This is a genomic window from Lentzea jiangxiensis (assembly GCF_900104175.1).
GTDB lineage: Bacteria > Actinomycetota > Actinomycetes > Mycobacteriales > Pseudonocardiaceae > Lentzea > Lentzea jiangxiensis.
In genome coordinates, this window is record NZ_FNIX01000013.1 from 1 (window position 1) to 56,438 (window position 56,438).

59 protein-coding genes (1 of these 59 running past the window's edge) are annotated in these 56,438 nt (G+C 70.5%); 44 read left to right on the forward strand and 15 right to left on the reverse strand.

Translation table 11 applies throughout. From position 1 onward, the window contains the following. The 12 genes from BLQ91_RS42895 to BLQ91_RS27375 all read left to right on the forward strand — a co-directional run. A partial coding sequence (locus tag BLQ91_RS42895; protein WP_342670668.1) for a tetratricopeptide repeat protein occupies positions 1–1,291 on the forward strand: 1,291 nt, incomplete at its 5' end. Beyond that, positions 1,288–2,082 (forward strand): HAD-IIA family hydrolase, encoded by a 795-nt coding sequence (locus BLQ91_RS27325; RefSeq protein WP_090101199.1) that lies wholly within the window; start codon positions 1,288–1,290, stop codon positions 2,080–2,082. The genes BLQ91_RS42895 and BLQ91_RS27325, both read left to right, overlap by 4 nt. Before the next feature lie 4 nt (positions 2,083–2,086). Further along, entirely contained in the window at positions 2,087–2,254 is a 168-nt protein-coding gene (locus tag BLQ91_RS27330; protein WP_374237013.1) for a hypothetical protein, read from the forward strand. 6 nt (positions 2,255–2,260) lie between these two features. Continuing rightward, positions 2,261–3,073, forward strand: coding sequence for a TlyA family RNA methyltransferase (locus BLQ91_RS27335; protein ID WP_090101203.1), 813 nt, complete (start codon positions 2,261–2,263; stop codon positions 3,071–3,073). Continuing rightward, positions 3,070–3,960 carry an NAD kinase gene (locus BLQ91_RS27340; protein WP_090101205.1) on the forward strand — a complete coding sequence of 297 codons (891 nt, stop codon included), beginning with the start codon at positions 3,070–3,072 and terminating at the stop codon, positions 3,958–3,960. The genes BLQ91_RS27335 and BLQ91_RS27340 overlap by 4 nt, the downstream gene beginning before the upstream one ends. Positions 3,961–4,040: 80 nt before the next feature. After that, the gene (gene recN, locus BLQ91_RS27345) at positions 4,041–5,822 is read left to right on the forward strand and encodes a DNA repair protein RecN (RefSeq protein ID WP_090101207.1); all 1,782 of its coding nucleotides are present in this window, start codon (positions 4,041–4,043) and stop codon (positions 5,820–5,822) included. Between the two features lie 298 nt (positions 5,823–6,120). Next, the gene (locus BLQ91_RS27350) at positions 6,121–6,717 is read left to right on the forward strand and encodes a hypothetical protein (protein ID WP_143022836.1); all 597 of its coding nucleotides are present in this window, start codon (positions 6,121–6,123) and stop codon (positions 6,715–6,717) included. Next, on the forward strand, positions 6,710–7,300 hold the full coding sequence (locus BLQ91_RS27355) for a hypothetical protein (RefSeq protein WP_090101211.1): 591 nt from the start codon (positions 6,710–6,712) through the stop codon (positions 7,298–7,300). The genes BLQ91_RS27350 and BLQ91_RS27355 overlap by 8 nt, the downstream gene beginning before the upstream one ends. Next, positions 7,297–7,728, forward strand: coding sequence for a hypothetical protein (locus tag BLQ91_RS27360; protein WP_090101213.1), 432 nt, complete (start codon positions 7,297–7,299; stop codon positions 7,726–7,728). The genes BLQ91_RS27355 and BLQ91_RS27360 overlap by 4 nt, the downstream gene beginning before the upstream one ends. Further along, positions 7,725–8,165, forward strand: a complete 441-nt coding sequence (locus BLQ91_RS27365) for a hypothetical protein (protein ID WP_090101215.1) — start codon at positions 7,725–7,727, stop codon at positions 8,163–8,165. Before BLQ91_RS27360 ends, BLQ91_RS27365 begins: the two co-directional genes overlap by 4 nt. 62 nt (positions 8,166–8,227) lie before the next feature. Continuing rightward, positions 8,228–9,412, forward strand: coding sequence for a putative cytokinetic ring protein SteA (gene steA / locus BLQ91_RS27370; protein ID WP_090101580.1), 1,185 nt, complete (start codon positions 8,228–8,230; stop codon positions 9,410–9,412). Further along, on the forward strand, positions 9,409–10,347 hold the full coding sequence (locus BLQ91_RS27375) for a copper transporter (protein WP_090101217.1): 939 nt from the start codon (positions 9,409–9,411) through the stop codon (positions 10,345–10,347). The genes steA and BLQ91_RS27375 overlap by 4 nt, the downstream gene beginning before the upstream one ends. Here BLQ91_RS27375 and BLQ91_RS27380 read toward each other — a convergent pair. Beyond that, the gene (locus BLQ91_RS27380; protein ID WP_090101219.1) at positions 10,344–11,027 is read right to left on the reverse strand and encodes a hypothetical protein; all 684 of its coding nucleotides are present in this window, start codon (positions 11,025–11,027) and stop codon (positions 10,344–10,346) included. The two genes, BLQ91_RS27375 and BLQ91_RS27380, sit on opposite strands and share 4 nt — an antisense overlap. 177 nt (positions 11,028–11,204) lie before the next feature. Between BLQ91_RS27380 and BLQ91_RS27385 the strand changes: the two genes are divergently transcribed. The 3 genes from BLQ91_RS27385 to BLQ91_RS27395 are packed head-to-tail and all read left to right on the forward strand — an operon-like array spanning position 11,205 to position 13,903. After that, positions 11,205–12,887, forward strand: a complete 1,683-nt coding sequence (locus BLQ91_RS27385; protein ID WP_425412548.1) for a CTP synthase — start codon at positions 11,205–11,207, stop codon at positions 12,885–12,887. After that, on the forward strand, positions 12,884–13,504 hold the full coding sequence (locus BLQ91_RS27390) for an NUDIX domain-containing protein (RefSeq protein WP_245733836.1): 621 nt from the start codon (positions 12,884–12,886) through the stop codon (positions 13,502–13,504). Before BLQ91_RS27385 ends, BLQ91_RS27390 begins: the two co-directional genes overlap by 4 nt. Before the next feature lie 39 nt (positions 13,505–13,543). Beyond that, positions 13,544–13,903: a DUF2752 domain-containing protein gene (locus BLQ91_RS27395; protein ID WP_236220910.1), complete on the forward strand. Its 360-nt coding sequence runs from the start codon at positions 13,544–13,546 to the stop codon at positions 13,901–13,903. On the opposite strand, the gene BLQ91_RS27400 is transcribed toward BLQ91_RS27395, so the two are convergent. Continuing rightward, positions 13,900–14,508, reverse strand: a complete 609-nt coding sequence (locus tag BLQ91_RS27400) for an NINE protein (protein ID WP_090101225.1) — start codon at positions 14,506–14,508, stop codon at positions 13,900–13,902. The genes BLQ91_RS27395 and BLQ91_RS27400 overlap by 4 nt on opposite strands. 53 nt (positions 14,509–14,561) lie before the next feature. Here BLQ91_RS27400 and ald point away from each other — a divergent pair, with 53 nt between their 5' ends. The 14 genes from ald (at position 14,562) to BLQ91_RS27470 (ending at position 29,775) form a co-directional block, all read left to right on the forward strand. Next, positions 14,562–15,632 (forward strand): alanine dehydrogenase, encoded by a 1,071-nt coding sequence (gene ald, locus BLQ91_RS27405; RefSeq protein WP_090101227.1) that lies wholly within the window; start codon positions 14,562–14,564, stop codon positions 15,630–15,632. 8 nt (positions 15,633–15,640) lie between these two features. Further along, positions 15,641–16,516 carry a site-specific tyrosine recombinase XerD gene (xerD, locus tag BLQ91_RS27410; RefSeq protein WP_425412554.1) on the forward strand — a complete coding sequence of 292 codons (876 nt, stop codon included), beginning with the start codon at positions 15,641–15,643 and terminating at the stop codon, positions 16,514–16,516. A 24-nt stretch (positions 16,517–16,540) separates the two neighbouring features. Then, positions 16,541–16,870, forward strand: a complete 330-nt coding sequence (locus BLQ91_RS27415) for an ArsR/SmtB family transcription factor (protein ID WP_090101229.1) — start codon at positions 16,541–16,543, stop codon at positions 16,868–16,870. A 100-nt stretch (positions 16,871–16,970) separates the two neighbouring features. Continuing rightward, positions 16,971–17,894 carry a ParA family protein gene (locus tag BLQ91_RS27420; RefSeq protein WP_090101231.1) on the forward strand — a complete coding sequence of 308 codons (924 nt, stop codon included), beginning with the start codon at positions 16,971–16,973 and terminating at the stop codon, positions 17,892–17,894. Next, positions 17,891–18,229: a hypothetical protein gene (locus tag BLQ91_RS27425; RefSeq protein ID WP_090101233.1), complete on the forward strand. Its 339-nt coding sequence runs from the start codon at positions 17,891–17,893 to the stop codon at positions 18,227–18,229. Before BLQ91_RS27420 ends, BLQ91_RS27425 begins: the two co-directional genes overlap by 4 nt. Continuing rightward, positions 18,226–19,059 carry a segregation and condensation protein A gene (locus BLQ91_RS27430; protein WP_090101235.1) on the forward strand — a complete coding sequence of 278 codons (834 nt, stop codon included), beginning with the start codon at positions 18,226–18,228 and terminating at the stop codon, positions 19,057–19,059. Before BLQ91_RS27425 ends, BLQ91_RS27430 begins: the two co-directional genes overlap by 4 nt. Before the next feature lie 452 nt (positions 19,060–19,511). Continuing rightward, positions 19,512–20,294 carry an SMC-Scp complex subunit ScpB gene (gene scpB / locus BLQ91_RS27435; protein ID WP_425412555.1) on the forward strand — a complete coding sequence of 261 codons (783 nt, stop codon included), beginning with the start codon at positions 19,512–19,514 and terminating at the stop codon, positions 20,292–20,294. After that, the gene (locus BLQ91_RS27440; protein ID WP_090101237.1) at positions 20,287–21,021 is read left to right on the forward strand and encodes a pseudouridine synthase; all 735 of its coding nucleotides are present in this window, start codon (positions 20,287–20,289) and stop codon (positions 21,019–21,021) included. Before scpB ends, BLQ91_RS27440 begins: the two co-directional genes overlap by 8 nt. Before the next feature lie 169 nt (positions 21,022–21,190). Then, positions 21,191–23,923, forward strand: a complete 2,733-nt coding sequence (locus BLQ91_RS27445; RefSeq protein ID WP_090101239.1) for a helix-turn-helix domain-containing protein — start codon at positions 21,191–21,193, stop codon at positions 23,921–23,923. A 260-nt stretch (positions 23,924–24,183) separates the two neighbouring features. Then, complete coding sequence (locus tag BLQ91_RS27450) at positions 24,184–26,907, forward strand: nSTAND1 domain-containing NTPase (protein WP_090101241.1); 2,724 nt, start codon at positions 24,184–24,186, stop codon at positions 26,905–26,907. 80 nt (positions 26,908–26,987) lie between these two features. Then, entirely contained in the window at positions 26,988–27,731 is a 744-nt protein-coding gene (locus tag BLQ91_RS27455; protein ID WP_090101243.1) for an ABC transporter permease, read from the forward strand. Beyond that, positions 27,728–28,495, forward strand: coding sequence for an ABC transporter permease (locus tag BLQ91_RS27460; RefSeq protein ID WP_090101590.1), 768 nt, complete (start codon positions 27,728–27,730; stop codon positions 28,493–28,495). The genes BLQ91_RS27455 and BLQ91_RS27460 overlap by 4 nt, the downstream gene beginning before the upstream one ends. Beyond that, positions 28,479–29,276, forward strand: a complete 798-nt coding sequence (locus BLQ91_RS27465) for an ABC transporter ATP-binding protein (RefSeq protein WP_090101245.1) — start codon at positions 28,479–28,481, stop codon at positions 29,274–29,276. The genes BLQ91_RS27460 and BLQ91_RS27465 overlap by 17 nt, the downstream gene beginning before the upstream one ends. A 79-nt stretch (positions 29,277–29,355) precedes the next feature. After that, positions 29,356–29,775, forward strand: a complete 420-nt coding sequence (locus tag BLQ91_RS27470; RefSeq protein ID WP_090101247.1) for a DUF5956 family protein — start codon at positions 29,356–29,358, stop codon at positions 29,773–29,775. A 224-nt stretch (positions 29,776–29,999) separates the two neighbouring features. Here BLQ91_RS27470 and BLQ91_RS27475 read toward each other — a convergent pair whose 3' ends face one another. Together BLQ91_RS27475 and BLQ91_RS27480 are read right to left on the reverse strand one after the other, a co-directional pair. Further along, complete coding sequence (locus BLQ91_RS27475; protein WP_090101249.1) at positions 30,000–30,761, reverse strand: IniB N-terminal domain-containing protein; 762 nt, start codon at positions 30,759–30,761, stop codon at positions 30,000–30,002. Positions 30,762–30,935: 174 nt separating this feature from the next. Further along, positions 30,936–32,105, reverse strand: a complete 1,170-nt coding sequence (locus tag BLQ91_RS27480; protein WP_090101251.1) for a 4-hydroxybenzoate 3-monooxygenase — start codon at positions 32,103–32,105, stop codon at positions 30,936–30,938. Between the two features lie 199 nt (positions 32,106–32,304). On the opposite strand from BLQ91_RS27480, the gene BLQ91_RS27485 reads away from it, so the two are divergent. The 5 genes from BLQ91_RS27485 (at position 32,305) to BLQ91_RS27505 (ending at position 38,171) form a co-directional block, all read left to right on the forward strand. Beyond that, positions 32,305–33,300, forward strand: a complete 996-nt coding sequence (locus BLQ91_RS27485; protein WP_245733837.1) for an ABC transporter substrate-binding protein — start codon at positions 32,305–32,307, stop codon at positions 33,298–33,300. 300 nt (positions 33,301–33,600) lie between these two features. Then, the gene (locus tag BLQ91_RS27490) at positions 33,601–36,288 is read left to right on the forward strand and encodes a nitrate- and nitrite sensing domain-containing protein (protein ID WP_245733838.1); all 2,688 of its coding nucleotides are present in this window, start codon (positions 33,601–33,603) and stop codon (positions 36,286–36,288) included. After that, positions 36,285–36,707, forward strand: coding sequence for a roadblock/LC7 domain-containing protein (locus tag BLQ91_RS27495; protein ID WP_090101257.1), 423 nt, complete (start codon positions 36,285–36,287; stop codon positions 36,705–36,707). Before BLQ91_RS27490 ends, BLQ91_RS27495 begins: the two co-directional genes overlap by 4 nt. Positions 36,708–36,733: 26 nt before the next feature. After that, the gene (locus BLQ91_RS27500) at positions 36,734–37,330 is read left to right on the forward strand and encodes a GTP-binding protein (RefSeq protein WP_090101259.1); all 597 of its coding nucleotides are present in this window, start codon (positions 36,734–36,736) and stop codon (positions 37,328–37,330) included. Between the two features lie 325 nt (positions 37,331–37,655). Continuing rightward, on the forward strand, positions 37,656–38,171 hold the full coding sequence (locus BLQ91_RS27505) for a snapalysin family zinc-dependent metalloprotease (protein WP_090101261.1): 516 nt from the start codon (positions 37,656–37,658) through the stop codon (positions 38,169–38,171). Positions 38,172–38,275: 104 nt separating this feature from the next. On the opposite strand, the gene BLQ91_RS27510 is transcribed toward BLQ91_RS27505, so the two are convergent. From BLQ91_RS27510 to BLQ91_RS27520, 3 genes are read right to left on the reverse strand one after another with little or no spacing between them, the layout of a single operon-like run. Beyond that, on the reverse strand, positions 38,276–38,719 hold the full coding sequence (locus tag BLQ91_RS27510; RefSeq protein ID WP_090101263.1) for a hypothetical protein: 444 nt from the start codon (positions 38,717–38,719) through the stop codon (positions 38,276–38,278). Then, a complete protein-coding gene (locus BLQ91_RS27515) occupies positions 38,697–39,326 on the reverse strand; it encodes an RNA polymerase sigma factor (RefSeq protein WP_090101265.1) in 630 nt (209 codons plus the stop codon). Before BLQ91_RS27515 ends, BLQ91_RS27510 begins: the two co-directional genes overlap by 23 nt. A 54-nt stretch (positions 39,327–39,380) precedes the next feature. After that, positions 39,381–40,580: a S8 family peptidase gene (locus BLQ91_RS27520; RefSeq protein ID WP_090101592.1), complete on the reverse strand. Its 1,200-nt coding sequence runs from the start codon at positions 40,578–40,580 to the stop codon at positions 39,381–39,383. 77 nt (positions 40,581–40,657) lie between these two features. On the opposite strand from BLQ91_RS27520, the gene BLQ91_RS27525 reads away from it, so the two are divergent. Further along, entirely contained in the window at positions 40,658–43,246 is a 2,589-nt protein-coding gene (locus BLQ91_RS27525; protein ID WP_245733839.1) for a CHAT domain-containing protein, read from the forward strand. Positions 43,247–43,253: 7 nt separating this feature from the next. On the opposite strand, the gene BLQ91_RS27530 is transcribed toward BLQ91_RS27525, so the two are convergent. Next, positions 43,254–44,042, reverse strand: a complete 789-nt coding sequence (locus BLQ91_RS27530) for a hypothetical protein (protein WP_143022837.1) — start codon at positions 44,040–44,042, stop codon at positions 43,254–43,256. Positions 44,043–44,287: 245 nt separating this feature from the next. Next, complete coding sequence (locus BLQ91_RS27535; RefSeq protein WP_245733840.1) at positions 44,288–44,560, reverse strand: YggT family protein; 273 nt, start codon at positions 44,558–44,560, stop codon at positions 44,288–44,290. Positions 44,561–44,644: 84 nt separating this feature from the next. Here BLQ91_RS27535 and BLQ91_RS27540 point away from each other — a divergent pair, with 84 nt between their 5' ends. From BLQ91_RS27540 to BLQ91_RS27550, 3 genes are all read left to right on the forward strand, one after another. Further along, positions 44,645–44,974 (forward strand): TfoX/Sxy family protein, encoded by a 330-nt coding sequence (locus BLQ91_RS27540; RefSeq protein ID WP_090101269.1) that lies wholly within the window; start codon positions 44,645–44,647, stop codon positions 44,972–44,974. A 236-nt stretch (positions 44,975–45,210) separates the two neighbouring features. Beyond that, complete coding sequence (locus tag BLQ91_RS27545; protein ID WP_090101271.1) at positions 45,211–45,657, forward strand: nucleoside deaminase; 447 nt, start codon at positions 45,211–45,213, stop codon at positions 45,655–45,657. 9 nt (positions 45,658–45,666) lie between these two features. After that, on the forward strand, positions 45,667–46,077 hold the full coding sequence (locus BLQ91_RS27550) for a Rossmann-fold NAD(P)-binding domain-containing protein (RefSeq protein ID WP_143022838.1): 411 nt from the start codon (positions 45,667–45,669) through the stop codon (positions 46,075–46,077). Between the two features lie 13 nt (positions 46,078–46,090). On the opposite strand, the gene BLQ91_RS27555 is transcribed toward BLQ91_RS27550, so the two are convergent. The 3 genes from BLQ91_RS27555 to BLQ91_RS27565 are packed head-to-tail and all read right to left on the reverse strand — an operon-like array spanning position 46,091 to position 48,312. Beyond that, positions 46,091–46,453 carry an STAS domain-containing protein gene (locus BLQ91_RS27555; protein ID WP_176959980.1) on the reverse strand — a complete coding sequence of 121 codons (363 nt, stop codon included), beginning with the start codon at positions 46,451–46,453 and terminating at the stop codon, positions 46,091–46,093. 33 nt (positions 46,454–46,486) lie between these two features. Beyond that, positions 46,487–47,245 (reverse strand): iron-containing redox enzyme family protein, encoded by a 759-nt coding sequence (locus BLQ91_RS27560; RefSeq protein WP_143022839.1) that lies wholly within the window; start codon positions 47,243–47,245, stop codon positions 46,487–46,489. Next, a complete protein-coding gene (locus BLQ91_RS27565) occupies positions 47,245–48,312 on the reverse strand; it encodes a carboxylate-amine ligase (RefSeq protein WP_090101279.1) in 1,068 nt (355 codons plus the stop codon). Before BLQ91_RS27565 ends, BLQ91_RS27560 begins: the two co-directional genes overlap by 1 nt. 49 nt (positions 48,313–48,361) lie before the next feature. Here BLQ91_RS27565 and BLQ91_RS27570 point away from each other — a divergent pair, with 49 nt between their 5' ends. Next, the gene (locus tag BLQ91_RS27570) at positions 48,362–49,285 is read left to right on the forward strand and encodes a DNA topoisomerase IB (RefSeq protein WP_090101281.1); all 924 of its coding nucleotides are present in this window, start codon (positions 48,362–48,364) and stop codon (positions 49,283–49,285) included. Here BLQ91_RS27570 and BLQ91_RS27575 read toward each other — a convergent pair. The 3 genes from BLQ91_RS27575 to BLQ91_RS27585 are packed head-to-tail and all read right to left on the reverse strand — an operon-like array spanning position 49,272 to position 50,933. Further along, a complete protein-coding gene (locus BLQ91_RS27575) occupies positions 49,272–49,694 on the reverse strand; it encodes a DUF4383 domain-containing protein (RefSeq protein ID WP_176959981.1) in 423 nt (140 codons plus the stop codon). The genes BLQ91_RS27570 and BLQ91_RS27575 overlap by 14 nt on opposite strands. 42 nt (positions 49,695–49,736) lie before the next feature. Continuing rightward, positions 49,737–50,456: a SigB/SigF/SigG family RNA polymerase sigma factor gene (locus BLQ91_RS27580; RefSeq protein ID WP_090101286.1), complete on the reverse strand. Its 720-nt coding sequence runs from the start codon at positions 50,454–50,456 to the stop codon at positions 49,737–49,739. A gap of 12 nt (positions 50,457–50,468) precedes the next feature. Continuing rightward, positions 50,469–50,933: an SRPBCC family protein gene (locus BLQ91_RS27585; RefSeq protein WP_090101288.1), complete on the reverse strand. Its 465-nt coding sequence runs from the start codon at positions 50,931–50,933 to the stop codon at positions 50,469–50,471. A 221-nt stretch (positions 50,934–51,154) separates the two neighbouring features. On the opposite strand from BLQ91_RS27585, the gene BLQ91_RS27590 reads away from it, so the two are divergent. The 5 genes in view from BLQ91_RS27590 to BLQ91_RS27610 are tightly spaced (each overlapping or abutting the next) and all read left to right on the forward strand, a layout consistent with a single transcriptional unit that may run on beyond the window. After that, positions 51,155–51,931 carry an ABC transporter ATP-binding protein gene (locus BLQ91_RS27590; protein WP_425412556.1) on the forward strand — a complete coding sequence of 259 codons (777 nt, stop codon included), beginning with the start codon at positions 51,155–51,157 and terminating at the stop codon, positions 51,929–51,931. Then, a complete protein-coding gene (locus BLQ91_RS27595; protein ID WP_090101292.1) occupies positions 51,928–52,707 on the forward strand; it encodes an ABC transporter ATP-binding protein in 780 nt (259 codons plus the stop codon). The genes BLQ91_RS27590 and BLQ91_RS27595 overlap by 4 nt, the downstream gene beginning before the upstream one ends. Next, positions 52,704–54,554, forward strand: coding sequence for an AMP-dependent synthetase/ligase (locus BLQ91_RS27600; RefSeq protein ID WP_090101293.1), 1,851 nt, complete (start codon positions 52,704–52,706; stop codon positions 54,552–54,554). The genes BLQ91_RS27595 and BLQ91_RS27600 overlap by 4 nt, the downstream gene beginning before the upstream one ends. Continuing rightward, a complete protein-coding gene (locus BLQ91_RS27605) occupies positions 54,547–55,434 on the forward strand; it encodes a branched-chain amino acid ABC transporter permease (RefSeq protein WP_090101295.1) in 888 nt (295 codons plus the stop codon). Before BLQ91_RS27600 ends, BLQ91_RS27605 begins: the two co-directional genes overlap by 8 nt. Continuing rightward, a protein-coding gene (locus BLQ91_RS27610; protein WP_090101297.1) for a branched-chain amino acid ABC transporter permease crosses the window boundary here: on the forward strand, positions 55,431–56,438 show its 5' portion. The gene runs 93 nt beyond the window's last position; only the first 1,008 of its 1,101 coding nucleotides appear in the window; its start codon is at positions 55,431–55,433; its stop codon lies beyond the right edge, outside the window. The genes BLQ91_RS27605 and BLQ91_RS27610 overlap by 4 nt, the downstream gene beginning before the upstream one ends.

Below are 56,438 nucleotides of genomic sequence, written 5' to 3' on the forward strand. Positions count from 1 at the left end.
CGACTCGGGTGACCGTGGTGGCTACCGGGGTCAGGGTTCGAGCGACCGCGGCGGGTACCGCAAGGACGATTCCGGTGACCGTGGTGGATACCGCGGGGACCGTTCGAGCGACCGCGGTGGCTACCGCAAGAACGACTCCGGCGACCGGGGCGGCTCCCGCAACGACGAACGCTCGGCTCCGCAGCGCGACGACCGCCGTGACGAGCGCAGCCGTGAGCGCGCGGCGCGTTTCCAGGACCGCATCACCGACCAGGACACCACCGGTCAGGCCAGCAGCGGTCAGGACAGCACCGGCGCCGAGGGTACCGCTGCCGAGGTGAAGCCGGACGCCGAGCGTTCCGGTTACCGCCTGGGCGACGGTGCCGCGGCCACGCGCACCGCGGCCGGTCGCGAGGCTGTGGCCGAGGCCGCGGTCGCTGCCGACAGCGACGCGGACGAGGCCGTCGAGGACGAGGCCGTCACCGAGGACCGCGAGGCCGGCGACGCGCCCGCGGCCGGGAGTGACAAAGCCGACGAGGCTGACGAGGCCGATGAGGCTTCGGACGGGATCCGTGCGGCGGACGCCGAGGCCGGCGACGAGCAGCGCGACGAGGCGCCCGCACCCCGTGGCGGACGGCCCGAGCTGCCCCGGGAAGCCGACCTGTCGCTGCTCGACCCGGAGATCAAGGCCGAGCTGCGCAGCCTGCCCAAGGGCCTCGCGGAACTCGTCGGCAAGCACCTGGCCGCGGCCGGGCTGCTGATCGACGAGGAGCCGGAGCTGGCGCTCGAGCACGCCCGCTACGCGCGGAGCAAGGCCGCTCGCGTCGGTGTCGTGCGGGAAGCGGCGGGTCTCACCGCCTACTTCGCGGACGAGTGGGCCGAGGCGCTCAGCGAGCTGCGCGCCGCGCGCCGGATGATGGCCGGGCCGGGCCACCTGGCGATCATGGCCGACTGCGAGCGGGCGCTCGGGCGTCCCGAGCGGGCCATCGACCTCGCCAAGGACCCGTCGGCCAAGGACCTGAGCCAGGAGGACGAGATCGAGCTGCGGATCGTCGCGGCCGGCGCTCGTCGCGACATGGGTCAGCTCGACGCGGCCGTCGTCGCGCTGCAGGGTCCGGACCTCGATCCGGGACAGCGCACGCCCTACTCGGCGCGGCTCTTCTACGCTTACGCCGACAACCTGGCCGCGGCCGGTCGCACCGAGGAAGCGGTCAAGTGGTTCCTCAACGCCGCCGAGGCTGACGACGAAGGGGAGACCGACGCCGCCGAGCGCGCGTTCGAGCTCACCCAGGAGGAGACCGCGGAGCAGTGAGCGAGACGTTGGTCGACCGGTACGACGCTTTGCTGATCGATCTCGACGGCACCGTCTACCGCGGGTCGGAAGCCGTGCCCGGTGCCGCCGAAGCGATTGCGGCGGCCAGGAGCAAGGGCGTCGGGATCCGGTACGTCACCAACAACGCGTCACGCTCTCCGCAGGCGGTGGCCGACCACCTCGTCGAGCTCGGGTTCGAGACGAGCGTCGACGAGGTGAGCACCTCCTCGCAGGCAGGCGCGGCGATGCTCGCCGATCGCCTGCCCAAGCGGTCCACCGTCCTCGTGCTCGGCACCGAGGCCCTCGAGGCCGAGGTGTTCAAGCGCGGACTCATCCCGACCGACACCGCCGAAGGCGCGGTGGCGGTCCTGCAGGGCCTGTCCATGGACCTCGGCTGGCGCCAGCTGGCCGAGGCCGCCGTGGCCATCCGCGCCGGTGCGCTGTGGGTGGCGTGCAACGTCGACGCCACCCTGCCCACCGAACGCGGCCTCCTGCCCGGCAACGGCAGCCTCGTCGCGGCGCTGAAGACCGCCACCGGCCAGGAACCCCTCGTCGCCGGCAAACCCGCCACCCCGCTGCTGCAGCAGGCGGCGAAGGACCTCGGCGCGCATCGCCCGCTGGTCGTCGGAGACCGCCTCGACACGGACGTCCTGGGCGCCGTCAACGCCGGGATGGACTCGCTGCTCGTGCTCACGGGTGTGTCGACGGAGGAGGAGGCGCAAGCGCTTCCGGAAGAGCGACGGCCGACGTATGTCGGCGCGGACCTGTCGGTACTACATCGGCTACCGTAAGACCGTGAGCTACCCCCTGCCCGGACCGCCGCCCAACCCGGCCGACGCCATCGAAGGCGCGCTGGAGCGGCTCGACGGGCTCGAGAACGTCGCCCTCGAGGAGCACGTTGCCCGGTTCGACGCCGTGCACGCCACGCTCACCGACGCACTGTCGAGCATCGACAAGGTGTGATGCACAGTGCCTCGCAGGGTGCGGCTCGACGCCGAACTCGTGCGCAGGGGGCTCGCCCGGTCCCGTGAGCACGCCAGCCAACTCGTCGCGGACGGCCGCGTCACGGTGCGCGGCACCGTCGCGACCAAGCCCGCGACCGCCGTGGAGACCTCCGACGCGGTCGTCGTCAAGGACCTCGACAACGATCCCAACTGGGCCTCCCGGGGCGCGCACAAGCTGATCGGCGCGCTCGAAGGCTTCAAGATCGACCCCACCGGCAAGCGCTGTCTCGACGCCGGCGCGTCCACTGGCGGTTTCACCGACGTGCTGCTGCGCGGAGGTGCGAGGCAGGTCGTCGCGGCCGACGTCGGCAGGGGTCTGCTCGACTGGAAGCTGCAGACCGACGACCGGGTCGTGGTGAAGGACAAGACCAACGTCCGCACCCTCACACCCGAGGACATCGGTGGCACGGTTGAACTCGTGGTGGCCGATCTTTCGTTTATCTCGTTGAGGCTTGTGCTCCCCGCACTGGCCGCGTGCCTCGACGAGGAAGGCGATCTGCTGCCGATGGTCAAGCCGCAGTTCGAGGTGGGCAAGGAACGCCTCGGCTCCGGAGGCGTCGTGCGCGACCCCGGGCTGCGCGCGGAAGCCGTGCTCGACGTGACCAGGGCGGCGGCCGAGCTCGGCCTGGCCGTGCACGGGGTCGTCGCGAGCCCGCTGCCCGGCCCGTCCGGCAACGTCGAGTACTTCCTCTGGCTGCGCAAAGCAGGACCCGCCCCGGACGGGGCGGAGACTGCCGCGGAGATGGTGCGCACCGCCGTCGAAGAAGGGCCCCAATGAGGGAAGTCCTGCTGGTCGTCCACACCGGTCACCAGAGCAACATCGATCTCGCCCGTCAGGTGGCCGGCCGCCTCGCGGTCGGAGGCGTCACGACGAGGGTGCTCGACGACGAGGCGCGTGACCTCGGCCCGTCGTGCTGCACCAAGGTCGTGCCCGCCGACGACCACGCCGCCGAGGGCACCGAGCTCGTGCTGGTGCTGGGCGGTGACGGCACGCTGCTGCGCGGCGCCGAGCTCGCCCGCCCGGCGCGCGTGCCGGTCCTCGGCGTGAACCTCGGCCGCGTCGGGTTCCTCGCGGAAGCCGACTCGGACGCGTTGCACGAGGCCGTCGGTCACGTGCTGGAACGCGACTACTTCGTGGAAGAGCGCATGACGCTCGACCTGATCGCCAAGGTCGACGGCGAGGTCGTCGTGAAGACGTGGGCGCTCAACGAGATCAGCGTCGAGAAGCTGATCCGCGAACGCATCCTCGAGGTCGTCATCGAGGTCGACGGACGGCCCGTGTCGGCGTTCGGCTGCGACGGCGTGCTGTGCGCGACGCCGACGGGTTCCACGGCCTACGCGTTCTCGGCCGGCGGTCCGGTCGTGTGGCCGGACGTGCAGGCGATCCTGGTGGTGCCGAGCAACGCGCACGCGCTGTTCGCGCGGCCGCTGGTCGTGTCGCCCAAGTCGCACGTGGCGTTTGAGATCGAGGCGACCGGGCATCCGGCGGCGCTGTCCGCGGACGGGCGGCGCACGTTCGAGTTGCCCGCGGGCGCGCGGATCGAGATCGTGGAGGGCGAGGTGCCGCTCAAGGTCGTCCGGCTGCGCCATGCCCCGTTCACGGACCGGCTGGTCGAGAAGTTCGACCTGCCGGTGAAGGGGTGGCGGGGACCATCGGCAGGCTGACCGCGCCGCTCGGTGCGTCGGCACCGGCTCGTTATGGTGCCCGCGAGGAAATGTCGGACTCGACAAGTAAGGTTCGCCCTGTGCTGGCCGAGATGCGCATCAATGGCCTTGGCGTGATCGACGAGGCCACCCTGGAGCTGGACCCCGGGTTCACCGTTGTCACGGGTGAGACGGGCGCGGGCAAGACCATGGTCGTGACCGGGTTGCACCTGCTCGGCGGTGGCCGGGCGGAGGCGTCCCGCGTGCGCACCGGAGCGGACCGGGCGGTGGTCGAGGGCCGCTTCCAGGCCCCGGCCGGCAGTCCCGCCGCGAAGGTGGCGGAGGAGGTCGGCGGCGAGGCGGACGAGGACGGCTCGCTGATCGCGATCCGCACCGTCGGCGCCGACGGCCGCTCCCGCGCGCACGTCGGCGGCCGTTCCGTGCCGGTCGGCGTGCTGTCCGAGCTGGCCGAGCAGCTGATCGCCGTCCACGGCCAGAACGACCAGCTGCGGCTCATGCGCCCCACCGAGCAGCGCGCCGTGCTGGACCGCTTCGCCGGCGACGACGTGGGCGGGCCCCTGCGCGCGTACCAGGCCGTCCGCGAGGAGTGGCTGCGCGTCTCCGCGGAGCTGAAGGAACGCACCGAACGTTCCCGCGAACTGGCCCGCGAGGCCGACCTGCTGCGCCACGGCCTGACCGAGATCGACGCGGTCGCCCCGCAGCTGGGCGAGGACGCCGAGCTGCACGACGAGGCCCGCCGCCTGGCCGACGCCGACCAGCTGCGCGAGACGGCCCAGGGCGCGCAGTTCGCGGTGTCCGGCTCCCTGGAGGGCGACCCGGACAACCCCGGCGCGCTCGGCCTGATCTCCGAGGCCGCCCGCCGCCTGTCCTCGTCCGAGGACCCGAAGCTGCGCGAGATGGAACCGCGTCTCGTCGAGGCGGCCACGCTGCTGGCCGACGTCGGCGCCGAGATCTCCGGCTACCTCGACCAGCTGGAGGCCGACCCCGGCCGCCTCGAGGCCGTGCTGCAGCGCCAGGCCGAACTGAAGGCGCTGACCCGCAAGTACGCCGCCGACGTCGACGGCGTGATCGCCTGGGCCGAGCAGGCGCGTGCCCGGCTGGGCGGACTGGACACGTCCGAGGAAGCGCTCACCGGCTTGGCGGCCCGCCGCGACGAGCTGGCCGCGGAGCTGGCGACGCTCGCCGCTCAGGTGACGGCGGCTCGGGTCGAGGCCGCGCTGGAACTCGGGAAGGCCGTCACCGAAGAGCTCGACGGGCTCGCGATGCCGCACGCCTCGGTGGAGCTCGCCGTCCGGCCCCGGCACGCCGAGACCGGGGACGCGCAGGCTCTCACCGTCGGGCGCTCGGTGCTGCACGCCGGCGCGTCGGGGGTGGACGACGTCGAGCTCCGGCTGATCTCCCACCCCGGGGCGCCTGCTCTTCCGGTGCACAAGGGGGCTTCCGGTGGTGAGCTCTCCCGGGTGATGCTGGCGCTCGAGGTGGTGCTGTCCCACTCCGATCCGGTGCCCACGCTGGTGTTCGACGAGGTGGACGCCGGAGTCGGTGGACGGGCTGCTGTCGAGGTCGGGCGGCGGCTGGCTCGGCTTGCCCGGTCGCACCAGGTGATCGTGGTGACGCACCTGCCCCAGGTCGCGGCCTTCGCCGATCGGCATCTCGTGGTGGACAAATCCGCCGACGGGACGTTCACGCGGTCGGCTGTCCGGAAGTTGGACGAGACCCAGCGGGTGGTGGAGCTGGCTCGAATGCTGGCCGGGATGGACTCCACCGACACCGGGCGGGCTCACGCCGAGGAGTTGCTGGCCGCGGCCAAGTCGGACAAGTCTTCTGCTCCTGTGGTTCGGCGGAGGAAGAAGAAGGGCTGAGGTTTGTCGGACCCCCTGAGCAGGTTGGGATTGGGGGGTCCTGGGAGTGGGGGGACGTCTGCGTCAGCATGCGTCCCCCCCTTTTTTTGTGGGTTGCTGGCACGCCTGTTGCATTGGGCGGTTACGTCCGTTGGTGGGTGGTGGCCGGTGGGGCCGCCTGGAAAGCCAAGAGCAAAGCCAAAAGCGGAGCGGCTCGCCTTCGGCCTCGCGCTGTTCGGGCTGTGGTTCGGCATGATGGAGGGGACCGAGCTCCGGTCAGCGGGCGCACGCGGTGTGCGGTGGAAGGTGGACCGGATCTGTGACCACGCGCCGGGTGCTCGGGGCGGTGCTGGTGTTCGTCGCGGCCGGGTTGGCTGTGGCGGCTACGTTCTCGACCGCCTATTCGGTGCGGGTGGTGGTGAACGGGCGGACGCTGCGGTTCGAGGCCACCTCGTGGGTCGTTGAGCGGGACGACTTCCGAGAGGTGCTGATGTTGGCGCCGTTGGAGTTCGGGGAGCCTGTTGTCGGGGCGGCCGTGGTCATGGTGTTGGCTGCGGTGCTGGCATTTCGGGTCCCTGCTCTCCGGGTGGGGTCGTTGCTCGGGGCCGGGTTGCTGGTGGGGGCCGCCTGGTCTGCCGTGGTGCGGGTGCAGGGGCTGGTCGAGGAGCTCGAGGGCATGAGGTCGCCCGTGCCCATTGCCGTGGAGCAGAGGGACGGGGTCACGATGCTGATCGTGGCCGCCGGGGTGGGGGTCATCTCCGCCGTGTTGCACCAGGAGTTGCCTCGGCGGGTTGGTGGCGATGACGACGTGGAGGGCGGTGACGGGGTGGTGATCCACCAGGTCGACGACGACGGGGACGACGCCGAGACGCCGCCCTACGGGTATCCGGTGATCGTGGAGCCGAAGGGTGGGTGAGCGGCGGAGGGTGGCCGGTGTGCTCTCCGTGCTGGGGGCCGGGACCGTGGTGGCCGGGAGTCTCCTGGACACCTTCCGGACCGTCCACAAAGGTTTCGAAGTGGAGTTGGTGATCACCACCTCGGCCTGGGTGACCAGGTCGGAGCCTCCGAGCGGGCCGCCTGAGAACCCCGCGTTGTTCGCGGCGGGGTGGCCGTTGGTCGTTTGTGCGGTGGTGGTGGCCTGTGCCGTGGTGCTGACGTTGCGGGAGAGGACCGCGTTCGTCGGGCGGGTGCTCGTCCTCGGTGCTGCCGGGGCGTTGGCCGGGGTGGTGTTCCTCTACCTCGCGCTGGTCGAGCGGCAGCGCAGCCTGTACTCCTTCGGGCCGTCCGGGGAGCCCGCGGCCGAAGTGCACTACCTCGGCGGTACGTGGATGTTGGTCCTGGGAGCGATCATCACGCTGGTCGGGGCCGTGCTCGCTCAACAGCGGGTGGGGTCTGCGTCGGTGGATGAGGACGGGGTGGTCGTGCGGTCGTTGGGCGGAGAGGACGACACGCCGCCGTTCGGCATCGCCGTACCCGGCGACGGGCGGGAGGCACGGTGATCGGGAGGCCTACGGCGATCGCGCTGATCGCGGTCGGGGTGGTGCTGACGGCCACGGCGATGGTGCTGCCGTGGTACTCGACGGCTTACGGCGGTGGGGTCGAGGTGGTCGTTCGGGCTTGGGGGACGGAGATCGTCAACAAGCCCGGTGACTGGCCCGCAGGGGAGCTGTCGCCCTGGTACGGGGTGCCGGTGGCGGTCACGGCGGCGTTGCTCGTCGCCGGGATCTGGGTCGCTCGCGCCGCGGTGGCCGGGGCGGCCGGACAGGCCGGGGCCGTCGGTGTCACGGCGGCGCTGGTCGTGTCGGAACGCGGGCACGCGGTCGAGCAGCAAGGGGACTTCGCGGTCGGGTTCGGGCTGGTGTTCCTGGTGGCCGGAACGCTGGTGGCGCTCGCGGGTGCCGTCGCGGTGCAGCGGGAGGCGGGGTGAAGAAGGTCCTGAGCGTCGTGTTGCTCGTGCTGGCCGCGGGGGCCGCGGCCGGGGCGACGCTCCTGCCGTTCTCCGAGCTGTTGATCAGCCTTGCTCCCGGGCAGCCGCAGACCGCGTACGTCACGACCGGCTGGAGCACGCGGTTCGGTGGCACCAAGGACGAGCACGGTCCGTTGTTCGGCATCCCGATCGTGGTGGCGGCCGCGGCGGTGCTGGTGGGTGTTCGGTGGCGGAAGGTCGCCTTCGCCGGTGCCGCGGCGCTCGCGGGTGTGGCCGGGATGCTGTTCGTCCACCTGTTGAACGTGATCAGCTTCCACGAGGCGGGCAACATCGCCATCGACCCAGGGCTGGAAGCCGGGTTCGGCAACGGGATCTGGGTGCTCATCGGCGCCGTGGTGCTGGCGTTCGGTGCCGTGGTGGTTCACCCCGACGACTGACCAGCAGGAATCGCCCGGCGTGCCTCACCGGTCACATGCGCACCGTGGGTCACTATCGGCGCATGAAGCTTTCCGGGCTGCTGAACCGCACCAACCACGAACTTCCCGGTGTCACGGGTGTCGCGCGGGTTGATCGGCGCGCGAGCGACCTGGTTCGGCGCGTGAGTGCCGGTGACGTCGCGGTCATGGACCTCGTCGACCTCGACCGGCGCACCGCGGAAGCGCTCGTCGCGGCCGAGGTGGTCGGTGTCGTGAACGCGTCGCCGTCCATTTCCGGGCGTTTTCCCAATCTCGGGCCGGAGCTGCTGCTGGAGGCGGGCATCCCGCTGATCGACGGCGTCGGCGCGGTCGCGTTGCGGGAGATCAAGGAAGGCGCCAGGGTCCGGCTGCACGAGGGGGTCGTCTACGCCGGCGAACGCGAGCTCGCGAAGGGTGTCGAGCAGAACGCCGAGAGCATCGCCGATGCCATGATCGAGGCGAAGGCCGGCATGTCGGCGCAGCTGGAAGCGTTCTCCGCCAACACCATCGAGTTCCTGCGCCGTGAACGCGCGCTGGTGCTCGACGGCGTCGGCGTGCCCGAGGTGTACGTGTCGATGCGCGACCGGCAGGTGCTCGTCGTCGCGGGTGGGCCGTCGCACGCCGAGGAGCTGCGCAAGCTCCGCCACTACATCCGCGAGTACCGGCCGGTGCTGATCGGCGTCGAAACGGGCGCGGACACGCTGATCGACGCCGGGCTCAAACCGGACATCATCGTCGGCGACCCCGACGGCATCGGCACCGCGTCGTTGCGCGCGGCCGCCGAGGTGGTCGTGCCCGCGCAGACCGACGGCCACGCGCCCGGCCTGCAGCGCATCCAGGACCTCGGCATCGGCGCGGTGACGTTCCCCGCCTCGGGCAACGCCGAGGACCTGGCGCTGCTGCTCGCCGAAGCCCACGGGGCGTCGCTGGTGGTCACGGTCGGGCTCCGCGCGACGCTGCGCGAGTTCCTCGACCGCGGGCACTCCGGTTCCAACCCCTCCACGTTCCTGACCCGGTTGAAGCTCGGCAGCAAGCTCGTCGACGGGGAGGCCGTCGCGACCCTGCACCGCAGCCGGGTTTCGCTGGGCGTGATCGTCCTGCTGGTGGCCGCCGCGATCGCGGCCATGGTGGCCGCGCTCGCGGTCTCCGGTGTCGGTCACGTCTACGTCGACATCGTGGTCGACGGCTGGCAATCCGTCGTCAACTGGCTCAAGGGGTTCTTCTCGTGATCACGTTGCGCTACCACGTAGTTTCGATCACCGCGGTCTTCCTGGCCCTCGCGGTCGGAGTCGTGCTGGGGTCGACCGCGATCAGCGGGCGGTTGCTGTCCGGGTTGAGCGACGAGAAGAACTCGTTGGCGCAACAGGTGAACGACCTGCAGAACGAGCGCAACGCGTTGAACGCCGAGCTGACCGAGGCCGACGAGTTCGCGGAGGCCGTCGGGCCGCTCGCGGTCAAGGACCGGCTCACCGACCGCACGGTCGTGATCGTCACGACCGCGGACGCGCGCCCGGCCGACCGGGACGCGCTCAACGGCCTGCTGAAGGCCGCGAGCGCCACGGTCACCGGCGAGGTCCAGCTGACCGACGCGTTCGCCGACCCGTCCCGCGGCGACCAGCTGCGCGACCTCGTGGCACGGGTGCAGCCCGCCGGGTCGCAGCTGCCCACGGCCGGCGACCCCGGCACCCGCGCGGGCGGCCTGTTCGGCGCCCTGCTGCTGCTCAACCCCACCAGCAACCAGCCGCAGGCCACGGCCGACGAGACGGCGGCCGCGCTGTCCGGGCTTTCCAACGCCGGGTTCGTCAAGGCGACGTCCGGGGTGACGCCCGCGCAGCTCGCGATCGTGCTGACCGGCGGCGCGGCGATCGGTGACTCGGCGGCCGACCGGGCCTCGACGGTCGCGCGGTTCGCCACCCAGCTCGACCGGTCCGCCGCGGGCGTCGTGCTGGCGGGAGCGAACGGTTCGGCCAACGGCACCGGTGCGATCGGTGTGGTCCGCGCGGACACGAACGCGACGTCGATCCTGTCCACCGTCGACAACTCCGACACCCCGGCGGGCCAGGTCGTCGTGGTGATGGCGCTGGGCGAGCAGCTGGAGGGCCGCTCCGGCCGGTACGGGGTGGCGGGCAACGCGGAGGCGTCGTCGCCGGGAGCGGCGGGCTAGTACTCGGTCGTCCAGTCGCCCGGCAGCACCTTCACCAGCAGTTCCAACGCGTCCGGCGTGCGGGCGCGGGCCCACAGCCACTGGTGGTCGTCCTCGCGGACGACCAGGTCGTCGCCGACGAACCAGCGGGTGCCGGGACTGTGCAGCGGCAGGAGCGCGAAGTTGTCCTCGAGCAGGGAGCCGTCCGCCTCGGACGTCTCCCTGTCCGCCGTCTCGGCCCCGTCGCGGAACAGCGCTTCGGACAACACCATCTCCACGCACGCCAGCGAGAACCGCGGCAGCCACGGGTCCCAGCGCTCCCCGGTCTTGTCGACGAGGTCGAGCTTGATCATCACCTCGGGGTCGTCCCCGCCCAGTGCCGTGGCCCAAGCCGCGACCCACTGGTTCTCGTCGCGGAACACCAGCACGTCGTCGTCCACGCGCAGTTCCGAGGGCAGGAGCAGGCGGTCCTGGTTGCTGGTCAGGTCGGGGCGCTTGCCGAACAGCGACAGCGCCTCCTTGACCGCCTCCGGGAGCTCGACGCCGAGCCGTTCCTCGGTGGCGGCGAGGTCGGCTCGGCTCCAGCCGTCCTGCGGTTCGATCGGCTCCGCCCACGCGGCCGCGAATCCCTCGACGAAACGCCAGGCCGCCGAGCGGTCGTGAACGGCTCCAGCGGCTGCCACCGCCACGTCGAAGGTCACGTGACAACTTTTCCTGATGTCGGCCCGTGCCGGGGGAAGTTCGGGAAAACCCCTTGCTGCGCCGATCGGGTGATGTGATCTGCCGGGTCGTGGTGCGCTGGGTGACCGGCGGCGTGTTAGCGTTATGGCCCGTGGATAGGGGGATTCACCCCCACGATTTTCACGGGAGCCCCGTTGGTGCAGCAGGCACGTACGACCAAGCACGTCTTCGTCACGGGAGGCGTCGCGTCCTCCTTGGGCAAGGGGCTCACCGCCTCCAGCCTCGGCCAGTTGCTCACCTCGCGCGGCCTGCGGGTGACGATGCAGAAGCTCGACCCGTACCTGAACGTGGACCCTGGCACGATGAACCCGTTCCAGCACGGCGAGGTCTTCGTGACCGACGACGGTGCGGAGACGGACCTCGACATCGGCCACTACGAGCGGTTCCTCGCGCGGGATCTGAGCGGTGACGCGAACGTCACCACCGGCCAGGTGTACTCCGAGGTGATCGCCAAGGAGCGGCGCGGCGAGTACCTGGGTGACACGGTCCAGGTGATCCCGCACATCACCGACGAGATCAAGCGCCGCATCCGCGCGATGGCCGAGCCGGACGCCGACGGCGTCACGCCGGACGTCGTCATCACCGAGGTCGGCGGCACCGTCGGCGACATCGAGTCGCTGCCGTTCCTGGAGGCCTGCCGCCAGGTCCGCCACGACGTCGGCCGCGACAACGTCTTCTTCCTGCACGTGAGCCTCGTGCCGTACCTGGCGCCGTCCGGGGAGCTGAAGACCAAGCCGACGCAGCACTCCGTCGCGGCGCTGCGCAACATCGGCATCCAGCCCGACGCGATCGTCTGCCGGGCGGACCGGGAGATCCCGGACGCGCTCAAGCGCAAGATCGGCCTGATGTGCGACGTCGACACCGACGCCGTCGTCGCCGCCGTGGACGCGCCGTCGATCTACGACATCCCGAAGGTGCTGCACGCCGAGGGGCTCGACGCCTACGTGGTGCGCCGCCTCGACCTGCCGTTCCGCGACGTCGACTGGACGGTGTGGGGCGACCTGCTGCAGCGCGTGCACAACCCCGTCGAGACGGTGAAGATCGCGCTCGTCGGCAAGTACGTCGACCTGCCCGACGCGTACCTCTCGGTCACCGAGGCGCTGCGGGCCGGCGGGTTCGCGCACCACGCCAAGGTCGAGATCAAGTGGGTGCCGTCGGACGAGTGCCAGACGGCCGAGGGCGCCGCGCGGGCGTTGTCCGGCATGGACGCGGTGCTGATCCCCGGCGGGTTCGGCGTGCGCGGCATCGAGGGCAAGATCGGCGCGCTGAAGTACACCCGCACGCGCGGTGTGCCGACGCTCGGCCTGTGCCTCGGCCTGCAGTGCATGGTCATCGAGGCGGCGCGCAACCTCGCGGGCATCGAGGACGCGAACTCCAGCGAGTTCGAGGAGGGCGGCTCGCCCGTCATCTCCACGATGGCCGACCAGGAGGACGTCGTCTCCGGTCAGCGCGACATGGGCGGCACGATGCGCCTGGGCGCGTACGTCGCGAAGCTCACGCCGGGATCGGTCGTCGCGAACGCCTACGGCGCCACCGAGGTCTCCGAGCGGCACCGCCACCGCTACGAGGTCAACAACGCCTACCGCGGCAAGCTCGCCGACGCCGGCCTGGCCTTCTCCGGCACGTCGCCGGACGGCCGCCTGGTCGAGTTCGTCGAGCTGCCCGCCGACGTGCACCCGTTCTACGCGGCCACGCAGGCGCACCCGGAGCTCAAGTCGCGTCCCACGAAGCCGCACCCGCTGTTCGCGGCGTTCGTGAAGGCCGCGATCGACTACCGGGTCGCGGACCGCCTCCCGCTGGCGGCGGGAGCGTCCCAGTGACGTCCAGGCACGACTTCCGCACGGTCTCCAGCGAGGACTTGCACGTCGGCAAGGTCGTGGCGCTGAGGGTCGACGAGGTCGAGATGCCCGGCGGCGGCACGGCCAAGCGCGAGATCGTCGAGCACATGGGCGCGGTGGCGGTCGTGGCCGTCGGCGACGAGGGCGAGGTCGTGCTCATCCACCAGTACCGGCACGCGCTCGGCCGGCACCTCTGGGAGCTGCCGGCCGGCCTGCTCGACCACGACGGCGAGGAGCCGGTCGTCGGCGCCCGCCGCGAGCTGGCCGAGGAGGTCGGTCTCGACGCGCGGCGCTGGGACACCCTCGTCGACACGGCCGCGTCGCCCGGCTTCACCGACGAGGTCGTGCGCGTGTTCCTGGCGCGCGACCTGTCCGAGGTCGACCGCGAGGTGCAGGGCGAGGAGGAGGCGGACCTGGAGGTCCACCGCTTCCCGATCGCCGAGGCCGTGCGGATGGTGCTCTCCGGCGAGATCGTGAACTCGTCGACCGTCGCGGGGCTGCTCGCGGCCCGTGAGGTGCTGGAGGGCAGGGCGGAGCCCCGGCCCGCCGACGCGCCCTTCCGCGACCGGCCGACCCGGTTCGCCGCGCGCGAGAAGTAGGTTGGAGTCATGCAGACGCTGAAGGGTTCTCTCACACGGATGAGGGGGCCCCTCAGCGTGCTCGCAGCCGGTGCCGCAGGCGCTGTGCTGCTGCTGTTCGTCGACCCCAACCAGCCGGGCAACTTCCTGCCGAAGTGCCCGTTCAAGGCGCTCACCGGGCTCGACTGCCCCGGCTGCGGGGTCACGCGGATGCTCCACGCGCTGCTGCACGGCGACGTCGTGGCCGCGTGGCACTTCAACGCCGTGCTGCTCGTGCTGGGCGTGCCGACGGTGGCCTGGCTGCTCACGCGCTGGACGATCGCCCGCTGGAAGGGAGAACGGCGACCGGTGCGGCCTGCGCTCGGGTTCGCCGTTCTCGCCGTGGCGCTCGTGTGGGGCGTGGGGCGCAACCTCGCCTAGGAGTCGCGGAGCTTGCGGCCCTCGGCGTCGGTGCCGCCGTTGACCAGGATGATGATCGCGTCCACCAGCGACCAGATGCCGCAGCCGCCGCAGGTGAACAGCTGGGCGAGCGCGATACCGGTGTGGCCCGTGTAGAAGCGGCCCACGCCGAGGTTGCCCAGGAACAGCTGCAGCAGGCCCGCGACGATCTTCGACTTGTCCGACAGCGGTACGCCCGTGTACGGGTCGAAGCCGTACGGCGCGCCGGGAGCGGCGTAGCCGGGAGGGACCATGCCGGGCTGCGGCAGCGCGTACTGCGGTTGCGGGCCGGTGGGCGGCGGGTAGTACGGCGGCGTGGGCTGCGGCGCGAAGCCCGGCGGCGGGGTGGGCACGGCCGTGAACGGCACGGACGGCGGCGCGAGGAACGGCGGGTGCGGCTGCGGCAAGTCGCGGAACAGCTCGGCGAGCTCCGCGTAGCTCTGCGCGCCGGACGCGCGGTTGACCCGCTCCTGGTACTCGGTGATGTCGAGCCGCGCCATCGCGAAGTGGTCGTTGAGAGCGGTGATCGCCTCTTCGCGCTGCTGGTTGCCGATGCGCTGCTGGTCTGGCCCGAATGCTTCTGACACGGCTGCGCACGTTATCCGATGCAGCGGACCGATATCGGGAATACGCTGCGACGATGCTGGTCGGTGTCCCAAAGGAGATCAAGAACCACGAGTACCGCGTCGCCATCACGCCCGCCGGCGTGGTCGAACTGGTGCGCCGCGGGCACGAGGTCGTCCTCGAGCAGGACGCCGGTGCCGGCTCGTCGTTCCCCGACCACGAGTACACGGCGGCGGGAGCGCGCATCGCGTCGTCCGCCGACGAGGTGTGGGGCTCCGCGGACCTGGTGCTGAAGGTGAAGGAGCCGATCGAGGCCGAGTACCACCGCCTGCGCCGCGAGCAGGTGCTGTTCACCTACCTGCACCTGGCGGCCTCGCCGTCGTGCACCGCGGCGATCGCCGCGTCCGGCATCACGGCCATCGCCTACGAGACCGTGCAGCTGCCCGACGGGTCGTTGCCGTTGCTGGCGCCGATGAGCGAGATCGCCGGGCGGATGGCGGCCCAGGTCGGCGCGCACTGCCTCGAACGCGCGCAGGGCGGGCGCGGTGTGCTGCTCGGCGGTGCTCCCGGTGTCGCCGCGGGCAAGGTCGCGGTGATCGGCGCGGGCGTGGCCGGGATGAACGCGGCGACGATGGCGGTCGGCATGCAGGCCGAGGTGGTCGTGCTCGACACCAACGTCAACCGGTTGCGGCAGATCGACTTCACCTACCGCGGGCACCTGCAGACGATCGCGTCGAACGTCTACGAGGTCGAGAAGGCCTGCCGCTGGGCGGATCTGGTGGTCGGCGCGGTGCTCGTGCCCGGTGCGAGGGCGCCGCAGCTCGTCAGCAACGAGCTGGTGTCGCGGATGCGTCCCGGCAGCGTGCTCGTGGACATCGCGGTCGACCAGGGCGGCTGTTTCGAGGACACGCGACCGACGACACACGACGCGCCGACGTACCGCGTGCACGACTCCGTGTTCTACTGCGTCGCGAACATGCCCGGTGCCGTGCCCAACACGTCGACGTACGCGCTCACGAACGTGACGCTGCCGTACGTCATCGCGTTGGCGGACAAGGGTTTTGAGCGTGCGGTGGCGGACGACCCGGCACTGGCCAAGGGCGTCAACGCACGCCACGGGGAAATCCTGCTGGAAGGGCTGGCGTGATCGCAGAGCTGGTGGCGACCTACCTCGACCACCTCGCCGTGGAACGCGGCACCGCCCGCAACACCCTCGACTCGTACACGCGCGATCTGCGCCGCTACACCGAACACCTGGAATCCCTTGCTGTCACCGACTTGGGCGCGGTGACGGAAGTGCAGGTGAGTGAGTTCCTCGCCGTGCTGCGGGAAAGCGGGCTTGCGGCGTCGTCCGCCGCACGGACGTTAGTCGCTGTGCGCGGGTTACACCGCTTCGCGCACCGTGAAGGCGTTGTGCCACATGACGTCGCACGCGCCGTGCATCCGCCTTCGCCGCCGAAGAGGCTGCCGAAAGCATTGCCCGTCGATCAGGTTCTGACGCTGCTCGACAATGTGGGAAACCTCAGGGACAAAGCCCTGCTGGAGTTGCTGTACTCGACGGGAGCCCGGATCTCCGAGGTGGTCGGGCTCGACGTGGACGACATCGACGCGTCCGAGCGGACCGTTCTGCTCGACGGGAAGGGAGGCAAGCAGCGGCTGGTTCCGGTCGGGCGGCCGGCGTTGGCCGCGGTGGACGCGTACCTGGTTCGCGCACGTCCCGCCCTTGCGGCGAAAGGACGTGGCACGCCTGCGTTGTTCTTGAACGCGCGCGGTGGAAGGCTCTCGCGGCAGAGCGCGTGGACGGTCCTCAAGACCGCCGCGGAGGACGCCGGGATCACCGCCGCGGTGTCACCCCACACGTTGCGGCATTCGTTCGCCACCCATCTGCTGGAAGGGGGTGCGGACGTTCGGGTGGTGCAGGAACTTCTCGGGCACGCATCGGTTACGACCACTCAGGTGTACACACTGGTAACCGTTACGACTTTGAGGGAGGTCTACGCAACTGCACACCCTCGGGCCACTGGAACATGAGGCTTCCACGGGTACGGTGGGCAGGTGCCGAACTTGGACGAGCCGTCCCCACAGGCCATCGATCTAGCCGCTGTGCTGCACGCGCTGAGCGACCCGACCAGGCTCGCGGTCGTGCGCCAGATCCAGTCGAGCGGGGAACGCCTGTGCGGGGCCTTCGAGGTTGACGTCGCGAAGTCGACTCTCTCCCAGCACCTGCGCGTGCTGCGGGAGGCGGGCATCACCCGAACACGCTGCCGCGGCAACCAGCGCTGGGTGTCGCTGCGCCGCGATGACCTGGACCTTCTGTTCCCGGGCTTGCTCGACGTGGTGCTGACCGCGTCCGACAGGCGCACACGAACGGATGTTCCGGCCTAACTGAGTCTTGACAACACCGGCGAGGCGCGTTGCCGCTCGCACGGGTGCGGCCTAGGCTGCGCCCGGAGAGACGACTACGAGCAGTGAGGGACCGCCAGCCATGTCGACACCGGAGCACGCTTTCGCGCCCCGTGCCGATCTGAACCTGGCTCCGCACGCCGCGCCGGTGGACGACGTCGCTCAGGAGCAGCTCGACGGTATCGGACCGACAGGCCGCCAGCGTCGCCACATCCCGGACCCGCCGCCGTTGCTGCACCACGGCCCGGCGAAGATCCTCGCGGTGTGCAACCAGAAGGGCGGCGTCGGCAAGACGACGTCGACCATCAACCTGGGAGCGTCACTCGCCGAATACGGCCGCCGCGTGCTGCTGGTCGACTTCGACCCGCAGGGCGCGCTGTCGGTCGGCCTCGGTGTGCACCCGCACCAGCTCGACACCACTATCTACAACGTGATCATGGAACGTGACACCGCCGTCGGCGACGTCATCCGCAAGACCATGGTCGACGACATGGACCTGCTGCCGAGCAACATCGACCTGTCGGCCGCGGAGATCCAGCTCGTGTCGGAGGTCGGCCGCGAGCACACGCTCGTGCGCACCCTCCGCCCGGTGATCGACCACTACGACTACGTGCTGGTGGACTGTCAGCCCTCGCTCGGCCTGCTCACGGTGAACGCCCTCGCGGCCGCGGACGGCGTGCTGATCCCGCTCGAGTGCGAGTTCTTCTCGCTGCGCGGGGTGGCGCTGCTCATCGACACCATCGAGAAGGTCAAGGAACGCTTGAACCCGAGGCTCACCATCACCGGCATCCTCGCCACGATGTTCGACCCGCGCACGCTGCACTCGCGCGAGGTCATGGCCCGCGTTGTCGAGGCGTTCGGCGACATCGTGTTCGACTCGGTCATCAACCGCACGGTGCGCTTCCCGGAGACCACCGTGGCCGGCGAACCGATCACCCGCTGGGCACCCCGTTCGTCCGGCGCCAACGCCTACCGCGCGCTGGCCCGCGAGGTGATCGCCCGGTGACCCATCGCCCTTCACTGCCGGGCGCCGCGGAGCTGTTCCGGCTGACGTCCGTCCCTGCCGCGCCCGAGGCCTCGACGCCAGAGGAATCGACGCCAGAGGAATCGCCGCAGCAACGCCGTGGTTCCGGCCGCACCAAGCACACCACGAAGATCACGGTCTACGTGTCCGACGAAGAGCTGCTGTCGCTCGAACAGGCGCGGCTGGCGTTGCGCGCGGCCTACGGCCTGGGCGTCGACCGGGGCCGCGTCGTGCGCGAGGCGATCGCGATCGTGCTGGACGACCTGGAAACGCACGGTGACGCGTCGCTGCTGGTACGCAGGTTGCGCGAGCAGTGACCGAGGACGTTCCCGCTGAGGTCGCCGCTCAGGACGACGGCAAGTTCAAGGTCAGGCTCACGAACTTCGAAGGTCCGTTCGACCTGCTGCTCCAGCTGATCTCGCAGCACACGCTGGACGTGACCGAGGTGGCGCTGCACCAGGTCACCGACGACTTCATCGCGCACCTCCGCGGCATGGGCGACGCGTGGGACCTCGACGAGACCACCGAGTTCCTCGTCATCGCCGCGACGCTGCTCGACCTGAAGGCCGCCCGCCTGCTGCCGACCGGCGACGTCGAGGACGAGGACGACCTCGCGTTGCTGGAGGCGCGCGACCTCCTGTTCGCCCGGCTGCTGCAGTACCGCGCGTACAAGCAGGTCGCGGCCCTGTTCGCGGAGCTGGAACAGGGCGCGTACCGGCGCTACCCGCGCTCGGTGTCGCTCGAACCGCGCTTCGAGGGCCTGCTGCCCGAGGTGATGCTCGGCGTCACACCCGACAAGTTCGCCCTGATCGCGGCCGCCGCCTTCCGCCCGAAGCAGAAGCGGACGCTCTCGGTCGCGCACATCCACCAGCACCGCGTGTCGATCCGCGAGACCGCCGACGTGCTGCGGGCGTTGCTGATCGAGAAGGGCACCGCGTCGTTCTCCGAGATCATCGCCGACTGCACCGAGACCATGGAGGTCGTGGCGCGGTTCCTCGCGCTGCTGGAGCTGTACCGGGAGAAGTCGCTGGCCTTCGAGCAGGAGGACCCGCTCGGGCCGCTGCGGGTGACGTGGGTCGGCGGGTCGTTGGAGCAAGCGCAGGCGCAGGTGCACGCCGGCGACGAGGATGAGGACTACGGCGGATGAGCGAGCCACTGGTGGGGCCGGACGCGGCGGAGATCGAGGAGCCGGGGCCGGCGTTCGACGGGGGCGGGCCGGGGCGCCGCGAGGACGCGGCTGGTGCCGCTGAGCCCGGTGAGGCAGTGCCTGGTGCCGCTGAGCCCGGTGCCGGGGAGGCCGTTGGGTCCGCCGCCGGCGAGGGGGAGGCTGATGCTGCTCTCGACGACGCCGCTCCCGCTGCTGTCGTGCTGGACGCCGGGGCCGATGACGCCTCGGCCGGATCCGGCGCGGCGGTCCCGCCCCCGGTATCTAGTCTACCGGGTGGCACCGACGAAAACGGCAGGTCAGGCGCCGGGGCTGGGGACAACTCGGGTACTGGGGACAACTCCGGTACTGGGGACAACTCCGGCGCTGGGGACGGTTCCGGTGCCGAGCCCGAGTCGGACGCCGCTCTCGACGACGCCGCTCCCGCCGCGGTCGTGCTCGCCGAGCCGGAAGCCGGGTCCGCCGCCGGGGTGAAGGCAGGTGCCGCGAAGCCGCGCACCGCCAAGAGCGGCGCTCGCGCCAAGGCGAAGCCCGTCGCTGCCCCCGAGCCCGCAGCCGCCGCCACTGCCGAACCGCAGACCGGCGACGAGCCCGACACCGACGCCGCCACCCTCGAGGCCCAGCTCCTCGCCGCCGCCCCCGAAGAGGCCATCGAGGACAGCGGTCTGCCGGACCTCACCGACGACGCCACGTTCGAGGCCGCGATCGAGTCCGTGCTGCTCGTCGTCGACAGCCCGATCGCCGAAGACCAGCTCAGCAGTGCCCTCGAGCAGCCGGTGAAGCGGGTCAAGGCGGCACTCCGTAGACTGTCGAGCCGGTACACCGAGTCCGGCAGCGGCATCGACCTGCGCAGGGCGGGGGACGGCTGGCGGTTCTACACGCGGGACCGGTTCGCCCCGTTCGTGGAGAAGCTGCTGCTCGACGGTCAGCGCGCGAAACTCACCCGCGCGGCCCTGGAGACGCTCGCGGTGATCGCCTACCGGCAGCCCGTGACGAGGGCGCGGATCGCGGCGGTTCGCGGCGTCAACGTGGACGGTGTGATCCGGACCCTGGTCGCCCGGGGGCTCATCGAGGAGACGGGCACCGACAGCGACACGGGTGGGATCCTGTACCGCACTACCGAACTGTTCCTGGAGCGGTTGGGGCTGTCGTCGTTGCACGACCTGCCGCCAATCGCGCCGCTGCTGCCCGAAGTGGATGCGATCGACGATGTCTGAGAACGAGGGCGTGCGCCTGCAGAAGGTGCTGGCGCAGGCGGGGATCGCCTCGCGCCGTGCTTCGGAGGAGCTGATCGACCAGGGGCGGGTGCAGGTCGACGGCGTGGTCGTGCGCGAGCAGGGCCGGCGGATCGACCCGCAGACCGCTGTCGTGCACGTCGACGGGGTGCGGGTGCAGATCCGCGAGGACGTCGTCACCATCGCGCTCAACAAGCCGTTCGGGATGCTCTCCACGATGGAGGACGACCTGGGGCGTCCGTGCGTGGGCGACCTGGTGCGCAACCGCGCGGAGCGGCTGTTCCACGTCGGGCGCCTCGACGCCGAGACCGAGGGTCTGCTGCTGCTCACGAACGACGGTGAGCTCGCGCACCGGCTGATGCACCCGAGCTACAACGTGAAGAAGACCTACCTCGCCGAGGTCCCCGGCCCGGTCGAGAAGGGGCTCGGCAAGAAGCTCAAGGCGGGCGTCGAGCTGGAGGACGGGCCGGTCAAGGTCGACTCCTTCAAGCTCATCAGCGCGGTGCCGGGCAAGGCGCTCGTCGAGGTCGTGCTGCACGAGGGCCGCAAGCACATCGTCCGCCGCCTGCTCGAGCACGTCGGCTACCCGGTGCAGTCGCTGGTCCGCGTCGCGATCGGCGAGGTGTCGCTCGGCAACCAGCGGCCCGGTTCGATGCGCGTGCTGAACCGCCAGGAAGTCGGCGGCCTCTACAAGATCGTCGGTCTCTGACCGCGACGCCGAAGAACACCCGTTCGCCCCTCCGGCCCCCAGAGCCGGAGGGGCGAACTGCGGTGCACGCCCCGTGCGACGAGAACGCTACGGCGATCTTGTTGTAAGGGGTCGGGACCCGCGCACTGAACAACACGGTGTAGACAACCGGTCTTGGGGGGAAGACTGAATGCCACGCACCGAACGCCCGCTGGACTGCGAGGACACCGAGCTCGGCGCGTTCGCCGCCGATCTGCGCAAGCTCCGGGAGAAGGCGGGCAGACCGTCCTACCGGGCCCTCGCCTCACGCGCGCATTACTCCGCGGCCACGCTGTCGGACGCCGCCGGCGGCAAGAAGCTGCCCAGTCTCGCGGTCACGCTCGCGTACGTCACGGCGTGTGAGGGCGACGCGGAGGAGTGGGAACGGCGCTGGCGTGCCATCGCGGCGCCTCCCGGCCGGACGGCCGAGGCGCCGTACGTCGGACTGAAGGCGTTCCAGGAAGAGGACGCCGACCGGTTCCACGGCCGCGAGAAGCTCACCGCGAAACTGGTCGAGCTCACACGCGCACGGCCGTTCGTCGGGGTGTTCGGCGCGAGCGGGTCGGGCAAGTCGTCGTTGTTGCGGGCCGGTCTGATCCCGCGCCTTCCGCGGGCGCTGATCTTCACGCCCGGCGTCCAGCCCCTCGACGAGTGCGCCGTCCGCCTCGCGCGCCTCACCGGGCAGTCCGCCGTCGTGCTGAGCCACGAGCTCGCGGACCCGGCGGCGCTGGGCCTGCTGATCCGGCAGTTCGACGAGGAACTGGTGCTCGTCGTGGACCAGTTCGAGGAGGTCTTCACCCTCTGCGGGCCCGAGCAGCGGGACTGGTTCGTGCGGGCTCTCGTCGGCGCCCCGCACGTGGTCATCGGCGTGCGGGCCGACTTCTACGGCCACGTCGGCCGCCACCCCGAGCTCGTCGAGGCTCTGGAGGACGCGCAGGTGCTCGTCGGTCCGCTGACGACGGACGAGCTGCGCCGCGCGATCACCGAACCGGCCCGGCACGTCGGGGCGACCGTCGAGTCCGCCCTGGTCATCCGGCTGGTGGCCGACGTCGTGGGGCAGGCGTCGGCGCTGCCGCTCGTCCAGCACGCCCTCGTCGAGACCTGGCACCGCCGCCGCGGCATGACGCTCTCGCTCGCCGGCTACGAGGAGGCGGGCGGCGTCGAGCACGCCATCGCCCGCACCGCCGAGTCCGTCCACGAGCAGCTGAGCCCCGAGCAGCGGCAGATCGCCCGCCGCACGTTCCTGCGCCTGATCGCGCTCGGCGAGGGCATCGAGGACACGAAGCGCCGCGCGAACCGCGAGGACCTCGACGCCGAGGTCCTCGAACGCCTGGCCACGGCACGGCTGGTCACGCTCACCGAGCAGCACGCCGAACTCACCCACGAGGCGCTGATCCGGTCCTGGCCGCGCCTGCGCGAGTGGATCGACGAGGACCGCAACGCGCTGCGCGTGCACCACCAGCTCACCGAGGCCGCGGCGCAGTGGGACGGCGACCGCGACCTGCTCTACAAGGGCGCGCGGCTGGCCCAGGCGGCCGAGCTCGACCCCGAGTCGCTCACCGGACCCGAACGCGCCTTCCTCACCGCGAGCCAGGCCGACGGACGCCGCCGCGCACGCCGCACCCGAGTGGTGGTCAGCGTGCTGTCGGTGCTGGTCGTGCTGCTCGCGAGCAGCGTGGTGTTCGCGGCGGTCCAGGCCAGGGAGGCGACGCGGCAGCGCAACGACGCACTGGCCGGACGTGCCGCCACCGAGGTCATGCGGCTGCTCCCGACCGACCCGGACAAAGCGGCCCGGCTCGCCCTCGCGGCCCACGCCGTCACGCCCGCCACGGCCACGCGGGACGCCGTGCTGAACGCGGACGCCGCCCGGTGGAGCTCGTACACCTCGACGCCGCAGATGCTGTCGTGGCCGGAGGGCGACTTCCTGACGCTGTCGACGAACAGCGAGTTCTTCCTCGGCACCCTGGGCTCCGGTGTCACCTCGGCCACGGTGCTCTTCCGCGGCCGGACACCCGGCGACCGGCTCGCCCGCGTCGGCGAACGCGTGAACCGGACGGTGCTGAGCGGTGACGACCGGCGCGCGTTCACGCTGGAGGCCACCGGCGACGCGCAGGTCTGGGACGTCGCGCGGCCCGAGGAGCCGCAACGGCTCGGCACGATCGCGAAGGCACCGGCGGACCTGACCGTGAGCAGGGACGGCACCGCGGCCGCCGGTGTCGTGCGGACCGGCGAGCGCCCGCGGCACCGGGCGGTGGTCTGGGACCTGCGCGACCCGGCCCGGCCGGCGGAGGTGGCGGTGCCGGTCGAGCACGTCCTCTCCGCCGTCATGAGCCCGTCGGGCCGGGAGATCGCCTTGCTGCGCAAGGACAACGGCACGGGCACGGCCTACGCCGAGATCTGGGTGCTCGACGGCCCGGCGCCCCGCCGGGGCACGTCGATCGCGCTGTCCGACGAGCCGCTGCAGGTCGTCACCTCGGCGGGCGGACGGGCGCTGGCCGTGCGGTTCGCCCGCGAGCTCGTCGTCTGGAGGACCGCGGGGGACGGCGAGCCGGTGCGGGTGCCGGTGGGCTCGTCGCGGGCCACCGCCGTGTTCGGCGACGACGACCGCAAGATCGCCGTGCAGACCGAGGCGTCGGTCGAGGTGTGGGACGTCGCCGGGGTCAGGGCGGGGTCGTTCGGGGGCTTCCGCGGCAACGTCCACGGGCTGCGCTACCGGGAACGGGAGCAGGCGTTCGGCGTGGTCGACTCGACGCCGTCGATGTGGACGCTGCACACCGACTTCGACAGGGTCGTCCGTGGGCTGTGCCGGGAGCGCGAGGCCGCACTGTCCGACGACGACTGGGCGAAGTACTTCCCCGGCGTCGAACGCGTGCCGGTCTGCTGAGCGGGACCTGAGCCGTGGGTGGTGGAGGTGCGCGGCCGCGCGACCCGGCGGTCCGGATCCGCGAGCAGGCCGTCCCCGGATGACCCGGCGGGAGCGGGAGCGGTACTTCGGGAGTCTCGACTTCGCCCCGCCGTGCCCGGGCTGAACCCGCAGCACGCGGCTGGTGGAACGATCACGAAGCAGGCGCCGGGGTGGTGATTGGTTAGCGGGGCGTTAGACGGCGGGCGAACCTCTGGTGGACAATCCGGCCAGGAGGCGGCATGCCACGAGGGGAACGACCGCTGGGTCCGGAGGACACCGCGCTGCTGCGGTTCGCCGGTGACCTGCGTCGACTGCGCGACCAGGCAGGCAAACCGAGCTACCGCGAGCTGGCTCGGCGGGCGAACTACTCGCCGACCGCGTTGTCCGACGCGGCCGGGGGCCGCAAGCTGCCCTCGCTCGCGCTGACGCTCGCCTTCGTACGGGCCTGCGAGGCTGATCCCGCGCCGTGGACCAAGCGCTGGCGTGAGCTGGCCGCCGAACACGCCCAGCCGTTGCACCCGAACTCCCCGTACCCCGGCATCGAGCCGTTCACCGAGAACGACGCGAAGCACTACTTCGGACGTGAGTTCCTCGTCGAGCAGATCGTCGAGTCGGTCCGGGTGAGGCCGCTGACCGTCGTCTTCGGCGCCTCCGGTTCGGGCCGGACGTCGCTGCTGCCCGCCCTGGACGACGCCGTCGTGGTCACGCCGGGGGAGAACCCGGTCGAGGACCTGGCTGCCGCGCTGGCCGGCCTCTTCGCGACCACGACGGCGGACGTGCTCGCGGAGGAGATCCGGCAGGACCCCGACCACCTGCGCCTGCGGCTGCGGCAGCACCGCCCGGGCCTCGTGCTCCTCGTCGACGACGCCGAGAAGGCGTTCGGCGCGGACGACTTCACCGCCGCCGTCACCCGCTGCCCGCACGTCGTCCTCGCGGTGCGCGCCGACCACCGGCAGCGCTGGCACGAGCTCGGCGCGGGCGGGGACGCCGCCGAGATCACCGTCGAGCCGATGAGCGCGGACCAGCTGCGCCGCGCGATCACCGAGCCCGCCGCCGGGATCGGCGCGACCGTCGAGACGGCGGTGGTCGCGCGCCTGGTCGCCGACGCCGCGAACCAGCACTCGCTGCCGCTGGTGCAGCAGGCGCTCGCCGAGACGTGGCGGCGCAAACGCGGCATGACGCTGTCGCTCGCCGGGTTCGAGGAGTCCGGCGGTGCCGAGCACGCCGTGGCGCGCGCCGCGGAGACGTTCTTCGCCGGCCTCGGCGAGCAGGACCGGGCGGCGGCACGGCAGGTCTTCCTGCGGCTGGTCTCCGTGCGGCGCGACGGGATCGCGCGACGCCGGGCACCCAGACCGCTCGACGTCGACGCGGACCTGCTCGACCGGCTCGCGAAGGCCAGGCTCGTCACGCTCACCGAGGACGGCGCCGAGCTCACCCACGACGCCTCGCTGCGCTGGCCGCGGCTGGCCGCGTGGATCGACGAGGAAGGCGAGAACCTCCGCACGCACCAGCAGCTCGTCACGGCGGTGGAGCTGTGGGAGGCGAGCGACCGCGACCCGCTGGCGCTGTACCGGGGCGTGCGGCTGCGCAAGGCCAAGGAGCTCGGCGAGTTCCTGACGGTGCAGGAGCGCCGGTTCGTCGACATCAGCGCCCGGCGCGAGACGCGCCGCTCGACGGCGTTGATAGCGGTCGTGGCGGTGTTGATCGCGCTGGTGCCCGGAACGGTCGTGTACGCCCTCTCGAACGAACGCAAGATCACCGAGCTGGCCGGCCGGGAGCTGGGCGGCAAGGCGATCTCGGCGTCCGAGGCGCTGATGGAGCAACGCCGGCCGTACGCGGACAAGTACGCGCTGGTCGGCTACCGGGTGAGTCCGTCGCCGGAGGCCGAGAAGGTGCTGCGGCTCGCGAACGCGGTGACGCGCGGCATCCCGTTCACCGGCACGCCGAAGGACGACGCGGACGTCGTGGTCGCGCCGCGCGGGGACATGGCCGCGGTCACCGACGCGGACGGCACCGACCGGATGTGGAGCCTCGACGAGGACGAGGCGGTGCCTGGCAAGAGGTTCGCCGACCGCCACCGGGTCGTCGAGCTCGCCGAACGCCGTGCCGTCACGAAGGACCACACCGGCCAGGAACACCTCTGGGCCGTCAGCGACGCGGGCGACATCACCCACCTCTCGGCGCTGCCCGACCGGTTCCGCACGCTCGACCTCAGCCCGGACGGCTCGCGCATCGTCGGCAAGGTGGGCGGCGCGGGCGACGCCGGCCTCCCGACACCGGACGAGACCGAGCACGCGGAGCTCTACGACCTGAGCGACCCCCGGTTTCCCCGCAGGCTGCCGATGCCGGTGCGCAACCCCGAGACGGTCGCGCTGAGCCACGACGGCCGCGAGCTCGCGACCGGCACCTGGGACTCGGACGCCGGCACCACGAAGATCGAGTTCTGGCACATCGGCGGCACCTACGAGCCCGCTTCTCCGGCGTTGTCGCAGAACGTCTACGTCCGCAGCATCACCTACAGCGGCGACGGCCGGTGGCTCGCCGTCGAGCACTCGCCCGAGTCGATCGTCGAGGTGTGGCAGCGGGTGCCGAGCGGCACACCGGTGCTGCGCGCGCGGCTCGAGACCACGCTGCGCTCCGGTGCCCGCGTCACGTTCGCCTCCGAAGATCGAGTGGCCGTCGTGCGGGACAACGTCTTCGAGGTCCAGCGGCTCTACGCGTCCGACCGCTCCCCGGACCGGCTCGTGTACGTCGTCGGGCACGGCAACTCGACGCGGGCGGTCCACCGGGCGCAGCACGACGACTTCCTCGTCCGCAGCGGGGGCCGCGATCCCGAGCTGCTGCCGTACGAGCTCGACGCCGGCGCCATCATCAAGAGGATGTGTGAAAAAGACGGCGCCCGGCTCACGGACTCCGAATGGGTGAAGAGCTTCGGCGAAGTGGAGCGCGTCGAAGTGTGCTGACCGCCGTGATGTACGGGAAACAACCCGCAGTTGAGCAAACACGCATTGTGAAGCAGAGATCCACTCTCTAGGGTGACCGAGTGCGTGCGTTCACAAGGGGACTCCTAGGCATCGCCGGGTTCCTCGCTCTCTGGGAGCTCTTAGGACGCTCTCCCCTCATCCCTGCACACGCGCTCCCGCCACCGTCCGTCGTGTTCGGTGAGCTCGTCGTGCAGCTGACCTCTCCCGATTTCATCAGTCATGTCGTGGCAACGGTCCTGGCCGTCCTGATCGCCATCGGGATCGCCATCGCCATCGCGGTGCCGAGTGGACTCGTGCTCGGGTCCGTTCCGGCCGTTCGTCACGCGACGCGCGCCATCGTCGAGTTCCTGCGCCCGATCCCTTCTGTGGCACTGATTCCGCTCGCGCTGGTGGTGCTCGGTTTCGGGCCCGAAACCAAGATCACGCTGGCCGTCTACGCGGCACTGTGGCCGATCCTGTTCAACACCATCTACGCGCTCGACGAACTCGACCCGTTGCTGGTCGAGACGTCCCGGGTCTTCGGCACCGGACGCGTGGGCGTGCTGTTCCGCGTGGCCCTGCCGAGCGCGTTGCCGTTCGTCCTCACCGGAATCCGGCTGGCGGCGACCACGGCGCTGATCGTGATGGTGAGCGTCGAGCTCATGGCGGGCAGTCAGATCGGCCTCGGCTACTTCATCATGGAGGCCCGCAGCGGACCCGGCCGGATGGACCAGGTGCTGGTCGGCACCGTGGTCGCCGGTGCGATCGGCGTCCTGCTGAACAGCGGTCTCGAGCGCGTCCGCCGGCGTTGGGTGGCCTGGTGAGCAGATTCTTCCAGCGGTGGACCGTGTTCGCCGGTCTCGTCGTCGTGTGGCAGGTCCTGGGCACGCTCGCCGAGGACCCGTTCTTCCCGCCGCCGTCCGACATCGTGACGGCGGCCTGGGACTGGTGGGTGCTCGAGCCGCGGAACGTCACCGAGCACATCCTGCCGTCGGTCACCCGGCTGCTGTCCGGCTGGGCGATCGCCTCGGTGGTCGGCATCGCGCTGGGCATGCTGCTCGGCCGGTCGGACCGGGCGATGGAGTACGCGGGCCCGTTGCTCGTGTTCCTGCGCTCGATCCCGCCGCCCGCGCTCGTGCCGGTGTTCCTGCTGCTGTTCCAGGCGGGAACGTCGATGCAGCTCGCGACGATCGTCTTCGGCGTCATCTGGCCGGTGCTGCTCAACACGGTCGACGGCGCCCGTTCCGTCGACGTGACCAAAGTGGACACTTCCGCGGTCTTCCGGATCCCCCGCCACCAGTGGGTTCTCGGGGTGGTGCTGCCCGCGGCCTCACCGAAGATCTTCGCGGGACTGCGGGTGTCGCTCTCGCTCTCGCTGGTGCTGATGGTCATCTCCGAGCTCGTCGGAACGGACAACGGCATCGGCTCACAACTCATGCAGGCACAGCGCGAGTTCGACTACACGCGCATGTGGGCCGGGATCGTCCTGTTGGGCGTGCTCGGCTACGGACTCAACACCGCGCTTCTCGCGGTGGAACGCAGAGCGTTGGCGTGGCAACCGAGGAGTCGGGATGAGCAACATGCTTGAGGTGGCCGACCTAGGCCACACCTACGGCGACTACGAGGCCATCGGTGGCCTCACGTTCACCGTGCGCGCCGGCGAGCTGGTGTGCGTGGTCGGACCTTCCGGGTGCGGCAAGTCCACACTGCTGCGCACGATCTCCGGACTCATCGCACCTTCGCGCGGTGACGTGTCCCTGAAGGGCTCGCACCTCGCCGTCGTGTTCCAGGACTACTCGCGGTCGCTGTTCCCGTGGCTCTCGGTGCAGGGCAACGTGGAGTTCCCGCTGCGGAAGCTCCCGCGCGCCGAGCGGCGTGCGCGGGCCGCCGAGGCGCTGGAGTGGGTCGGGCTGGGGGCGGCGGCGCGCAAGCGTCCGTGGCAGCTTTCCGGTGGTATGCAACAGCGTGTGGCGATCGCCCGCGCGCTGGCGTACCGGCCCGCGTTGCTGTTGATGGACGAGCCCTTCGCGTCCGTGGACGCGCAGACCCGGTTCGAGCTGGAAGACCTGTTGCTGCGCGTTCGCCGCGAGCACGACACGACCGTTCTCGTGGTCACGCACGACATCGACGAGTCGGTGTACCTGGGTGACCGGATCCTCGTGCTGTCGGGCTCTCCCGCCCGGCTGGTGGCCGACCTGGACGTGCCGCTGCCCGCCGAGCGCGACCAGGTGACGACGCGGACCGACGAGGCCTTCGTGGCGCTGCGGTCGAAGGTGGCGCGGCTGCTGAACGTCGGCAAGCCGTCGATGGACGTCGAGAAGTGGGCGGCCGCCGAACGCGAGTCGCTGAGCGAGACCGTCTCGTCCTGACGGTCGTTTCGTGACAGCTGCGCCCCGGACCGCCGCGGTCCGGGGCGCAGCCGCGTCCGGGCCCTGGAACACTTGCCCCGTGAGCGGCTGGAACCTCTTCCTCGTCGTCGACGCGGAGCCCGTCGAGCTCTCGCGGGACGGTGCTCCGGACACGCGGGTGGTGCTGCTCGGGGAGAGGCGCATGCTCGCCTTGCCGGACAACGGGTACCAACTCCTGCTCGCGTGGGTGGCCGGTCCGCGGCGCGTCGTGCGCACGCCCGCGCCGGTGCACCCGGACCAAGACCTCGTCGACACGTTCGTCAACTCCTACCTCGTGGACGCCGGTGCGCCGCCACGGCCGCGCGGGTTCGCCTGGTACCTGGACCTGCCGGACGGACTGGATCCCGCGGACGTGTGGCGTGCGGTCGACGACGGTGCGGTACAAGGGATGCCGGTGGACCTGCTGCGCGTCCGCGCGGCTGTGGAGCGCGGTGTGAGAGCGCTCTTCCGCAACGTCTGACGCAAGCCGTGCGAAACGCGCCGCAAGAGCGGCGGGGCAGGCGGGAGCAGCTGAGCCCCGGGCCGCCGCGGCCCGGGGCTCAGCTGCCTTCTCAGTGCCAACTGGAGGGTGTGGGCACCGTGCGGGGAGACGGACGTCCGCGCTCGGGGGCAGAGCGCTGAGCGGCCGCCGTGCGTTCCCCTTGACCCGCCTGGACGAGGGCCGGGCGGGTCGAGTTCTCCTGCTCAGAGGTGGATGTTCAGGTCGCCGTTGCCGACGCCGCCGTCGAGCAGGTCGATGTCGCCGAGCTTGACGTCCCCGATGACCTGGCCGAGGTCGGTGTGCACGTCGCCGACCTGCGCGACGTCCTGGACCACGTTGCCGGTGAGGTTGCCGGTCACGTCGACGACGTCCTTGACGTCGAGGTCCGCCGAACCGATGACGTCCTTGACCAGCACGTCGGTGTCGACGACGTCCTTCGCCAGCACATCGGCGTCGAGGTCCTTCACGAGCACGTCGGTGTCGAGGTCCTTCACCAGGACGTCGGACACGCCGTGGACGTCGGCCACGTCGGTCACCTTGGAGACGACGGCGTTGTCGCCGGCGACGTCCGTGACGGTGGCGAGGACGTTCTCGGTGTGCAGCACGTCGAGCGTGCCGGTGACGTCACCGATGCCGCCGAAGTCCGTGACCAGCGCGGTGATCGCGGCGGGGGAGGCGACGTCGGCCACGCCGGCGACGTCCACGACGTTGTCCGTGATCAGCTTCAGGCTGTCGACGGCGGTCAGGTCGCCCGCCTCCACCAGGACCTTGTCGATGGCGTCGACCTTCACGACGGACGCGCTGTCGAGCACCAGGGGCAGGATCTCCTGCACGTCCACGGGGGAGATGTCGCCCAGACCGGCAGCCTCGAGGCAGCCCTCGGGGTCGAGCTGGAACGCCTCGCGGGCGTCCAGGTCGCCGAGCAGGGTGAGGGTGAAGTCGTGCAGCGTCTGCTGGGTGCCCATGGAAGTCAAGCTCCTGAAGGTGAATCGGGGGATGTCGTGCTGAACCGTATGGATGAACGACATCCCCCGGCATCGGGAGTTGGCCCCAGATCGTGACCTTGCGAGGTCCCTAGGGGGTGCGGTGTCACCCGTTAGGGGGGTGGGGATTTCACCCCACAGGGCTGTTTTGAGTCCTCAGGGGCCGACGTAGTTCTCCGCGAAGGTGGCGCGGTAGGCGGGGGACTCGGCCAGGTGCTCCAGCCGTGCCTGCGCCAACCGTCCGAAGAACGGCGAGCTGACGTCGGTGTGGATCATGTTCACCATCCACTGGGAAAATTCCTGCGCACGCCACACCCGGCGCAGGCAGTCCTCCGAGTAGGTCTTGAGCCCGGTCTCGGATCCGGTGCCGTAGTAGTCGACAAGCGCACGTCCGAAGGTTGCGGCGTCGTTCATGGCGAGGTTCATGCCCTTGGCGCCGACGGGGGTGATGATGTGTGCTGCGTCACCCAGCAGGTACAGCCGGCCGTAGGACATCGGTTCCACCACGTGGCTGCGCATGTCGAGAACGCGTTTCTCGATGATCTTCCCCTCGGTCAGCGTCCACGACGAGTCGTGCAGTGCGAATCGTTTGTGCAGTGCTTCCCAGACCTGTTCGTCGGACCAATCCCCGGCCTTTGTCCCGACCGGTACCTGCAAATAGAAGCGGGACACCGAGGGTGACCGCAGCATGTGCCCGGCGAAACCGTCCTCGTGCAGCGCGTAAATGATGGCTTTAGTCGACGGAGGGGCCTCCGCGAGAATGGCCAGCCACTCGATCCCGTGTTGGTGCGTGAATTCCGTCAGCACCCCCTCGGGAATGGATGGTCGGCTTACACCATGAAATCCGTCACATCCGGCCACGAAGTCGCTCGTGATGGTCTCCCGCGACCCGTCCGCGCTGGTGAAGGCCACTGACGGCGTAGAAGACGTCAGATCCCGCAACTCCACGTCGCTGACCGAGAACCGGATGTCACCCCCGGCGGCCAGGAATCCTCCGATGAGGTCCTTGACCACTTCCTGCTGGGGGTAGACGTAGTGTTCGCGGCCGCCGTACAGGTCGCTGTACGACACCTGAAACACCTGTCCGCTCACGCGGAATTCACACGTTCCGTGACGGTCTGCTTCCATCAGCAAACGATCTGCCAGACCGAGTGACTCCAACATGGTCACGGAGCGGTGCTCCAGGACTCCCGCGCGTGGCCGGGTTTCCACATGGGTGCGACTGGCCTTTTCGAGGACGACGCAGTCGATACCTGACTGCTGGATCAAGTTTGCCAAGGTCAGACCGGCCGGCCCGGCGCCGACAACGGTCACAGCGCGCTTCAACTGGGGTTCTCCTAGCCCTAGACCTGCTGTGCTTAGATGCTCACCGCAGGTAGTGGACTGGAACCTGCTCGTGTCGGTCAACTGGGGTCTTTTGGAGCAGCATCACTACTCTGAGTGGTTGACCGTCGCGATCATTCCCCCGCAACGACGACACCGCTCCGACAGGAGAGTGCTCCCGATGACTCGAAGAGTCCGCCGTATGGCCATCCGTGGCATCGCCCTTGCCACGCTGCTCGCCACCGTGGCGAGCTGTGGTGCGCTCGGCGGCAAAGAGCAGGCGCCCCCGGCCGACGCGAACAGCGGCGGCCCGGTCGAGAAGGCCAAGATCACCCTGGGTGTCCTGCCGATTCTGGACGTGGCCTCCGTCCACGTCGCGATCAAGCAGGGCTTCTTCAAGGCCGAGGGGCTCGAGGTCGACCTGAAGGTCATCCAGGGTGGCGCGGCGGCCATCCCGGGTCTCGTCAGCAAGGAGCTGGACTTCACGTTCGGCAACTGGGTCTCGTTCTTCGCCGCCGAGTCGAAGGCCACCGCCAAGCAGGTCGACGGGATCAAGCTCATCTCGGACGGCTACCAGGCCAAACCCGACATGTTCCTGATCTTGGCCAACGGTGACTCGGCCATCAAGAGTCCTGCCGACCTCGCCGGCAAGACCATCGCGATCAACACGTTCAGGAATATCGCGGAGCTCACCGCGAAGGCCACGCTCGAGGCCGCGAACGTGGACGTGAACTCGGTCAAGTTCAAGGAAATGCCGTTCCCGGACATGCAGGCCGCGGTCCAGAACAAGACCGTCGACGCGGCCTTCATGGTCGAGCCGTTCATCACCCGCGCACAGCGGGCCGCCGGTCAGATCAAGGTGCTGGACGCCGCGTCCGGCCCGACCGACAACATCCCGATCGCGGGTTACGCGACCACCGGCGCCTTCGCCAAGGAGAACCCGAAGACCGTCGCCGCCTTCCAGCGCGCGATGGCCAAGGGCCAGGCCGCCGCGACCGACCGCCCCACGGTCGAGCCGCTGCTCGTCGAGTACGCCAAGGTCGACAAGGAAACCGCGGGTCTCGTCCACTTCGGCGCCTTCCCGACCACGCTCGACGCGACGCGTCTGCAGCGCGTCGTCCAGTTGATGCAGCGCTACGGGATGCTGGACAAGGAGCTCGACGTCAAGCCGATGCTCATCCAGCCCTCCGGCAGTTGACGAACGGCGCGGGTGTCCGTGAATCGAGCCGTGATCACGGCCACCCGCGCTCCTCGTTTCCTCCAGATGAATTATCGCTCAGGGGCCGTTTAGCCGCCCTCTGCAAAGTTGCCGATTCTCGAACCAGCTGTTTTGTCGTCCGAACGGCGGTATGAGAACAGCGTGTTTTACTCCAAGATCCACCAGGTTTGCTGCTATTAAACGGGGCGGGGAGTGTTGACGGTGCGCGGTCGTGAGGACCAGCGAGGCATCGACCGGTTCCGCCTACGCAACTGGCGGTTGCGGAGCAAGCTCGCAGTGGTGTTGCTAGTTCCGGCCCTGAGCACCGCGACTCTCGCGGGCCTGAGGCTGAACACCCAGCTCGACGACGTCGAACTCTTCGGCAACGTCCAGCGCGAGCTCGCCGTGAGCCACCAGGCCGCGAGGGTGGAGAACGCGCTCCAGGTCGAGCGCGACTGGGCCGTGCAGTGTGTTGCCGCAGGCAGGCAGAACGCGTGCCCCGAGCACGCCGCCCGTACCGGTCTCACGGACACGGAACTGGGCAAGTACCGGGATTCGGGCGCGACGGCCACGGCCTTGAGCGCGCCCTTGCAGGAAGCTTTCACCAAGTCGTTGCAGTCCATCGACGGACTGGCGAGCTTGCGCGTGACGTTGCTGAGCACCAAGTACCCCGACGTCGCGGTGATCAGCGCGTACAACCAGATCATCGCGTCGCTGACGCAGGTGCACCGCGCCGCGATCTCCAGCCTCAGCGAGCCGGAGATCGTTCCGCTGGCGACGGCCGCGCTGGCGCTCTACAGCGCGCAGGAGCAGCTGGGCCAGCAGAACTCGATCCTGACGTCCACCGCGCTGCGCCGGGCGTTCGCCCCCGGTGCCGCGGACGAGCTGCGGGCCGCGCAGTCCCGTTTGGACGCCGCGTTCGCCGAGTTCAACGACGTCGCGTCGGCGGTCAACCGGCAGAAGTTCCAGGACGTCGTGTCCGGTTCGTCGGTGGACGGTCGCAACCGGCTCGTCAAGCTCGCGCTCGCGCAGGACTTCGAGCGCAGGCCGGTGTCCATCACCGACGCCGAGGTGCTCAAGATCGGTCAGGACACGGCGAACCTGCTCCGCGAGGTCTCGGCCGACCTCGAGGGCCAGGCCGACGCCACCGCCACGAGGCTGGCCGGTCAGGCGCGTTCCGACGCCTGGCGCGACGCCGCGCTGGTCGCGATCTCGCTGCTGATCGCCTTCGGCCTCATGGCCATGGTCGCCCAGTCGATGCTGCGGCCGCTGCGCATCCTGCGCCGCAGCGCGCTGGACGTGGCCCGCAACCAGCTGCCCGAGGCGATCAAGCGAATCCGTTCGCACCGCGACCCCGAACGGGCCGCGGAAGAGGCGATCGTCCCCGTGCCGCTCAACACGACCGAAGAGGTCGGTCAGGTCGCGCGTGCGTTCGACCTGGTGCAGCGCGAAGCGGTCCGCCTCGCCGTCGAGCAGGTGGCCCTGCGCGCGAACGTCAACGACATGTTCATCAACCTGTCGCGGCGCTCCCAGGCGTTGGTGGAGCGGCAGATCAGCGTGATCGACCGGCTCGAGCAGGACGAGCAGGACCCCGACCACCTGGCGTCGCTGTTCGAGCTCGACCACCTCGCGACGCAGATGCGCCGCAACAGCGAGAACCTGCTGGTGCTCTCCGGCACGACGGTCAACCGCCGCGTCACCCGTCCCGTCGCGATCGCCGAGGTGCTCGGCGCCGCGGTGTCCGAGGTGGAGAAGTACGCGCGCGTCCAGATCGCCCCGACGCCGGAGCTGATGGTGCAGGGCCGCGTGGTCAACGACCTCGCGCACCTCGTGGCCGAGCTGCTCGACAACGCCACGGCGTTCTCCAAGCCGACCACCAAGGTCACGGTGCGGACGATAGAGACCCGCAAGGGCGAGGTCGCCATCCGCATCCACGACCGCGGTGTCGGCATGCAGGAGAACGACGTCGTCGAGTTCAACGCGAAGCTCGCCGAGCCGCCGGAGGTCGACGTCTCCGTGGCCCGCGAGATGGGCCTCTACGTGGTCGGCCAGCTCGCCAAGCGCCACGACATCCGCGTCACGCTCGCGAACAACGACGACATAGAGGGCGGTGTCACCGCCCAGGTGGTCCTGCCGGCCTCGTTGCTGCACAAGGGATCGGCTCCCGCCCTGCCGCTGCCGGCCGCCTCCGCCCCGCCTGCGGCCGGAGTCGAGTCGACCGGTGAAGGCTTGTCGGGTGTGCCGAAGTGGACCCCCGAGCACCCGGTCGTCGTGTCGGGGCCTGCCACCGCCGAGGAGAACTCCGGGCGGCACCGCATCGAGCAGACGTCCGCGGACGGCCTGTTCACCGCGCGGATCGAGGCGACCGAAGAGGCCGCCGAGGACGGTTACACCTACGAACCGCCGGTCGAGCGCCCGTCCGAGCCGGCCACCGAGATCTTCCCGGCGATCGTGGACGAACCGGAGATCTCGCACGACGAGCTGTCGCGGTGGTTCCAGACCCCCGCGGCCCCCGAACCCCCTGCGAAGGACGTTCCGCCGGCGACGCCGGGACGAACCGAGGACGAGGAACCGGAGCCCGCCACCGTGAACGGCCTGCCCAAGCGGCAGCGTTCGGCGGACACCGTGAAGATCGAGGCACCAACGGCGGTGCCGCGTGCGGTCGCCGACTTCGCCGAGTCCGACTGGGGAGCGTCGGACGAAGGCTGGAAGGCCGCGGGAGCGCTGGACAAGGGCGCACCCGCGCAGACGACGGAGAACGGTCTGCCCAAGCGCGTCCCCAAGGCGCGCCTGGTCCCCGGATCGCTGCCCAAGCCGTCGTCGCCCGCACCCCAGCTCGCCACCGCCGCAGCCGTCCCCGGCCGGTCCGCGGACCGGCTGCGTCAGCGGTTCGCCACGTACCAGAAGGGTGTCCAGATGGGCCGGGAGTCGCTCTTCGACTCGGCCGTCGGAGGCATCCCCGTGATCGCAGAAAGGGAACGCCAGTGACCACCGCGACTGAGGAACTGGACAACTTCAGCTGGCTGGTCGAGGACTTCGTCAGCAGGGTCGCCGGTGTCGCGCACGCGATCGTCGTCTCCGCCGACGGCCTGCTGCTCGCCTCGTCCGAGCGCCTGCCGCACGACCGCGCGGAGCAGCTCGCCGCCGTGGCCTCCGGCCTGGTCTCGTTGAACCTCGGCGCGGCGCGCTGCTTCGAGGCAGGCGACGTCAAGCAGACCGTCGTCGAGATGGAGCGGGGCTACCTCTTCCTGATGTCCATCAGCGACGGGTCGTGCCTCGCCGTGCTCGCCGCCCCCAACTGCGACATCGGGCTCATCGGCTACGCGATGACCCGCCTGGTGGAGCGCGTCGGTCTGCAGCTGACGCCGGAGATCCGCGCCCAGCTGCACGTGTCCATGCGGGCCTGAGTGTCCAAAGTAGAAAGAAGTTCCCCATGAGCAACGGTGCTCCGGGCCGTCCGGGGTCACCTGGGGCCGACCTGGACGTGACGTCGGCGAAGATCGTCGTCGCGGGCGGTTTCGGCGTCGGCAAGACGACCTTCGTCGGTTCGGTCTCCGAGATCACCCCGTTGACCACCGAGGCCGTGATGACCCAGGCGTCGGTCGGGATCGACGACCTGTCCGCCGTGCCGGACAAGGTGACCACCACGGTGGCCATGGACTTCGGCCGGGTGTCGCTGGACAGGGACCTCATCCTGTACCTGTTCGGCACGCCCGGGCAGCACCGGTTCTGGTTCATGTGGGACGACCTCGTCCGCGGCGCGATCGGCGCCGTGGTCATGGTCGACACCCGCCGCATCGACGACGCGTTCGCGCCCATCGACTTCTTCGAGGACCGCGACCTGCCGTACGTGATCGCGGTGAACTGCTTCGACGGGCTGATGCACCACCGGGCCGAGGAGATCCGCGACGCGCTGACGATCTCGTCGTCGGTGCCGGTAATCCCCTGCGATGCGAGGAACCGTCAGTCGACGAAGCAGATCCTCATCGCGTTGGTGGAGCACGCGCTGCGCCAGCCTTCGTTCGCCTAGAACTCCGCTCCCGCGGAAATCGGGGCCGGTGCCGACTTCGGCACCGGCCCTTCCGCGTTCGGCCTTCCGGTCCATCAGGGCGAACCGCGTGTGAACAGTTATCCGCCCGTTCGGCGGCGGCCCGGTCGAGGCGGAAAAGACCGGGAAGTCCGGTGGTAGGGGGCGTTTCCGCTCACCGCGCCGCAGGTCGGCGTGCGTGGGCGTGGCGATCACCTACGAACGCACTTGATCGTGTCAGCGCCGCTTCACACTTGACTCTTCTTGTGCGCCAACGCCTCGGCGATACAGTCGGGGTGCAATTACCCTGCATTGCGAGGAGATTCCTGTGTCCCTGCGCAAAACAATTGCCGTGGCGGCCAGTGTCGTCGGCCTCTCGGTCGGCCTCATCGGCACCGCGGAGGCCGCGCCCCGCATCGTCACCTACAACTCGAGCAACACCGGCGAGTTCCAGGCGGCGATCGACAAGGGCGCCCAGATCTGGAACGCCAGCGTGGTGAACGTGCAGTTCCGGAAGGTGACCGGCGCGGCGAACGTCACCGTCAGCGTGGACAACCAGTGGCCCCGCGCCTACGTGACCAGCCTCGGTCGCGGCCGGTGGGTCATGGGCCGCCAGGCGGTCAACGAGGGCCACGACACCGTGCGCATCTCGTCGCACGAGTTCGGCCACCTGCTCGGTCTGCCCGACCGCAGGACGGGGCTGTGCACCGACCTGATGTCCGGTGCCAGCGCCGGCACGTCGTGCAAGAACCCCAACCCGAACGCCAGGGAGAAGGCCGAGGTCGAGGCCAACTTCCGCACGCTCGTGACGGTCAAGGCGACGACGTACGAGGACGCTGCCTGATCAGTTGGTGAGTGGCCGTGGTCTTCCTGACGGCCACGGCCGCTCACCGCGCCACCCCGAGCGCCCGCAGCTCGCTGGATCGCCCGGCATCGCACGATGGTGGGTCAGAGGATGAACCAGTCGGTGCAGCCGTCGGCGAGCCGGAACCTGACCGGTCCCCGCGGTGCCGCTCCCATCACGAACATCCCCAGTTCGTCGACCGCCGCGGTCTCGTGGTCGCCGTTCGGCGTCACGAGCGTGACCGGCCCGGAGGCCGGCATCAGCTGGCCGGTGACCCCCGCCGCCGACACCTCGACCTGCAGCACCACCCCGTCCGCGTCGAACACGAGCTGCCGCGCCGTCGCCGTCGCCCGCGCACGGGAGAACAGCGTGTCGTCCAGCACCGAGTCGTACGACGTGATGAGCAGCAGCTCCTCGTCGATGGTCCGCCAGGTGAACGCGGCCTTCGCGGCCTCGACGAACTCCGGCGGTACTTCGTCGGGAGGTGTGCTCAACGCGTCGCGCAAGGCGTCGAGCAGTACTTCGTCACTGTCCCAGTCGTGCCGCACCCAGCACACCTCCTCTCGCTGACGACTTCCTCTGCGGCGAGCCCAGGAACGCTGAGACCGCCGGGGTCTTGCGGAGCTTCTCGAGGCACCGGATCCGCGTCGGGCCGATGCTGCCGACCGGCATCGCGAGCTCTTCGCTCACGACCTGGTAGCTCGGCGGCGGGTCGGTCATCAGCTTCGTCAGCAACCGCTTGCACTGGTCCGTGAGCTCGGCGAACCCGTCCCGCAACGCCTGCCGCCGCTCCGCGGCCAGCAGGTCGGCCTCCACGTCCGCGTCCACCTGTTCCGACTCCAGCGCGTCCGATTCGGACAAGGGGTCGTACAGGTGCGTCCGCTGTTGCACGCGCAGCACGCGCAGGCACTCGTTGCGGGTGGTCGTCATGATCCAGCCGGGCAACGCCTCCGGCTCGCGCAGCCGGCCGATCTGCTCCACGAGCCGGAGCCACAGCGTCTGGTTCACGTCGGCCGCGTCCGACGGGCGCAGCCGGTGCTTGTAGATCACCGACACCACCAGCGGCGTGTAACGGTCCACGATCTCGTTCCACGCCGACTGGTCGCCCGCGGCCGCCGCGCTCACGAGCGCGGCGATCGGGGAGGCAGAGGTCACGTCGACTCCTTGCGGTCACAACTTGCGGAGGCCGAGGTCGCTCCCCAGATACAACTATTCGACAAGAACTCCGTAGCCGGGGTGGAACTCCGGCGCGCTCAACAGTGTGTCACGTGCCTGAGCTGCTGTGACGCCGTCCGCCACCATCGTGGCGGCGATCCTGCCGGTGACCAGCGGGGCGGCGAACGACGTGCCGTACCAGTACGCCCAGAGCGCGAACGGCGTCGCGGAGGCCTCGCCCGGCAGTTGCCACTCGCCTTTGAGGTAGGTGGAGGCGCGGTTGCCGATCGCGCACGCGTCGACCCAGTGGCCGAAGTTCGAGTAGAAGGCGGGGGCAAGCGAGCCGTCCCGCTCCTGCTGGGCGGCGGCGACGGCGGTGACCCCGCACAGCGCGGCGGGCCAGCTCGGGCGCTGCGTGCCCTGGTTGCCGGCGGAGGCCACCACGACGACGTCGTCCGGCAGCGCCTCGATGGTGCGCCGCAGCGGTTCGGAGGCCAGGTCGTCCTGGGTGAAGCAGCCGAGGGACAGGTTCAGGACGTTGATCTTCTTCCGGCCCAGCTCGGTGATCTTGGCGCAGATGCGCTCCTCGTCGCCGAAGCCGTTCGGGTCGAGGCCTGCCTCGGGGTCGAACGTGACGCCGGGGGCCGCGTTCTGGATGACGCCCGCGACGAACGTGCCGTGGCCGCCCTGGAGCGCGAAGTGGTCACCGCTGCTGTAGGCGGCGTCCACGTCGTCGGCCTCCTTGGCGTAGCGGCCGCCGAACCAGTCGGAGTGGTCGCTGTCGGCGCCGGAGGAGATGCCGGTGTCGACGATGCCGACGCGGACGTCCTTGAGGCGCTCGTCGGACTTCGGCGCGGAGACCGGGCCGGCCGGGTGCGGGCGGTCGCCGGGGTTGCCCATGACGAGACCGCCGTGACCGACGACCACGTGGTGCGGCTGCACGAGCGGCACGCGCTCGTTCGGCCACGTCCTCGGGTCGCGCAGGAGGCGCACGATCCGGGGGACGTCCTCGGCGTTGTTCGGCAGCGTCAATCGCGCCAATCCGGCGAATCCCTCGCCCGGTCGCACGATGATGTTGTTTTCCCGGAGCTTTTCGGCGACGCGTTGTTGGTCCTCCGCCGCGACGAGCAGCTGGCCGGGCCGATAAAGGAATTCACGCCCGCGTTCGGCGTGGAAGCTGATGTTCTTGTCCTCGGCGATGAGCTGCAGGAAAGCTCTTTGGTAAAGCTCCGCGCTTTCTGGCGATTTCGACACCACGGCCTCACTAGAGCAGCGTTGACGGGCACCCCGACCGAGCTTGATCAAGCTACCACAACGGATAAAGTGTCGCCGTGACCGACTTTTGTGCGGAGGACGCGCTGGAGGCCAGGCAGCGCAACCCGCGCGAGGCCGTGGAGATGGCCCGCGCTGTCCTCCGTGCGACCACCGACCGCTCGGAACGGGCGATCGCCGAGCGCGCCATCGGCCTCGCGCTGCGGGAGATGCACGACTTCCCCGCGGCGGTGAGGCACCTGCGCCGTTCGATCAGGATCGCCACCGAGGCTTCGCTGCCCCGGTTGTCCGCCCTGGCCCAGATGAGCCTCGCGTGGGTGCTCGCCTACACGGGCAAGCAGAAGCAGGCGCTGCGGTTGCTGGACGACGCCATGCCGTCGCTGACCGGTGCCGATTCCGTGGCGGCGTTGATGCAGCGCGGAGTTGTTTTCCACTACCTCACCCGGTACGACGACGCGCAGCGCGACTACACGGCGGCCATCGCCGGTGCACGGCGTGTGGGCGACCAGCTCGTCGAAGCGCGCGCTCTCAACAACCGCGGCCTCGTGCGCGCGTACGTGGGGAACATGCGTGAGGCGTCGGCCGACTTCGCCCTGGCCGCTTCGTTGCTGGGGGAGCTGGGGCAGGAGCTCGGCGTCGCCGACGTCAACTGGAACGCCGGCATCATGGCGACGCGGGGCGGGGACGTCCCGGCCGCGCTGTCGCTGTTCGACCGGGCCGAGGAGGTCTACCGCCGCCTCGACGTGGTGCGCCCGGTGCTCCTGGTGAACCGCCTGGAGCTGCTCGTCTCGGTGCCGCTGCTCGACGAGGCCCGTGCCGCCGCCGACCGCGCGATCACCGAGCTCAAGGCGTTGAAGAACCCGCTGGGCGTCTCGGAGGCCCTGTACTTCCGCGCCCGCATCGCGTTGCTGGACGACGACCCCGACGCGGCCAACTCCTTCGCCGCCGAGGCGCGCCGCCGGTTCCGCCGCGAGCAACGCCTGCTGTGGGCGGCCGGCGCCCGCTACCTGGAACTGCACGCGGCGGTGCTGCGCGGCGACCGCTCCCGTCCGTTGCGGCTGGCGTTGTCGCGGGTGGCGGCCGAGCTGGACGCGGTGGACTGGCGGCTGCCCGCCCTGGAAGCGCGCATCGACGCCGGTCTGGTCGCCGCCGATCTCGGCCACCGCGCCCGCGCCGTCGCCGAGCTGTCCGCGGCCGCTTCGGCGCGCCGGCGCGGCCCGGCCGGGCTGCGGGTGCGCGGCTGGTACGCGGAGGCGTTGCGGCGCAAGCTTTCCGGCGACGTGCGCGGCACCTCGTCGGCTTTGCGGCGGGGTATCGGGCTGCTCGACGAGTACCGGGTGTCGCTGGGCGCGGCCGAGCTGCGCGCGTCAACGGGCGTGCAGGGCCAAGCGCTGGCGCTGGAGGGCCTGCGGCTGGCCGTCGCCTCCGGCAACGCGGCTCGGGTGCTGTCGTGGACCGAGAGCTGGCGCGCCGGCGCGCTGCGGATGAAGTCCGTGTCGCCGCCCGACGACCCGCGCCTGGAGGACGCGCTGGCGTCGTTGCGCGCGATGTCCGCCGACGTCGAGTCCGCCGTGCTGGCCGGGAAGCCCGCGGGCTCGTTGCGCGGTCAGCTCGTGCGGGCCGAGCAGCGCGTGCGCGACCTGACCCGGCAGATGTCCGGTGAGGTCTCGGTCTTCAAGCCGCCGTCGGTCGCGGCACTGGGGTCGGCTCTCGGGTCGTCGGCGCTGATCGAGTTCGTGGAGTACGACGGTGAGCTGATGGCCGTGGTGCTCGCCGGCGGTCGCGCCTCGCTGCACCCGCTGGGGCCGGTGGAGGGGGTGGTGCGCGAGATCCGGTTGCTGCGCTTCGCCCTGCACAGGCTGGTGACGCTGCCCCCGGCGCTGCCGAACCTGGCGGTGGCCCGCTCGTCGGCTTCCCACGCCGCCTCCCTGCTGGCGCGGCGGCTGCTCGGCCCGTTGGCGCGGCGGATCGACGGGCGGCCCCTGGTGGTCGTGCCGACCGGTGCCCTGAACAGCCTGCCGTGGGCCGTCCTGAACCGGCAGGTGACCGTCGCGCCGTCCGCCTCGGTGTGGCTGCGGGCGTGCTCCGTGGCGGACGCCTCGGGCGAGGCCGTGCTGGCCGCCGGCCCGCGCATGGCCGCCGCTCCGGCCGAGATCAAGGCCATCAGCGCGCACGTGCCGGGCCGCGTCCTGGTGGAGTCCGGGGCGACCGTCGGCGCGGTTTCGTCCGCAATGGACGGTGCCGCCCTGGCGCACATCGCCGCGCACGGCTCGTTCCGCGTCGACAACCCGCTGTTCTCGGCTCTGGAACTGGCCGACGGCCCGTTGACCGTCTACGACATCGAACGGTTGCGCCGCCCGCCGACCAGGGTGGTGCTGTCGGCCTGCGACACGGGGCAGTCCGCCGTCCGGCCCGGCGACGAGCTGATGGGGTTCACGGCGGCGCTGCTCGGGCTGGGCACGCGGACGCTGATCGCTCCGGTCGTTCCCGTGCCGACCGACGGGACCGCGCCGGTGATGGTGGAGCTGCACCGGAAGCTGGCGGCGGGGACGGCTCCGGCCGAGGCGTTGGCCGAGGTGCAGCGGGCTGCCGCGGACGATGCCGCTTATGCGGCGGCTGTGGGATTCGTGTGCTTCGGGGCGGGTTAGGCCTCCGTCACTTCGGCGGCGGCGTCTTGTGCAGCGCCAGCGCGCTGGCACCCGAACACCCGAGCTCGCCGGGCTGCGTCTGCACGCGCGGCGGGTACCAGGCGGCGACCGTTCCGTCCGCGAGGCGCACGCCCGCGAGGCACGAGCCGCCGCCCTTCGCGATGACGCCGACGTTGCCGTCCTTGACGAACGCGTCGAGGTGCGGGGTGACCCAGGGGAGCCCCGTCTGCTCGTCCACCGGCACGGGCGGGAGCTTCGCGCGCAACGCCGCGAGCACCTCGTCCTTCGTCGGTGCGGCCGGTAGCTCGGTGAGGATCGTCCTGAGGGCGTCCGGGTAGGCGGGTGGCACGCCGGTCTTCTGCGCGGGTGGCGGGACGATCGGCTGCGCGCCGGCGGGGCAGTGGACGCGGTCGGGGCCGCCGCCGGTGACGCCGTGGTAGGTGAAGTCGGCTCGGTAGCACGCCGTCACGGGGTCCTCCTCCCAGAGCCGCCAGGGTTGGTGGGACTCGGAGGTGCCGGGGTCGAAGACGCGGAACAGCAGGCTGGCGCGGACCTCCGCGGCGTCGTTCGTCGGGCTGTCGGTGATCTCCAGGACGGCGAAGTACTTCGGGTCGCCGTTGCCCTCCAGCGCCGCGCGGGCGTAGGCGTTCGCGTCGGCGCCCACCGGGTAGCCGATGCGTTCGGCGACCTTCCTGGCTTTCTCGTCGGTGGTGCTGTTGCCGTCGGGGCGGGTGACGACGTACGCCGTCACGCCGAGCACCGCGACCAGCAGAAGAACGGCCCCCCATGCCTTCATGGCCCCGACGGTAGTGGTGTGGCCGCCGCGGGGGTAGGAGCAGTTGTACTCAGGTCGCTCCGGGACGTCAGCGTTTCGCTTGGGGGCGCCGTCGAGGACGCCTTCACCCGGAGGAACGCCGCGCGCTGGCCGAGCGGGTCCGGGCCGTGCTGCCGGACGCGGGCGGCACGATCACGCACCAGCACTGCGGCGGGGCCGCGCGAAGGCCGCGCCCGGCCCCGCCGCAGTGCTGAACCCCGGAATCCTCACCACACGATCGACCTGAGGATCAGCGCCGCGATGAACACCACCGTGAACGCCAGGTCCAGCCCGAACCCGCCCAGCCGCACGGGCGGCAACACCTTGCGCACCGGTGACAGCACGGGCTCGGTGACGCCGTGCGTCACGCGGCGCACCTTCCACACCCAGTCACCCCGAGCCTGCAGCGTGACCGCCCAGTCGACGATCATCCGGCCGATCATCACGAGGATGAACAGCGTCAGCAGCCAACCGAGGATCCAGCCGACCAAGCCGAACAAGAGGGCCTCCTTGTGTCCTGTACGTCCATGAAGCCACACGAAACTGAGAGGCGCCTGGCAACTCGCTGAGACAGTATTCAGCGCATGGCGTACGACGAGGGCCTGGCCCACCGCCTGGGGGAGTCGCTGGGCGACCTCCCGGACCTGAGCACGAAGAAGATGTTCGGCAGCCTCGTGTTCATGTGGCGCGGGAACATGCTGGTCGGAGCCCTGGGTTCCGACCTGATCGCGCGCGTCGGACCGGAGGCGCAGGCCGACGCGCTGGCGCAGCCGGGTGCCCGCGTCTTCGACTTCACCGGACGGCCGATGAACGGCTGGGTGGTCGTGGACGGTGAGGCGGTGGCGGAGGACGAGGCGCTGGAGGAGTGGATCGGCCGGTGCCGCGAGTTCGTGGAAGCGCTACCGCCGAAGTGAGCCGGCCGGACGAGGTCCGCGCGGCGTTGGACGGGTGGCCTCGCCCGGCACCGCGCCGACGCGCGCCATCGGCGCGGCCGGGAGCAGGAGTGTCCACAAAGGTCACGCCGACCGGGCCGCGGCGTCCCGGACGAGCCCGGCTTGCCGTACCGGTGGAGCCGCCGGCCTGGAGGTCCACCGCCCGAGCGGCACGCCGATGACGGTGAAGTCGTTCAGGACGAAGTAGCTTGGGGCGCATGACTTCCGCTGAGGACATGCTGGCCGTCGCCGTCGAAGAGGCCCGGACGGGACTCGCCGAGGGCGGGATCCCCATCGGTGCGGCGCTCTTCGACGGCGACGGCCGTCTGCTGGGCCGGGGCCACAACCGCCGCGTGCAGGACGGCGACGCCTCCATGCACGCGGAGACCTCGGCCTTCCGCAACGCCGGGCGCCAGCGCGGCTACCGCGGCACGACCATGGTCACGACCCTGTCGCCGTGCTGGTACTGCAGCGGCCTGGTCCGCCAGTTCGGCATCTCGAACGTGCTGATCGGCGAGGCCACGACGTTCCACGGCGGTCACGACTGGCTCGCCGGGCACGGCGTCGGCATCACCGTCGTCGAGGACCCCGCGCTGATCGAGCTGATGACGGCGTTCATCGCCGAACGCCCCGAGCTCTGGTACGAGGACATCGGCCGGGATTAGCGTGGAGGCATGGCTTCTGTGCTGATCGCCGGTGCGGACCCCGGCGGGCTGGCCGGTCTGCTGGAGCAGTCCGGCCACACGGTCCGGGTCGCGCCGCTCGACGCCGCCCCCGATGAGCCGGTGGCGGTGGCGGGGGAGTCGGACGAGCTGGACGTGCTGGTCAACACCGCGGGCCTCGCGCCGGAGACGTTCCAGGCGAAGGTCGCGGGACTCGCCCGGACCCTGCAGGCCTGCCTGCCGGCGCTGGAGCGGTCCGCCGCTCCGGTGGTCGTCAACGTCAGCGACCCGGGGTCGCCGCTGTCCGAGGCGGCGGCCAGGGTGGTGGAGGTCGAGTACGCGAAGGCGTTCCCCGGGGTGCGGATCAGCACCTCCGGGGACGACGCCGCGAGCATCGTGCGGGTGGTGGGCCGGGAGCCGTAGCGCCGGCGAGCGGTCAGCCGGCGTAGCGCGCGAGCGCCTCGTCCACCGAGCCGACGATCGTGAACACCGAGTCGAGCCCGGTCGCCTCGATCGGGCGCAGCGCGGCGCGCGACGACGCCACCACGACGAACTCGACGCCGGTCTTCGTCGCGCGCTGCTGTCCCAGGACGAGCGCCTCGAGGCCCGCGGAGCCGAGGAACCGGACGCCGCCGAGGTCCACGACGACGGCTCGCGCGCCCGCCACCACGTGGTTGTCCAGCGGGCCGGTGAGCTCGCTGCTGGACGTGGTGTCGAGCTCACCTGAGACGTGCAGCACGACGACGTCCTGAGTGGTCCGGTCGGCGACCACGGTGGCCAGAGCGGTGGGGTCGGGCACGCTGTCTCCCTTCAAAAGCTTCAGCACCCCACGTTAACAACGAGGCCCGGTGAGAGCGACCAACGCCCCCTCAGCGAGGGGGCGGCCTGCCCGCAGGGACGCGTGGACGTGCCGGGTCAGCCGGGCGTGCAGTTCGTGGCAGACGGTGAAGCCGAGGCGGACGTCCTCCGGCGGCCACTGCACGGGCAGCAGCTGCGCGAACGGGTCGCCGCCGATGGTGTCGACCGCGGTCAGGAAGCCGACCAGGGCTCCGACCAGGCGCTGGTGCAGGCCGAACAGCGACAGGGCGTTCACCAGGGCGAGGGTGGGGGCGGGCATCTCGTCGACGCCGGTGGACGGCGCGACGTCGCGCAGCGTCACCGTGAACAGCACCGAACGGGTGCGTTCGGAACGGGTGCCGTAGGCGTCGCCCTGGATGTCGCGCAGCACCGAGCGCATCTCGCGGCGCGGCTGCCAGAACGCGTGGTGCCGGCGCAGCTCCGCGCGGCCCTCGTCGGTCAGGGCGGCGGGGGTGGTCGTCCCGGTCAGCGTGCGCAGCGCCGACTCCCAGCGCTGCTCCAGCGCCGCGTGGAACTGGGCGAGCGCGGGGTGGTCCTCCCAGCCGGCGGCGACGTCGTCGAAGCCGCGCGTCCGCAGCTCGTAGCAGACCCACAGCGAGAGCTGCAGGTCGTCGTCCGCCCACGCGTCCCTGGTGCCGCCGCTGACGAGCAGAGCGGGCCGGGGCAGGGGTGGCCGGCGCAGCTCGGCGATGAGGGCGGAGCTCATGGGGCCGCGGGGAGCGGGGAGGCGCATCAGGTTTCCTCACGCGTTCGGGCGATCAGCAGGTCCACAAGGGACTCGGGGTCCGGGCAGCGCCGTTGTCGGGCGGCGCCGCAGCCGTTGTGGCGCAGCCAGTCGATTTGCCGCTCCACAGTAGACAGTGTGCCCCGATCGCGCAGCGCGGCCCCGACGTGCTCGACGAGTGACACCGCCCGGTCGAACGCGGGGGAGAGCTTGCCGGTGTGCGGATCGGCGGCCAGTCCGTCGACCCCGTCGCGCGACGCCCGCCAGCACGCTGCCCGCAGCACGGAGTCGTCCACCCGCCGTTCGGAGGGTTCCGTCACGACGAGGGCGCGGACCAGCTCCGCGAGGACCGGGACCTCCGCCGCCAGCTGGGGGATGTCGGCGACGCGCACCTCGACCGTCGGGTGTTCGGCGGACGGCCGGACGTCCCAGTACACCATCGCCCTGTCCACCAGCGCTTCCGAGTTGATCAACGCCTGGACGGTCCGGTCGTAGTGGTCGGGCCCGTCCCAGTGCGGCGGCGGTCCGCTCACCGGCCACCGCGACCACACCATCGACCGCCAGCTCGCGTACCCGGTGTCCTCGCCGAGGTGGTACGGGGAGTTCGCGCTCAGCGCGAGCAACGTCGGCAGCCACGGGCGCAGCTTGTTCGACGCGGCGAGAGCTTCGGCCTTCGACGGGACACCGACGTGCACGTGCAGTCCGCACGCGCCTGTGCCGGCCACGAGACGGCGGTGGGAGTACTCGATCCGGTGATAGCGCGGATCATCCGATCCGGGAGGGGGCCCGGCCTCGCCGATCGGCGGCATGCCCGTCGCCACGAGCCGGCAGCCCGCGGCGTCGGCGGCGTCGACGAGCACCCGCCTGCCCTGCCGCACCTGCTCGTCGAGCTCCTCGAACGTGGACGTGACCCCGGTGGCCACCTCGATCTGGAACGGCGTCAGCTCGCCCTGGACGTCCAGGTCACCGGGCGCGCGGGCGATCTCCCGCACCCGCGGTGCCAGCGCCACCGGACGCCGCGACTCGGGATCGACGAGGAGGAACTCCTGTTCCACGCCGACCGTGTAGTAGTTCATCGGCGAGCGGGTACCCGCGTCTCGTGCTGATCAACCTCGGAGTGACCACATGAGACTGCGCCGCAGCGACCCGGCGGGGCAGGGCTGGACCCGCCGCCGCCAGGGCAAGGGTTTCCGCTATCTCGACGCGCAGGGCGGGCCCCTGGCCCCCGAGGACGTCGCACGGGTGAAAGGCCTGGTCATCCCGCCCGCGTGGCGCGAGGTGTGGATCTGCCCGCACCCGAGGGGGCACATCCAGGCCGTCGGCTACGACGACGCCGGACGCCGCCAGTACCTCTACCACGAGCAGTGGCGCGTCGCCCGCGACGCGGAGAAGTTCGACCGCGTCCTCGAGCTCGCGCCGAAGCTGAAGGGGTTCCGCGAGCAGATCGCGCGGGACATGAAGACGCGCGGGCGGCTGCGGTTGCTCGCCATCGCGCTGCGGATGCTCGACCTCGGCATCTTCCGCGTGGGCCACGAGCAGTACGTGGACGAGAACGGCACCCACGGCGTCGCCACCCTGCTCTGCGAGCACGTCAGCGTCCGGGGCACCCGCATCCACTTCCACTTCCCGGCCAAGTCCGGCGTCCAGGTCGACGAGGAGATCACCGACCCCGAGCTCGCCAGGGCGCTCAGGTCGCTGCTGCGGGGCAAGACGCCGGACTGCCGCGTCTTCGACATCACCGCCGACGACCTCAACGAGCGCTTCCGGGAGCTGGTCGGCGACGAGTTCAGCGTCAAGGACCTCCGCACCTGGCGCGCCACGGTGTTCGCCGCCCAGGCCTTCGCCGAGGTGCTGGCCGAGCGGGGCAGGCCGTCGCAGCGGGCCGTCAGCTCCGTGATGAAGGGGGTGTCCGAGCAACTGGGCAACACGGCGGCCGTGGTGAGGAAGTCCTACGTCGACCCGCGCCTGGTCGAGGCGTTCGAGCACGGCGAGGTCATCGGGCGGGGTGACCCGGAGCGGGCCGTCCACAAGCTGCTCAGGCAGACTTGACGGCGGCCCGGTCGCACTGGCGGCACCACACGGCGCCCTGCGCCGCCGCCAGCGCGGCGAAGCCGGAGAAGAGGTGCAGCGCGTTGCTGCCGGCGTTGACGTTCAGGAAGTTCACGACCTGGTCGTCGTAGCGGGCCATGCCGAACCCGAACAGCACCAGGTACAGCGTCGCCACGAGGAGCGCGGTGCCGCTCAACGCCTTGAGCCTCGGGAACGCGAACAGCAGGGCGGCGCCGGACACCAGGTGCAGGACGTTCTGCAACGGGTTCACGCGCAGGCCCAGGACCCAGGTGTCCGCCTCACCCGCGAAGTTCGAGAAGCCGGTGACGGCGAACCCGGCCAGCCCCCAGAGCACCAGCAGCGCACCGGTGCCGATCGCCAGCTTCTGGGGCCACCGCAGGCGGTTCATGACGTCAGTATCACCAGTACCGGGCATTCCCGCTCACTCGGTTCACTCCTCCGCCAGCAGGTCGTGCCGCAGCTGCTCCAGCGACTTCGTGAGCAGGCGCGACACGTGCATCTGGGAGATGCCGACGCGGCGGGCGATCTCGGTCTGGGTCAACCGGCCGAAGAACCTCAGGACCACGATGGTCCGTTCCCGCCGGGGAAGGCCCCGCAGCATGGGCTGCAGGGCCTCGTGGATCTCGACCCCCTCGAGGGCGGGGTCGTCGACGGTCGACCCCTCCAGCGAGTCGAGGGGCGCGAACGCGATGTTCTTCTCGATCCGCAGGCCCTCGTACACGTCGCTGATGGGCATCCCCAGGTGCCGGGCGATCTCGGAGGGGGTGGGGGAGCGCCCGGTGCGGTGCGACAGCTCGGCGGTGGCCCCGTCGATCGCGTCGCACAGTTCCTTCAACCTCCTCGGCACCCGGACCGCCCAGCACTGGTCGCGGAAGTGCCTGCGCACCTCGCCGGTGATCGTGGGCACGGCGTAGGACAGGAAGTCCGTCTGCCGGCCCACGTCGAACCGGTCGATCGCGTTGATCAGGCCCACTGCGGCGACCTGGGCCAGGTCCTCCATCGGCTCGCCGCGTTCGCTGAAGCGGCGGGCGATGTGCCGGGCGAGCGGCAGGTACTCGCGCACCAGCCGGTCCCGCAGCGCGTAGTAGCGCGGCGAGTCGCGGCTGGTGCGGGCGAGTTCCTCAAACGCCGCGAGCTGGTCTGGCGTCAACGCGCACCGCGATCAGACCTGGGGCGGTGGCGTCACGTCGCCACGCCACGCGCCGGTCTCGGTGCCGCGGTTCTCGATGAACTCCTTGAACCGCTTCAGATCTCCCTCGACCCGGTGGCCCACGACGCCGAGAGCGGCACCCGCCTTCTCGGTGAGGGTCTCCGGCTCGAACTCCATCTGGAGGTGGACGCGCGTCGTGTCGTTGTCGATGCGGTGGAAGGTGACCACACCCGCCTGCGACGGGCCTTCGACCGTGGTCCACGCGACCCGCTCGTCCGGGTGCTGCTCGGTGATCTCCGCGTCGAACTCGCGGACGACGCCACCGATCTTCGTGGTCCAGTGCGTCATCGTCGGCGTGATCTGGTCGATCTTCTCGACGCCGTCCATGAACGCCGGGAAGGATTCGAACTGGGTCCACTGGTTGTAAGCGGTGCTCACGGGCACGTGGACGTCCACCGACTTCTCAATGGTGGTCACGAAACCTCCTCCTTCGATGTCTGTCGACTGTGTCGAGAAGTGAGTACCCGTGTCACGCGCTGTTACACATCGGTGGCAAGTCCGAAGTGGACAGTCACGCAGAGTGTCAGACCCCTCGCGATCTGCGCATCACGAAATCACCCGTAGTGGTCACGCGGCCCTGTGATCCAAGTCTCATGAGCTGCATACTGCTCGGTATGTCAGGAGCCCCCTAGGAGGCGCTGGTGCTCGAGGCGAATAACCTTGAGGTTGTCTACGACGACGTGATGCTGGTGCTCCGGGGCGTGAGCCTGCAGGTGCCCCAGGGCAAGGTCGTCGCCCTGCTCGGAGCCAACGGAGCTGGGAAAACGACGTTGATGAGGGCCTTCAGCGGCCTCCTCGACGTGCACGACGGCAAGGTCACCAAGGGCTCGATCACGCTCGACGGTGAACCGATCCACCGCCTCTCACCGGCGAAGATCGCCGACAGGGGCGTCAAGCAGGCGCTCGAGGGACGCAGGATCCTGTCCGAGCTGACCGTCGAGGAGAACCTGAAGGTCGGTGGACACGCGCGGCCGAAGAACCTGAGGCAGAACCTGGACCGCTGCTACGAGCTGTTCCCGCGACTGCTCGAACGGCGAAGACAGAGCGCGGGCTACCTGTCCGGCGGTGAGCAGCAGATGCTCTCGATCGGCAGGGCGCTGATGTCCGAACCGTCCTACCTGCTGCTCGACGAACCCAGCCTCGGCCTCGCGCCGTTGCTCGTGCAGCAGATCCGCGACCTCATCGTGAAGATCAACGAACAGGGCACGACGGTCCTGCTGGTCGAGCAGAACGCCAGCATGGCGCTGTCCATCGCCGACCACGGCTACGTGCTGGAGACCGGCAAGGTCGTGATGGACAAGCCCGCCGCGGCGCTCCTCGCCGACGACGACATCCGCGAGTTCTACCTGGGACTCGGCACCTCCTCGTTCCGTGCGGTCAAGCACTACAAGCGCAGGAAGCGGTGGCTGTCATGAGCGTTCTCGAGGTCACCGACGTCCGGCTCGCGTTCGACGGGGTGGTGGCCGTCGACGGCGTGTCGTTCAGCGTCGAGGAGGGCGAGCTCTTCGCCGTCATCGGCCCGAACGGCGCCGGCAAGACGTCCATCTTCAACGTCCTGAGCGGCGTCTACCGGCCGCAGCAGGGCACCGTGCGGTTCCACGACCGGGAGCTGGTCGGCATGCGGCCCCACCGCATCGCCGCGCTGGGCATGGCCCGCACGTTCCAGAACATCGAGCTGTTCTCCCACCTCACCGTCGTCGACAACCTCATGCTCGGCCGCCACAACCACATGGGGTACGGCGCGCTGTCCGCGTTCTTCTGGCTCGGCAGGCCCCGCCGGGAGGAGCTGGAGAACAGGGCGGCCGTCGAGGACGTCATCGACTTCCTGGAACTGGAGCAGTGGCGCCGGTTCCCGGTCGGCCTGCTGCCCTACGGCGTGCAGAAGCGCGTCGAGCTGGGCAGGGCGCTCGCGATGCAGCCGAAGCTGCTCCTGCTGGACGAGCCGGTCGCGGGCATGAACGTCGAGGAGACCGAGGACATGGCCCGGTTCGTCCTCGACGTCCGCGAGGAGCTCGGCATCCCGATGATCATGGTGGAGCACGACATGGGCCTCGTGATGGACCTCGCCGACCGCGTGATGGTCATGGACTTCGGCCGCCCCATCCGCACCGGCACGCCGGCGGAGGTGCAGCAGGACCCCGACGTCATCCGCGCGTACCTCGGCGAGCAGCACAAGAGCGTGACGTCATGACCCGCTCCGGGACGACCACCACGGTCGTCACGCGGGTGAGGGACCGCGCCGAGCGCACGCCCGACAAGATCGCTTTGCGGGCCAAGGACCTCGGCATCTGGCAGGAGGTCAGCTGGTCCGGCTACTGGTCGAACGTCGAGCTGGTCGGGCACGCCCTGCTGGCCCTCGGTCTCCAGCCGGGGGACCGGGTCGCGATCCACTCCGAGAACCGGCGCGAATGGCTCTACGCCGACCTCGGCACCGTCGCCGCACGCGGCATCACGGTCGGGCTCTACCCCACGAACCCGGCGTCCGAGGTCGCGTACCTGCTGTCGCACTCCGGGGCGCGCATTCTCATCGCGGAGGACCAGGAACAGGTCGACAAGGCGTTGCTCGTGCTGGAGGACACGCCGGACCTCGAATGGATCGTCCACGTCGAACCGCGCGGCATCCGGGGGCGCTACGACAACCCGAAGCTGCTGGCCTGGGAGGACTTCCTGGCGCTCGGCGCGGCGCACCGCGACGAGTTCCCCGGGGAGCTCGCGCAGCGGATGGCGGAGACCGGGCCGGACGACGTCATGACGTTGATCTACACCTCCGGCACCACCGGGCCTCCCAAAGGCGCGATGCTCACCGTCGCGAACGTCGAGTTCGCCGTCCAGGTGCTGGTGGAGGGTGGCGGCTTCACCTCGCCTCCGCCGTCCCCCGCCGACGTCACGCTGTCCTACCTGCCGCTGTGCCACGTGGCCGAACGCATCTTCACCACGTGGTTCAGCGCGGCCAGCGGCGTGCAGGTCCACTTCGCCGAGTCGATCGAGACGGTGCAGGCGAACCTGCGCGAGGTGCAGCCGACGATCCTCTTCGGCGTGCCGCGCATCTGGGAGAAGGTGCTGGCGGGCGTCAAGATCGGCGTCTCCAGCGCGTCCTGGCTCAAGCGCTCGGTCACCCGGTTCTGGCTGGCCCGCGCCGAGTCCATCGGCGAGACGCTGGTGCGGACGGGCGGCAAGCACACCGCGGGCAGCAGAACGCTCTACGCGGTGGGCTGGCTGTTCTGCTTCCGCGCCCTGAAAGCCAGGATCGGCATGCGGCACGTCCGGTACGCGGCGTCCGGCGCCGCCCCGATCGCGCCGGACGTGCTGAAGTTCTTCATGGGCATCGGGGTGCCGATGCACGAGGTCTACGGCATGACCGAGAACACCGCCGTGGCGACGGGCAACAGGCCGGGGCGGGTCAAGGTCGGCACGGTCGGCGAGCCGCAGCCCGGCACCGAGCTGCGGCTCGACGAGGACACCGGCGAGATCCTCACCAGGCACGGCGGCACGTTCGCGGGCTACTGGCGCGATCCCGAGTCGACTCGACGGGTGCTGACCGACGGCTGGCTGCACACCGGTGACGTCGGCGAGTGGGTCGACGGCACGCACGTGAAGATCACCGACCGGATGAAGGACATCATCATCACCGCGGGCGGCAAGAACATCGCGCCGTCGGAGCTCGAGAACGCGCTGAAGACCTCCCCGTACATCAAGGAAGCCGTGGTGATCGGCGACCAGCGGGCGTACCTCGTGGCGTTGATCGGCATCGAGTACGAGACCGTCGGGCACTGGGCCCAGCAGCGCAAGATCCCCTACACCACCTACCGAGACCTTTCGGAGAAGGCGGAGGTCCAGGAGCTGGTGCAGAACGTCGTGACCGAGGTGAACGGCAGGTTCGCCCAGGTCGAGCAGATCAAGAAGTTCCGGATGTTCCCCAAGGAGCTCGACCACTCCGACGGCGAGCTCACGGCGACCCAGAAGGTCAAGAGATCGGCTCTGGGCAAGATGTTCGGCGATCTCGTGGACTCCATGTACGGAGGAGCGCCCCGTGGATGAGTTCCTCCAGTCGTTGATCCGCGGCCTCGGCAACGGGTCCATCTACTCGCTGCTCGCGCTCGGCTTCGTGATCATCTACAAGTCGACGCAGGTGATCAGCTTCGCGCAGCCGGCGTTCATGCTGGCCGGCGCGGTGCTGGTCTCGTACCTCGCGCCCGCGGTGTCGTTCTTCGGCGCGGTGCTCGTGGCCGCCGTGGTCATCGCCGTGCTGGCGCTGGGCGTCGAACGCACCGTGCTGCGGCCGATGGTCGGCAAACCGGTGTTCGTGGTCGCGATCATCACCATCGGCGTGGACGTCGTGGTCAGGGTCGTGACGAACGCGTTCATCGGGCTCGACGTGCGCCAGGTCGGCGACCCGTGGGGGCTGGACACGATCAGCTTCCTCGGCGCGGAGGTGCAGCAGCGGTACCTCGTGATGATCGCGACGACCGCGGTCGTGACGGCGGCGCTGTTCCTGTTCTTCCGGTACTCGCGGATCGGGCTCGCCATGCGGGCGGTCGCCTACGACCAGGAGGTCGCGCTGGCACAGGGGATCTCGGTCGGGTCGGTGTTCGCGCTGTCGTGGGCGCTGGCGGGCGGGCTCGCCGCGCTGGCCGGCGTGTTCGTGGCGACCGGCGCGGGCGTCGACCAGCAGCTGTGGATCGTGGCGCTCAAGGCGTTGCCCGCGATCATCCTCGGCGGCCTCGAGTCGCTCGGGGGCGCGGTGGTCGGCGGGCTCGCGGTCGGGGTCGTCGAGTCGCTCTTCGGCACCTACCAGGGTGACTTCGCGCCCTGGCTCGGACCGAACTTCGGCCTCGTCGCGCCGTACGCGTTGATGTTGCTCGTGTTGCTCGTCAGACCGTACGGGTTGTTCGGCAAGCGGGAGGTGGAACGACTGTGAAGGGTCGTCCGGAGCTCTACACCTCCTACGCGCAGGACATGGCGTTCCTGAACACGCGGCCCAAACGCGCGTGGACGGGAGGCCTGGTCGTCTTCGCCCTGCTGGTCCCCTTCCTCATCACCGACGACCTGCTGCAGCTGCTCGCGACCGCGTTCGTGGCGGCGATCGGGGCGATCGGGCTGAACATCGTGACGGGGTACGCGGGCCAGGTCTCCCTGGGCCACGCGTTCTTCCTCGCGATCGGCGCCTACACGGGTGCCGCGCTGTCCGGCTCGGAGACGGGCCGGGTCATCGGGTTCGGCATCACGTCGCTGCCGATCTGGCTGCTGGCCTCGGGGCTCGTGGCCGCGTTCTTCGGCGTGCTGGTGGCACCGGTGGCGGTGCGGTTGCGGGGCCTCTACCTCGCGATCGTGACGCTGGGCCTGGTCTTCCTGGGAGAGCACGTGTTCCGGGAGTGGACGTCGCTGACCGGCGGTCCCGGGGTCGGTCGTCCCGCCGCGGTGCCCGAGCTCTTCGGGGTGCGGCTGGACCGCGACAACGCGGTGTTCACGGCCGCGCAGCAGCTCTACCTCGTCATGTTCGTGCTGCTGGTGATCTTCGCCGTGCTGGCGCGCAACCTGGTCCGCTCGCGGGTGGGCCGGGCGTTCGCGGCGGTGCGGGACCGCGACCTGGCCGCGTCGGTGATCGGCGTGGACCTCACGAGGTACAAGGTGCTGGCGTTCGCGGTGTCCTCGTTCTACGCGGGTGTCGCGGGCGCGTTGCTGTTCGTGGTGAACGGGTTCTTCGACCCCGGCTCGTTCAACCTGCTGTTGTCGGTGCAGTACATCGCGATGGTGCTCATCGGCGGCGCGGGCACCATCTCCGGAGCGGTCATGGGCGCGCTCTTCATCACGCTGCTGCCACGCATCACCAGGGAACTGCCCGCGGTGCTGCCGTTCATCAGTGGTGACGCGACCGGCGCGTTCACGGTCTTCCAGTTGGAGGCCGTGCTCTACGGCGTGCTC

Excerpts from the sequence above, each read along its gene's own strand:
- BLQ91_RS27340 (WP_090101205.1), top strand. The coding sequence starts at position 3,070 with ATGAGGGAAGTCCTGCTGGTCGTCCACACCGGTCACCAGAGCAACATC.
- steA (WP_090101580.1), top strand. The coding sequence starts at position 8,228 with ATGAAGCTTTCCGGGCTGCTGAACCGCACCAACCACGAACTTCCCGGT.
- BLQ91_RS27395 (WP_236220910.1), top strand. The coding sequence starts at position 13,544 with ATGAGGGGGCCCCTCAGCGTGCTCGCAGCCGGTGCCGCAGGCGCTGTG.
- ald (WP_090101227.1), top strand. The coding sequence starts at position 14,562 with ATGCTGGTCGGTGTCCCAAAGGAGATCAAGAACCACGAGTACCGCGTC.
- BLQ91_RS27420 (WP_090101231.1), top strand. The coding sequence starts at position 16,971 with ATGTCGACACCGGAGCACGCTTTCGCGCCCCGTGCCGATCTGAACCTG.
- BLQ91_RS27440 (WP_090101237.1), top strand. The coding sequence starts at position 20,287 with ATGTCTGAGAACGAGGGCGTGCGCCTGCAGAAGGTGCTGGCGCAGGCG.
- BLQ91_RS27445 (WP_090101239.1), top strand. The coding sequence starts at position 21,191 with ATGCCACGCACCGAACGCCCGCTGGACTGCGAGGACACCGAGCTCGGC.
- BLQ91_RS27450 (WP_090101241.1), top strand. The coding sequence starts at position 24,184 with ATGCCACGAGGGGAACGACCGCTGGGTCCGGAGGACACCGCGCTGCTG.
- BLQ91_RS27465 (WP_090101245.1), top strand. The coding sequence starts at position 28,479 with ATGAGCAACATGCTTGAGGTGGCCGACCTAGGCCACACCTACGGCGAC.
- BLQ91_RS27475 (WP_090101249.1), bottom strand. The coding sequence starts at position 30,761 with ATGGGCACCCAGCAGACGCTGCACGACTTCACCCTCACCCTGCTCGGC.
- BLQ91_RS27485 (WP_245733837.1), top strand. The coding sequence starts at position 32,305 with ATGGCCATCCGTGGCATCGCCCTTGCCACGCTGCTCGCCACCGTGGCG.
- BLQ91_RS27500 (WP_090101259.1), top strand. The coding sequence starts at position 36,734 with ATGAGCAACGGTGCTCCGGGCCGTCCGGGGTCACCTGGGGCCGACCTG.
- BLQ91_RS27530 (WP_143022837.1), bottom strand. The coding sequence starts at position 44,042 with ATGAAGGCATGGGGGGCCGTTCTTCTGCTGGTCGCGGTGCTCGGCGTG.
- BLQ91_RS27540 (WP_090101269.1), top strand. The coding sequence starts at position 44,645 with ATGGCGTACGACGAGGGCCTGGCCCACCGCCTGGGGGAGTCGCTGGGC.
- BLQ91_RS27545 (WP_090101271.1), top strand. The coding sequence starts at position 45,211 with ATGACTTCCGCTGAGGACATGCTGGCCGTCGCCGTCGAAGAGGCCCGG.
- BLQ91_RS27550 (WP_143022838.1), top strand. The coding sequence starts at position 45,667 with ATGGCTTCTGTGCTGATCGCCGGTGCGGACCCCGGCGGGCTGGCCGGT.
- BLQ91_RS27560 (WP_143022839.1), bottom strand. The coding sequence starts at position 47,245 with ATGCGCCTCCCCGCTCCCCGCGGCCCCATGAGCTCCGCCCTCATCGCC.
- BLQ91_RS27565 (WP_090101279.1), bottom strand. The coding sequence starts at position 48,312 with ATGAACTACTACACGGTCGGCGTGGAACAGGAGTTCCTCCTCGTCGAT.
- BLQ91_RS27570 (WP_090101281.1), top strand. The coding sequence starts at position 48,362 with ATGAGACTGCGCCGCAGCGACCCGGCGGGGCAGGGCTGGACCCGCCGC.
- BLQ91_RS27575 (WP_176959981.1), bottom strand. The coding sequence starts at position 49,694 with ATGAACCGCCTGCGGTGGCCCCAGAAGCTGGCGATCGGCACCGGTGCG.
- BLQ91_RS27595 (WP_090101292.1), top strand. The coding sequence starts at position 51,928 with ATGAGCGTTCTCGAGGTCACCGACGTCCGGCTCGCGTTCGACGGGGTG.
- BLQ91_RS27600 (WP_090101293.1), top strand. The coding sequence starts at position 52,704 with ATGACCCGCTCCGGGACGACCACCACGGTCGTCACGCGGGTGAGGGAC.